At 26.1% G+C, this 57,671-nt stretch carries 37 protein-coding genes and 2 tRNA genes (1 of these 39 only partly in view); 11 read left to right on the top strand and 28 right to left on the bottom strand.

The genetic code is table 11. The features are described from left to right. Window positions 1-231 precede the first annotated feature (231 nt). Window positions 232-1,605: a DASS family sodium-coupled anion symporter gene (locus tag MarbSA_RS09845; protein WP_054835219.1), complete on the bottom strand. Its 1,374-nt coding sequence runs from the start codon at window positions 1,603-1,605 to the stop codon at window positions 232-234. A 380-nt stretch (window positions 1,606-1,985) separates the two neighbouring features. Between MarbSA_RS09845 and MarbSA_RS09840 the strand changes: the two genes are divergently transcribed. Together MarbSA_RS09840 and MarbSA_RS09835 are read left to right on the top strand one after the other, a co-directional pair. Continuing rightward, window positions 1,986-2,059: transfer RNA gene (locus MarbSA_RS09840), tRNA-Gly, on the top strand. Between the two features lie 2 nt (window positions 2,060-2,061). Then, window positions 2,062-2,135, top strand: a tRNA-Gly gene (locus MarbSA_RS09835). A 681-nt stretch (window positions 2,136-2,816) separates the two neighbouring features. On the opposite strand, the gene thsA (MarbSA_RS09830) is transcribed toward MarbSA_RS09835, so the two are convergent. Together thsA (MarbSA_RS09830) and MarbSA_RS09825 are read right to left on the bottom strand one after the other, a co-directional pair. Continuing rightward, complete coding sequence (thsA, locus tag MarbSA_RS09830) at window positions 2,817-4,439, bottom strand: thermosome subunit alpha (protein WP_042703611.1); 1,623 nt, start codon at window positions 4,437-4,439, stop codon at window positions 2,817-2,819. A 535-nt stretch (window positions 4,440-4,974) separates the two neighbouring features. After that, entirely contained in the window at window positions 4,975-6,423 is a 1,449-nt protein-coding gene (locus tag MarbSA_RS09825) for an MATE family efflux transporter (protein ID WP_221061532.1), read from the bottom strand. A gap of 397 nt (window positions 6,424-6,820) precedes the next feature. On the opposite strand from MarbSA_RS09825, the gene MarbSA_RS09820 reads away from it, so the two are divergent. After that, window positions 6,821-7,492, top strand: coding sequence for a cyclase family protein (locus MarbSA_RS09820; protein WP_082398061.1), 672 nt, complete (start codon window positions 6,821-6,823; stop codon window positions 7,490-7,492). Between the two features lie 140 nt (window positions 7,493-7,632). Here the strand turns inward: MarbSA_RS09820 and MarbSA_RS09815 are convergent, their stop codons facing one another. From MarbSA_RS09815 to MarbSA_RS09745, 15 genes are all read right to left on the bottom strand, one after another. After that, entirely contained in the window at window positions 7,633-9,126 is a 1,494-nt protein-coding gene (locus tag MarbSA_RS09815; RefSeq protein WP_221061531.1) for a coiled-coil domain-containing protein, read from the bottom strand. 826 nt (window positions 9,127-9,952) lie between these two features. Continuing rightward, window positions 9,953-11,002, bottom strand: coding sequence for an aspartate-semialdehyde dehydrogenase (gene asd, locus MarbSA_RS09810; RefSeq protein ID WP_054834966.1), 1,050 nt, complete (start codon window positions 11,000-11,002; stop codon window positions 9,953-9,955). A gap of 186 nt (window positions 11,003-11,188) precedes the next feature. Continuing rightward, window positions 11,189-12,010 carry a 4-hydroxy-tetrahydrodipicolinate reductase gene (gene dapB / locus MarbSA_RS09805; protein ID WP_054834967.1) on the bottom strand — a complete coding sequence of 274 codons (822 nt, stop codon included), beginning with the start codon at window positions 12,008-12,010 and terminating at the stop codon, window positions 11,189-11,191. 262 nt (window positions 12,011-12,272) lie between these two features. After that, complete coding sequence (gene dapA / locus MarbSA_RS09800) at window positions 12,273-13,166, bottom strand: 4-hydroxy-tetrahydrodipicolinate synthase (protein ID WP_042703601.1); 894 nt, start codon at window positions 13,164-13,166, stop codon at window positions 12,273-12,275. A gap of 206 nt (window positions 13,167-13,372) precedes the next feature. Then, window positions 13,373-14,593, bottom strand: coding sequence for an aspartate kinase (locus tag MarbSA_RS09795; protein ID WP_221061530.1), 1,221 nt, complete (start codon window positions 14,591-14,593; stop codon window positions 13,373-13,375). A 318-nt stretch (window positions 14,594-14,911) separates the two neighbouring features. Continuing rightward, window positions 14,912-15,898, bottom strand: coding sequence for a PDDEXK nuclease domain-containing protein (locus MarbSA_RS09790; protein WP_221061529.1), 987 nt, complete (start codon window positions 15,896-15,898; stop codon window positions 14,912-14,914). 656 nt (window positions 15,899-16,554) lie between these two features. Next, window positions 16,555-17,271, bottom strand: a complete 717-nt coding sequence (locus MarbSA_RS09785; protein ID WP_054834970.1) for a metal-dependent transcriptional regulator — start codon at window positions 17,269-17,271, stop codon at window positions 16,555-16,557. 500 nt (window positions 17,272-17,771) lie between these two features. Then, complete coding sequence (acs, locus tag MarbSA_RS09780; protein ID WP_054834971.1) at window positions 17,772-19,724, bottom strand: acetate--CoA ligase; 1,953 nt, start codon at window positions 19,722-19,724, stop codon at window positions 17,772-17,774. 561 nt (window positions 19,725-20,285) lie between these two features. Further along, window positions 20,286-21,950, bottom strand: a complete 1,665-nt coding sequence (locus MarbSA_RS09775; RefSeq protein WP_221061528.1) for a putative glycoside hydrolase — start codon at window positions 21,948-21,950, stop codon at window positions 20,286-20,288. A gap of 782 nt (window positions 21,951-22,732) precedes the next feature. Continuing rightward, window positions 22,733-23,623, bottom strand: coding sequence for a tetratricopeptide repeat protein (locus tag MarbSA_RS09770; protein ID WP_221061527.1), 891 nt, complete (start codon window positions 23,621-23,623; stop codon window positions 22,733-22,735). Window positions 23,624-23,645: 22 nt separating this feature from the next. Beyond that, window positions 23,646-27,863: a right-handed parallel beta-helix repeat-containing protein gene (locus tag MarbSA_RS09765; RefSeq protein ID WP_221061526.1), complete on the bottom strand. Its 4,218-nt coding sequence runs from the start codon at window positions 27,861-27,863 to the stop codon at window positions 23,646-23,648. A 14-nt stretch (window positions 27,864-27,877) separates the two neighbouring features. Then, window positions 27,878-28,678, bottom strand: coding sequence for a pseudomurein-binding repeat-containing protein (locus MarbSA_RS09760; RefSeq protein WP_221061525.1), 801 nt, complete (start codon window positions 28,676-28,678; stop codon window positions 27,878-27,880). A gap of 709 nt (window positions 28,679-29,387) precedes the next feature. Beyond that, window positions 29,388-31,481: a putative glycoside hydrolase gene (locus tag MarbSA_RS09755; protein WP_221061524.1), complete on the bottom strand. Its 2,094-nt coding sequence runs from the start codon at window positions 31,479-31,481 to the stop codon at window positions 29,388-29,390. A gap of 762 nt (window positions 31,482-32,243) precedes the next feature. Next, on the bottom strand, window positions 32,244-33,902 hold the full coding sequence (thsA, locus tag MarbSA_RS09750) for a thermosome subunit alpha (protein ID WP_054835204.1): 1,659 nt from the start codon (window positions 33,900-33,902) through the stop codon (window positions 32,244-32,246). 1,326 nt (window positions 33,903-35,228) lie between these two features. Further along, window positions 35,229-37,982: an autotransporter outer membrane beta-barrel domain-containing protein gene (locus tag MarbSA_RS09745; RefSeq protein WP_221061523.1), complete on the bottom strand. Its 2,754-nt coding sequence runs from the start codon at window positions 37,980-37,982 to the stop codon at window positions 35,229-35,231. An 833-nt stretch (window positions 37,983-38,815) separates the two neighbouring features. Here MarbSA_RS09745 and MarbSA_RS10460 point away from each other — a divergent pair. From MarbSA_RS10460 to MarbSA_RS10455, 4 genes are all read left to right on the top strand, one after another. Next, complete coding sequence (locus MarbSA_RS10460) at window positions 38,816-38,941, top strand: hypothetical protein (protein WP_280636257.1); 126 nt, start codon at window positions 38,816-38,818, stop codon at window positions 38,939-38,941. Between the two features lie 110 nt (window positions 38,942-39,051). Beyond that, a complete protein-coding gene (locus tag MarbSA_RS09740) occupies window positions 39,052-39,324 on the top strand; it encodes a hypothetical protein (protein ID WP_221061522.1) in 273 nt (90 codons plus the stop codon). Next, on the top strand, window positions 39,212-39,745 hold the full coding sequence (locus MarbSA_RS09735) for a hypothetical protein (protein ID WP_054834876.1): 534 nt from the start codon (window positions 39,212-39,214) through the stop codon (window positions 39,743-39,745). The genes MarbSA_RS09740 and MarbSA_RS09735 overlap by 113 nt, the downstream gene beginning before the upstream one ends. Then, window positions 39,699-39,830, top strand: a complete 132-nt coding sequence (locus MarbSA_RS10455) for a hypothetical protein (protein WP_280636256.1) — start codon at window positions 39,699-39,701, stop codon at window positions 39,828-39,830. The genes MarbSA_RS09735 and MarbSA_RS10455 overlap by 47 nt, the downstream gene beginning before the upstream one ends. 126 nt (window positions 39,831-39,956) lie before the next feature. On the opposite strand, the gene MarbSA_RS09730 is transcribed toward MarbSA_RS10455, so the two are convergent. From MarbSA_RS09730 to MarbSA_RS09720, 3 genes are all read right to left on the bottom strand, one after another. Next, on the bottom strand, window positions 39,957-40,130 hold the full coding sequence (locus tag MarbSA_RS09730; RefSeq protein ID WP_156314594.1) for a tetratricopeptide repeat protein: 174 nt from the start codon (window positions 40,128-40,130) through the stop codon (window positions 39,957-39,959). A 34-nt stretch (window positions 40,131-40,164) separates the two neighbouring features. Further along, window positions 40,165-41,055 (bottom strand): tetratricopeptide repeat protein, encoded by an 891-nt coding sequence (locus MarbSA_RS09725; RefSeq protein WP_054834874.1) that lies wholly within the window; start codon window positions 41,053-41,055, stop codon window positions 40,165-40,167. 276 nt (window positions 41,056-41,331) lie between these two features. Beyond that, complete coding sequence (locus tag MarbSA_RS09720; protein ID WP_221061521.1) at window positions 41,332-46,368, bottom strand: right-handed parallel beta-helix repeat-containing protein; 5,037 nt, start codon at window positions 46,366-46,368, stop codon at window positions 41,332-41,334. A gap of 579 nt (window positions 46,369-46,947) precedes the next feature. Between MarbSA_RS09720 and MarbSA_RS09715 the strand changes: the two genes are divergently transcribed. Together MarbSA_RS09715 and MarbSA_RS09710 are read left to right on the top strand one after the other, a co-directional pair. Beyond that, the gene (locus MarbSA_RS09715) at window positions 46,948-47,226 is read left to right on the top strand and encodes a DUF4491 family protein (RefSeq protein WP_042703584.1); all 279 of its coding nucleotides are present in this window, start codon (window positions 46,948-46,950) and stop codon (window positions 47,224-47,226) included. A 34-nt stretch (window positions 47,227-47,260) separates the two neighbouring features. Further along, a complete protein-coding gene (locus MarbSA_RS09710; protein WP_156314593.1) occupies window positions 47,261-47,422 on the top strand; it encodes a hypothetical protein in 162 nt (53 codons plus the stop codon). Between the two features lie 14 nt (window positions 47,423-47,436). On the opposite strand, the gene MarbSA_RS09705 is transcribed toward MarbSA_RS09710, so the two are convergent. The 7 genes from MarbSA_RS09705 to MarbSA_RS09675 form a co-directional block, all read right to left on the bottom strand. Further along, complete coding sequence (locus tag MarbSA_RS09705; protein WP_054834871.1) at window positions 47,437-48,267, bottom strand: BRO-N domain-containing protein; 831 nt, start codon at window positions 48,265-48,267, stop codon at window positions 47,437-47,439. Window positions 48,268-48,448: 181 nt separating this feature from the next. Further along, entirely contained in the window at window positions 48,449-49,453 is a 1,005-nt protein-coding gene (locus MarbSA_RS09700; RefSeq protein ID WP_221061520.1) for a hypothetical protein, read from the bottom strand. A gap of 15 nt (window positions 49,454-49,468) precedes the next feature. Then, the gene (locus MarbSA_RS09695) at window positions 49,469-49,711 is read right to left on the bottom strand and encodes a hypothetical protein (RefSeq protein WP_054834868.1); all 243 of its coding nucleotides are present in this window, start codon (window positions 49,709-49,711) and stop codon (window positions 49,469-49,471) included. Window positions 49,712-50,284: 573 nt separating this feature from the next. Continuing rightward, window positions 50,285-51,850, bottom strand: coding sequence for an MFS transporter (locus MarbSA_RS09690; protein ID WP_221061519.1), 1,566 nt, complete (start codon window positions 51,848-51,850; stop codon window positions 50,285-50,287). A gap of 422 nt (window positions 51,851-52,272) precedes the next feature. Beyond that, complete coding sequence (locus MarbSA_RS09685; protein ID WP_054835699.1) at window positions 52,273-52,923, bottom strand: DUF1697 domain-containing protein; 651 nt, start codon at window positions 52,921-52,923, stop codon at window positions 52,273-52,275. 147 nt (window positions 52,924-53,070) lie between these two features. Continuing rightward, window positions 53,071-53,409: a NifB/NifX family molybdenum-iron cluster-binding protein gene (locus tag MarbSA_RS09680; RefSeq protein ID WP_054835700.1), complete on the bottom strand. Its 339-nt coding sequence runs from the start codon at window positions 53,407-53,409 to the stop codon at window positions 53,071-53,073. Between the two features lie 422 nt (window positions 53,410-53,831). After that, window positions 53,832-54,596 carry a hypothetical protein gene (locus MarbSA_RS09675; protein WP_221061518.1) on the bottom strand — a complete coding sequence of 255 codons (765 nt, stop codon included), beginning with the start codon at window positions 54,594-54,596 and terminating at the stop codon, window positions 53,832-53,834. Window positions 54,597-55,523: 927 nt separating this feature from the next. Between MarbSA_RS09675 and MarbSA_RS10375 the strand changes: the two genes are divergently transcribed. Continuing rightward, window positions 55,524-57,269 carry a radical SAM/SPASM domain-containing protein gene (locus MarbSA_RS10375; RefSeq protein WP_244987871.1) on the top strand — a complete coding sequence of 582 codons (1,746 nt, stop codon included), beginning with the start codon at window positions 55,524-55,526 and terminating at the stop codon, window positions 57,267-57,269. Window positions 57,270-57,298: 29 nt separating this feature from the next. Continuing rightward, window positions 57,299-57,671: the 5' end (the start) of a B12-binding domain-containing radical SAM protein gene (locus MarbSA_RS09665; RefSeq protein ID WP_221061517.1), read on the top strand. It continues 1,106 nt past the right edge of the window; the window shows 373 of its 1,479 coding nt (coding positions 1-373); the start codon lies at window positions 57,299-57,301; its stop codon lies off the right edge, out of view.

Below are 57,671 nucleotides of genomic sequence, written 5' to 3'. Positions count from 1 at the left end.
TAATTTTAAAATTAAAACAATGCAATATAACCAATAATTGTACTATAACCACCAATAATAGCAAAATATCTAAAAAATAAAAAATAAATTATAAGACTAAAATGTAAAACTAAAATATAAAACTAAAATATAAAAAAATTAAGAAATAATCTATATAAAAAAAATTTAAGAAATAAAAATAAAAAATTAAAAAAAATATACAAAAAATTAAAAATAAAAAATTAAAGTATTTTAAGTTGCTAAGAATGGTTCTCCAATAGTAAATAAAATTATAATAGAAACTATCATACCAATAAATACCAACGGAGCTCCTGCCTTAAATATCTCTTTTATCTTTACAAATCCAGTACCATATGCCATTGCAACTGTAGGATCAGCTGTAGGTAACATGTAAGATAATGAACAAGCAATAGCTACAGGAACCGCGAATGTTCCAATTGGTAAAGATTGAGATTGAGCCAAAGTAACAGATAATGGTACTAAAATAGCAGCTAAAGCTACATTAGACATCACTTGTGTAATTAAAATACCAATTACCATTAAAACTAAAACTAAAATCATTGTAGATGGATTAGAACCAACAATATGGAATATATCATTGACTAACCATGCAGCAGCACCAGTGTTTAAAAGAGCAGCACCTAATGATAATGCTCCTCCGAAAAACATGATAAGTCCCCAATCAACATTTTTCTGAGCATCTCTCCAATCAATAATTCTAAATATAAAGAAAAGTGAAGCTCCTATTAAAGCTATAGAATAACTATTTAAACCAGTAAAACCCGCTGTAATCCATAAAGCAATTGTAAATAACAATATAGATAAAGCGATTTTTTCATTTTTAGTCATAGACCCAAGCGCATCTAATTTATCAGTTAAAGTATTCTTTCCACCAATAACCTCTTTAACCTCTGATGGGAAAACAAACCCTAACCATTTCCATATTACAAATAACATTATGATAGCAATAGGAAGACCAAATACCATCCAATTAGCAAATGGAATATGAGTATATGCAGCAGCCATTAAGTTTGGAGCAGTACCAATTTCAGTAGCTAAACCTCCAGCAAGAGAAGCAAAAGAAGCACCTAAAACCATAGCCTTTGCAAAATTACTTTTTGCATTACAAACATCTTTACAACCCATTAGATCTATAATTTCTTTAATTATAGGAAGAACTAATGCAAATGCAACTACATTTTCAATCCAAGCTGACAGTATTCCAGTTGAAAAAACACTAACAAATAAACCCCTACTCGATGTCGTTCCCACTTTATCCAACATGACATAAGTTAATCTTCCAACTAAACCACTTTTTCTTATACCTTCAGCTATAATAAATCCACCTATCATTAAAAATAGAATAGGATTTGCAAATCCGATAGCTACATTTTCAAAAGATGCAATACCAAGTATAGGTTGCATAAATAATATAATGATAGATGTAACTGCTAAATGAAGAGCTTCAGTTACCCACATTATAACAGCAAAGACAAGAAGTGCTAATGCCATATGACCTGAATAACTAAGACCATCTAGAGGTATAACCATTATAATTATAGCCACAATTATAGCTAATGGCAAGCCTATTTTTTTAAAGTCCATGAAATTTCCTCTGAGGATTAATAGATATTATAATCAATTTTAATGATTAGAATACCAATAATCATTTTTATATTTAACATTTAAACAAATAATTAATATCTACAACAACTATTATCAAATTATATAAAATATCCATATAAAAATTTATATAAATTAAAAATTTTCATTGCCTTTAAAGAATATTACATTTAAGATATATAAACTTAATCAAATTAAGATTAAACTAACAAAAAGTAGCTATAATAATATATGGTTTTTATATAATTAATAAGATATAATATGGAATTGTATTACCAATCAAATTAAAAAATGCAAAATTTTATATATGATAAGAAATAATGTATAGTTGTGTTCTGAATTATAGAATATTTTATACATTTGCGGTGTTAGTCCAGCCTGGTTAAGACTCTGGCCTGCCACGTCAGTGACCCGGGTTCAAATCCCGGACGCCGCATCGCGGCTGTAGTATAGTCTGGTTAGTACTTGGGCCTTCCAAGCCTACAGCCCGGGTTCAAATCCCGGCAGCCGCATCATATAAACATAAATCTACTTTTAAAATAGCTATTAAAATAGTTTTTAAGAATTTTGTAATTTAAGAATTTTATACAATATTTACTTTTCATAATATTTATTTTTTCAATGACTAATTTTTATAGTATCAATATTATCAATATTTAAAAATAATTAATTTTAAAAATAATTTCAATATACAAATTTTAATAAACATTAACATTATATAATTCTTAATAAAATACAATTTCTAATATATCTAATTTTTTTCATTTCAATTTATATTTCAATATATATTCCAATTTATAACACAATAAAAAAAACAGATATCTTAATAAAAGATAGGCATCTTAATCTATAATTATACTAATTTTCATTGCCTTATTTTTTAAAATCAATATTTCAAATTATTATCTATTAATTTACTAAAAATTTATTAAATATTACTTATCAATCATTAATTATTACTTATCAATTTTTAAGAATTTTTGAAATAAATGAAAATAATTTAAAAAATGAGAAATTCAAAACATGAAAAATCAATAAAATATGAATTAATCTTTAATACAAAATTTAAAAAATATCTAAAAAATACAAATAGAATCCAAATAGAATAAAAATAAATAAAAATATTACAAAAAATACAGATAATACAAAAAGTAGTAAAAATAAAAAAAATAAAAGAAAAAGATGTAAAATTATTACATCATAGGAGGCATTCCACCCATTGCTGCAGGATCCATACCATCCATATCAGGTGCACCGCCACCAACAGATGCAATTACATCATCTATTCTTAAAATCATTTCAGCTGCTTCAGAAGCAGATTGAATAGCTTGTTTTTTAACACGTTTAGGTTCGATTACTCCAGCTTCCTTCATATCAGTGACTTTTCCATCAAAGACATCGAGACCCATATAAGGAGAGCTTTCATGAGAAGCTCTGAGATCTACTAAAGAATCAATACTGTCAAGACCAGCATTTTCAGCTAAAGTTTTAGGAACAACTTCTAAAGATTCTGCAAATGCAGTTACAGCTAATTGTTCTCTTCCACTAATAGAATCAGCATAATCTTTTAATTTTTTAGCCATTTCAATTTCTGGAGCTCCACCACCAGCTACAACTTTACCATCTTCAACAGTAGCAGCAACTACACCAATAGCATCTTCAACAGCTCTTTGGATTTCATCAACTATGTGTTTTGTACTTCCTCTTACAAGTAAAGTTACAGCTTTAGCTTCTTTACATTTTTCTACAAAGATCATATCTTCTCCAGATATTTTCTTCTCAGTTACTTCACCAGCAGAACCTAAATCTTCTGCAGCTAAATCATCTATGTTAGATACAACAGTAGCTCCAGTAGCTTTAGCTAATTTTTCAATATCGGACTTTTTGACTCTTCTTACAGCCATAATTCCTTCTTTAGCTAAGTAATGTTGTGCTAAATCATCAATACCTTTTTGAGCAAATAAAACATCTGCACCAGAAGATGCGATTTTAGCTACCATATCTTTAACCATAGTTTCTTCTTGTTCAATGAAAGCTTGCATTTGAGTAGGATCAGTAATACTAATTTCAGCATCCATTTCAGTTTCTTTTACTTCAATTGGAGAATTAATTAAAGCAATTTTAGCATCAGTTAAGTTTTTAGGCATACCTGGATGAACTCTTTCTTTATCGATAATTACACCTTGAACTAAAGCAGATTCATCGACAGTAGCTCCTTCTTTCTTCTCGATTTTAATATGATCGGTTTCAACTTCACCATCTTCAGCTACTTGTTGAACTGCATCAACGACGAGCTTAGCTAAAGGTTTACGAGCTTTTTCAGTTCCTTTACCAGTCATTGCAGTCATTGCAACCTTTACTAAAGTATCTTTTCCAACATCATCGATACAGATATCTTCTAAAATTTCTTGAGCTTTTTCAGCTGCTTGTCTGTAACCCATAGCAATGATAGTTGGGTGAATATCCATGTCTAATAAAGATTCAGATTTTTTAAGGAGTTCTCCTGCAATAATTACTGCAGTAGTAGTTCCATCCCCTACTTCATCTTCTTGAGTTTTAGCAACTTCAACAAGCATTTTAGCAGCAGGATGTTCAATATCCATTTCTTTTAAGATGGTTACACCATCATTAGTAACTACAATATCTCCTAATCCATCTACAAGCATCTTGTCCATACCTTTTGGACCGAGTGTAGTCCTTACAGTTTCAGCTAATACTTTACCAGCTAAAATGTTATTTCTTTGAGCATCTCTGCCTAAAATTCTATTAGTACCTTCAGGTAAAACTAAAATTGGTTGTCCTTGGCCTTGTGCCATAAAAATCACCTCATAATTTATTTATTATAAACTTTTATAATTTAATATGCAAATAAAATATTAAACTTAAATATAATAATTATAGCTAAATATGTATAAATTTACAATATTTATAACAAGCTAATAGAAATTAATACAATATTTAGATAGATATAAACTACCTATCAACTTTTAGCAAGCATTAATAAAGTTATATTGCAAAAAAAATACATATTTAAAATAAATTTGCATATTAAAATTATCTAAAATTTATTAACCTCTATTAACTTTAATAAATTTTACAATATAAAGTGGGTTTGAGGTTATATATAAAACTTTCGGAAGTCCAATAATTTTCTAATCTTTTTGATATAATAGTTTAAAAATTATTAATAATAATTATTGATACAAAAATCAGAGATTTATCAAAAGTATTAATTAAGTTATGTTAAATTATATTAAATTATATTAAATTATGTTAAATTAAATTATGTTAAATTATATTATGTTATATTTAATATTTAAATAGCTAAAATCAATAGAATAATTTTTAATATCAAAAAACTTCATTTTCACTATTAAAGGCTATAATCTTTCTTATATATAATTTTGACCATGTGAAACCAATTATACTCCCAATTATGTTTCCAAATATAATTCCCCACCAAACACCATATTGACCCATTCCAAGAGGAATAGCTAAAATATAAGCAAATATTACAATGAAAATAAGTTGACTTACTAAGTTCAATATAAAAGAATATAAACCTTTTCCTAGACCCTGAAATATGGATAAAGATACATACCCTGCTGGAATAAATATACAGAATAATGTCATTACTCTTAAAAAGTCTGTAATAAGATTATGTAAAGCTGTTGTTTCAGGAGAATAAGTAAATAATCCTGCAATATAAGGTGCTAATATAAAAGTGATTAAAGCAGTCATAACAGCTATTAAAGTTCCAATTTTTATTGAATAATTTTGAATTATTTCCAAATCCTCATACCTTTCTGCACCAAATGAAGCACCAACTACAGGAACAACAGAATCTGTAACAGATAGAACTGGTACAATAGCTATCATTATAACTACCCAACCTAATGAATAAACAGCTACAGCATCAGTTCCAGAAACTGTAACTAATATCATGATTAAAAATCCTTCTAAAAGAGCAACTATAATAGATTCTGCTCCTGCAGGCATACCTACAGCTAAGATCTTCTTTAAAATATTTTTATTAAAATCAAAATTCTTTAATGAAAAGTTTATGTAAGTATCTCTTCTAAACCAATAAAGAATTATAACACTTACAATACCTAGAGATACCACAGTAGCAAATCCCACACCAGCCATTCCCCAATTAAAGACATATATAAAAATAGGATCAAGAATTATATTTAAAATAGCTCCAAAAGACATAGCATAAGTGGTTTTTTTAACATTTCCTTCACCCAAAAGTATTCCATAAGCAGTTGCAGTAAATACAAGGAATATTGAACCAGCAAATAAAACATTACCATAGCTAAGTGCTAAATTCATTGCCTCTGTTGTGACTCCAGCTCCGAGTATTTCTAAAATTGGATGTAAAAATAATCCCATAGAAACCATAGAAATAATGGCGAAAATTACTGTAAGAAGGATAATATGAAGAGCGGCATTGTCAGCTTTAGTCTTATTTCCTTCAGCAATGAATCTAGAAATTACAGAAGTAGCTCCTACCCCCAGACCTTGTGAAAATCCCATAACCATCAAAAAAATAGGAGATATGAATCCAATAGCTGCAAGAGCATTATGACCAAGACCAGCTACCCAAACACCATCAATAAGACTGTAAAAAGAAGTTATTAACATGGCTATAATCATAGGTCCAGATAACTTTAATATAGCTTTTTTTGGATCTCCAAGTATAGTAGATACCCCTTCTGTTTTAAAATCATCTCCTATATCATTATTAATTTTCTTATCATCAATGATATCTTTATCATTACCATCCCCATTATTCATAAGATCGCTCCAAATAAAATATTTTAATCTTTATAATAAGAAAATTCAAAGTTATTTTATTCAAATCACTACTATCATTTTATATTTTAGTTTATGTAATTTATATTAATTTCTAATAAATAATAATATTAGAAAAAATAAAGATAAATAAAAATAAAGATAAATAAAAATACAGAAAAAACAATTAATACAAAGAATTATAAATATAATACCTGATATGAATAATATAATTATTAAAAAGGACATGAATATCAAAGATATGATAAAATTAAGATAAAGTAAAAATAAAATCAATCTAAAAATAGATAAATCTAAGTTAAAATTCAAATAAAATAAGGATAAAACTAGGATGAAATTAAGATAAAATAATGATAAATAATAACAAAATGAGGATAAAATGAACTATAAACATATAGATTTAAGTCATGAAATGAAAGATAATATGATTGTTTATCCTGGAGATCCTGAATTCATATTAAAAGATGTCGCAAAAGATTCAGATTATTCTTTATTCAAAATAAGTGGAAGTTTACATACAGGAACACATATTGACGCTCCTTATCATTATATTAAAAATGGTAAAAAGGTTAATGAATTAAATCTTAATACATTGACAGGAAAAGCTAGTGTTTTAAAAACAAAAGATGATGTTTTTGATAGAGGTATAAAGATAGAAGATATTGAACCATATAAAAATAAAGAACTTGAAGAAATTAAATCAATGAAAAATATTGAATCAAGAGATCATTTAGAAAAGATCATTATTTTAAGGACAGGTTGGTACAAGCATTGGGGTGAAGAAGGCTATTTCCTTAAAAATCCTTATATTTCAAAACAACTAGCTAAGTTCTTGATTGAAAATAAAATTTGTGGGATTGCTATAGATAGCTGTTCAGTAGATAAAACAGGTGAAAATAAAATTCATAAAAAATTACTTAAAAATAATATATGGATTGTTGAAAACTTAACTAAAACAGATAAATTAGTGAAAGAAAAATATGACTCATATTTTATTCCATTAAACATATCCTCAGAAGCATCTTACATAAGGGCTTTTGTAAAAAATTAAATTATGAAAAATACAAAACAAGCAGAATATGAATGAATAAGAAATTAATATCTTTAAAAATAATTAATAAAAAAGTATTTGAATTTATTAAAATTTATTTATTTTAATTTATTTATTTTAATTTATTTATTTTAATTTGTTTATTTTAATTTGTTTATCTTAATCCATTTAGTTTCATTAGGTTTTTCTGGGTTTTCAGGTTTTAAATAACCTTTTCTTTCTAGACCCCAAATAATATTAGTTATGTTATTATAAGAAATATCTTTAAAAGATGTTTTTTGAATGTAATTATGAATTTCCTGAGAATCCATAGGTTCATCAGGAATTAAATAATAAATCTGAGATTGGAAAGAGGTTAAATCTTTTTTTGGAGAAGAAGTTAATTTTTTATAATTATCTTTTATAGACTCCAGCTCTTTATTAACTTGTTTACATGAGTTTAATTCATTCTTAAGTCTTTTTATCTCATTTTCAGTTTCTTTAATCTTACTAATATTATCTTCATTCTGAATATTATTCAATTCATCTACTTTTTCAAAGGATTTTTCACTAATTAATGCTTCAGAATCAGACCCAACTGATTTACCTAAAGAATCCTGTGGTTTATCAGCATAATTTTTATCTAAATCTGAAAATAATCCTTTTATTTCCTCTAACCTTTGAATTTTCGAATCTTTAATATTAATTTCATCTTTCAATCGATCATAATCTAATTTAGAAACATTATTATCCTTAATTTCCTTGATTTCTAGTTTTTTATCATTGATCTGATTAATCAAAGATTTAATCTTGTTATCTTTCTCAACAATCTTATCAAGAGCAGATTGAAGTTTAGAATTAATTTCTTCAAGTTCTTTATTTTTATATTGTTCAATATCCTTTTCAAGAGAAGTTTTAATATCATCAAAAGATAATTGAATTTTTTCTAATTCCTCAATCCTTTTATCTTTATCAAATAATTTATCTTCATAAGACAATTTTATTTCTTCAAAGGATGACTGAAAATCTTCTAACTCTTTAATTCTAATTTTTTTATCTTCTAACTCTTTTTTAATAGACTTGAAAACTTCTTGATCTACAGAAGCTGCTTTTAATAACTTAATTTCACTTTCTTTATTGTCAATCTCTCTTTGCATCCCTATTAAATTATCTTTACTAGCAATATTACTTTCTAAATCATTTATTTTCTCTTTATAAGACTCTATTTCATCTAAAAGAGCATTGATCTTCTTATCTTTTTCAACAATAGTAGCTAATGAAGATTCAATTTTTTCATTATATTCTTTAAGTTCTTCTGTTTTAAATTTTTTAAGATCTTTTTCAAGGGTGGTTCTTATATCATCAAAAGAATCCTTAAAATTACTAAGATCCTCGATTTTTAATTCTTGGTTCTTTATTATGTTTTCCTTATTACTAATATCTACTTTTAAATTATTTAAATCAACATTTAAATTTGAAATAACAGATTCTTTCTCTTTAACAATGGATTCTAACTTTTCAACAGCCTCATCATTTTTTAAAAGATTTTTTTCATTTTCAAGATTCATGAGATCTATTTTAAGTTCATTTATCTCTAATAAGCAAGATTTAACAAGATTTTGTAATTTAACCTTCTCTTTATCTTTTTCTACCATAATATCCCAAAGTCCCTAATAAAGATGATATATAATAAAAAGTGTGATGTTTAATATTATTAATTTTAATAAACATTATTTCTAATAAATATTATTTCTAACATTATTTCTAATAATCATTATTCATAACATTATTTCTAATAAATATCATTTTTAACATTATTTTTAATAAACATTATTAATAAAGCTATTATTGCAAGGTTTAGATCTATTTTGATTAGATTTATTTGATTAAATCTATTTTTATTAAATCCACTTTGATTAATCAATTTTTAATTAAAGCTATTATTAATTAAAGTTATTTTTAATTAGATAATCTTAATTAAATGTATTATAATTAAATTTATTATTAAAACCATTGTAAATTTTATTACTAATTTTATTATTGATCTTATTACTAATTGTATTAATAATTTTAGTATTAATTATTATTAATTATTATTAATTATTATTAATTATTAATTTTATTTTATCAAATATAGATATTATTTAATTATATTAATTATAATATTATTATAATTTCAATCATAATCTTAAATAATAAAATATTTATTAAAAATCATATATATACTTATTTGATTTATATAGTTAATTAAAGCTCTTAAAATAAAAAAAGGAATATAATTATAAAAAATAAAAATTAAGAAAATAAAAATTAAGATAATAATATAAAAATTAAAATAATAAGAATTTGGATAATACGAATTAAAATAATATAAATTAAAATTATATGATAAAATATTATGAATTAAAACATTGTAAATCTTAAAAATCTTATAGAATTATATAAATTATAAAGATTATATAAGTTAAGAATATTTAAAGATTATAAAATAGTTTTATTAATCAATTCAGCATTCAAAATAGAAGCTCCAGCCGCACCACGAATAGTATTATGGCCAACTAAAACATACTTAAAACTATTATCAAACACAGGATCTTTTCTAAGCCTTCCAACAGTTACAGCCATTCCACCATCAGCATTCCTATCCATTCTTGGTTGAGGCCTATTATCTTCCTCTTTAACAATAACTGGGTTTTTTGGAGCAGAATATAAATCTAATTCTTGAGGAAGAGATTTGAAATTAGCCATGTCATTTTTTATATCATCTATATTAATATCTTGATCTAATTCAATGAAGACTGATTCAGTATGACCATCTAAAACAGCTACCCTATGACAAGATGCTGTAAGACCGAATTGAGCAGGTTTAACTTCTAATCCATCAAGAGTTCCAAGTAAATGAAGTGTTTCACTTTCCATTTTCTCTTCTTCACCACCAATAAAAGGAACTAGATTATCCACAATAGCCATTGAAGGAACTCCATTATAACCAGCACCAGAAACAGCTTGCATAGTAGATACATACACTCTATTTATATCATAATTATCATAAATTGGTTTTAAAGTTAATGTTAATGCAATAGTACTACAATTAGGATTAGTAACTATGAAACCATCCCAACCTCTATTTTTTTGCTGAACTTCTATAATATCTAAAAATTCATGGTTGACCTCTGGAATTACAAGAGGAACATCTTTTTCCATTCTCATTGCACTTGCATTAGATGCAACTATAAATTTTTCTGCAAATTTTGGCTCTACAACAGCTGCATTTTCAGTAGGAAGAGATGAAAACAGTATATCAACATCATTACTTATTGAAGAAGGATCAGTCTCTGATACAACAATATCTTTTACAGATTCTGGCATAGCATCATCAAGATACCATGTTGTAGCATCTTCATATCTTTTACCAGCTGAACGAGAAGAAGCTGCTAAAGCAGTTATTTCAAAATCAGGGTGTTTATCCAAAAGTTGAATAAATCTTTGTCCGACCATTCCAGTTGCACCAAGTACTCCTACATTTACCATTTCATCACCAAATAAACCATTAAGATTTTAATAAACCAAATATTAAGACTGTTATCTAAAACTATTAATTAAAACTATTATTTAAACTATAAATAAGATTATTAATGAAATTATTAATAAAATTATTTATTTAAACTTATTTTTTGAAACTATTAATTAAAAATATTTATTTAATTATTTATTTAATTATTTAATCCCTAAAACATCAGCCATATCACTAACTTTACCAGATTCAGAGTTCATAATAAACCTTAAAGATCTCATAACCCCTGCTATGAAAACTTCTCTTGTATGAGCTCTATGAGTAATTTCAAGGCGTTCACCATCACCTATAAACATTACAGTATGATCACCAACAATATCCCCACCACGTATAGCATGAAGACCAATTTCCTCTTTAGTCCGTTCACCTACAAGACCTTGCCTACCATAAACGCAAACTTCATCAGCATTTCTTTCAAGAGAATCAGCTATTGTCTCAAAAGCAGTCATAGCTGTTCCAGAAGGAGAATCTTTCTTTTTATTATGATGAGCTTCAATAATTTCAATGTCAAAATCATTTAGAATTGGAGTTAAATCACGTAAGACTTTAAAGAAAACATTAACACCTATGGCCATATTTGAAGAAACAACAGCTTTTATATTAGATCTTTCAACAATATTAGCTATTTCCATAGATTGTTCATCTGTAAAACCAGTAGTTCCAACAACAATATTAACACCAAGTGAAGCAGCTATTTTTACTGTTTCGAATGCAGCATTAGCTATTGTAAAGTCTACTAAAACATCTGGTTTTGCATCTTTAAGGACAGCCTCTAAATTTTGAGCTCCATTAGTTTTAACACCAATACTACCAATTCCAATAACCTCTCCAATATCTTTTCCCTCAAGAGGAGTATTTGGTATTTCAATAGCAGCTACTACTTCAATATCATCCTGTTCAAGGATTTTTTTAATAATACCAGAGCCCATTCTCCCACCAGCTCCAGTTACAGCAACTTTTAACATAAATATAACACCCTTAGTAATTTTTTATAATATTAATAACTTTTTATATAATCTTTATTTTTAAGTTTATCAATCTTAAGTCAAGTAATATTTTTAAATTTAGTAATATTTAAAATATAATAATTTTAAGCTTAATAATAATTCTAAATTATAATATTCTATAAATTAATAACCCTTAAATTAAAATAATCTTAGATTAGAATAATCTTTAAATTATAGTAACCTTTAAACTAAAATAATCTTAGATTATAATGATCTTAGATTATAATAATTCTAAATCATTTAAAACCTGTTTAACCTTTAACCTATTTTCATCTTTTAATGGAGCAAGAGGTAATCTTATATCTCCAGAAGGCCTTCCTAACATTTTCAAAGCAACTTTAGTTGGAACAGGATTACTTTCAATAAATAAAACTTTCATAAGATTATATAATTCATAGTGTAGATCCATAGCTTTTTCATAGCTACCATCCAAACAATTATTAACCATTTGACTCATTCTAAAAGGATCAACATTAGCTACAACACTAATAACACCTTTTGCTCCAAGTGACATCATAGGAACAGTAAGATCATCATTTCCAGAAAGTATAGAAAATTCATCCTCTAAATCAGCTTCAATTAATGTTTTTCGAGTTTTAGACATTTTGTCAAGATCTGGGTTTGCTTCTTTTATAGCAACAACATTATCTAATCCTGCTACAGCAGTTATAGTTTCAGGATCAATATCAGTACCAGTACGACTAGGAACATTATAAACAATGATTGGAATATCTGAATTATTGTTTATGGATTTATAATGTTCAATGAGCCCATGAGGTTGTGGTTTATTATAATAAGGAGTTATAACAAGTGCCATATCTGCACCAGCACTTTCTGCATATTGAACAAGCTCCAATGCATCTTGTGTTGAGTTACTTCCTGCACCTGCAATTGTTTGAACTCTTCCATCAACTTCTTCAATTAAAATATCAATAAGTCTTTTTTGTTCAGGAATCGTTATAGTAGCTGATTCCCCAGTTGTTCCAGCAGCTAATAAACCATCTACACCATTTTCAATCAGGAAGTTAATATTTTCTCTATACCCATCTTCATCAACTTCATTATCTTCTGTAAAAGGTGTAATCATAGCTACTGCTGTACCTTCAAAATTCATATTTTTCCCCTCATATTTTTAATTTTTCACATTTTAATATAATTTTAAATAATTTAAACTAATTTAAAATAGCTTAGAATAATTCTAAATAATTTAAACTAATTTAAAATAGCTTAAAATAATTCTAAATAATTTAAACTAATTTAAAATAGCTTAAAATAATTCTAAATAATTTTAAATAAATTCGAATATATTAATTTTTAATATTATTCTAAAACATCTTTAACTAATTCAAAAGCTTTTTCCCCATCTGCCCATTCTACAAAGATAACAACAGCAGTTTGAGAAGAAGATATCTCAACAATATTAATATTGTTTTCTCTTAATGGAACTGTAATATCTGATATAATACCTGGAGTTTCAATAAAGTCAGGACTAACTAGAGTTAACATAGCTATCTCTTTACCAAGGGAGAGAGAACTAAGTTCCTCAGAATCAATAACCATATCATGTAATAAATGATAAGCCTCATCAGAATTCTTTTTATTAATAAAAATAGTCACAGAATTTTGACCAGCAGAAATACCAAATATATTTATATCATTTTTAGCTAAAATTGTGGTTATTTTTGAAAGCAAACCTGGCTTTTTAAGCATACCATCACCAACAATAGCTACAACAGATATTGGTTCAGGATATAACATAGTAGTCTTCATCATTTCCCCTTCATAAGGACCTACAATAGTAGTTCCAGTATTAGAAAGATCACCATACTCATGACTTATAATTTTTGCATTAATCAAAGGATCCTTATATCTCAAAGCATGTGGATGAAGCACTTGAGCTCCATGAGTAGCTAAATCTCTCATTTCTTCTACAGATATCTTATCAAGCTTTTTAGCTTTTTGGATTTTATTTGGATCAGTGGACATTACACCATCAACATCAGTGACGATTATTACCTCATCAGCATTTAAAGAATGCCCTAAAAGAAAAGCTGTAATATCACTTCCACCACGACCAAGAGTAGTTATTTCACCATCAGGCCCTTTACCTAAAAATCCACAAACAACAGGAATTATTCCTTGATCTAATATCCTATTCAATTCTTTGCTCATAAGTTCTGAAGCTTTAAAATCAATTCTAGCTTCAATAACTTTATTATCTGTTAAAAGAGGCCATTCATCAGAATAAGGATCAATATATTCAGATTTAACACCTAAAGATTCAATTACAGAAGACATTACTCTTACACTAGTCATTTCACCCATAGATAATATCTCTGCCATTTGTTTATCAGTAACATTAGAATCCACAGAATCTTCAACAATCTTTATAAGGTTGTCAGTTGTTTTATTAATTGCAGATACCACTACAACTACCTTGTTGCCTTTCATATATTCATTAACAACTGATTGGGCTGCTTTTCTTATTTTTTTTCCATTACCTATCGAAGTTCCTCCGAACTTAGCTATTATTAGTTCCACTAGCTTCACAACCTTCTATTTTTAATTTATAACATACCTATAAACATTTTTATAAACATTATTAACTTATAATCAATATTAATTTTTTATAATAAACATAATTATAATAATTCTTATTAATAAATTTAGCTATTGTATAATAATCAGTTGATAAAGAATTAAAATTATGAAGAATATTTTATACAATTATAAAGATAGAATCTAATAATTCTGAAAATGGAATTAGAATATAATTTAAGAACCAATTTAATATTTTTCAATATTTTTGTTTTAAAACTTTTATTTTTTGTTAATTTTTATCTTTTAGAATTTTAAGAATCATAAGATCTGATTTAATTTTTCCTTTAATAATTTCTTATCAGGTAACTTTGTTCGATATTGGGACACCATAGATGGAGAAAGGCTTCTACTTATTGCATATTCTACAACAGTATCATCTTTATCTCTACATAATAATATACCTATACTGGGATTTTCTTGTTCTTTTTTAACATCTCTATCTAAAGCTTCTAAATAAAAATTCAATTGTCCTAAATGTTCTGGTTTAAATTTATCTGTTTTTAATTCAAAAGCTACTAAACATTGCAATTCTCTATTGAAAAAAAGTAAATCTATATAAAAATCATTATTCCCCACTTGAATTCTGTACTCTTTTCCTACAAATAAGAAATCACGGCCTAGTTCAAGAATAAATTTTTTTAAATTTTTAATTAATGCTTTCTGAAGTTGATTTTCTGAATGATCTTCTAAATCAAGGAATTCAAAAACATAATCATCTTTAAAATAACTCGCTGATTTAGGATAAACTTCTTTTAATTTTGAAGAAATTTTATTATTAGAAATCATCATTCTTTCATATAAACTTGATGAAATTTGTCTATCAAGTTCTCTAGAACTCCATTTTTCCTTTTTGCTTTGATATATATAAAATTCTCGTTCATCAATAGTTTTACATCGAGAAAAAATAGCTACATTATTTGTCCATGTAATTTCTCTCAGCAGTGCTGAGAGTTTTTGGTGGTCTTTATAAGTTTCATAAAATTGTTTCATTCTCCATAGATTCTGTCTTGAAAACCCTTTCAAGCTTGGATCAGCTTTTTTCAGATAATCTGCTAATTGTTTTACAACAGATTGTCCCCAATTTGATTTCTCTACACGTTGATGGATAAATTTACCTATATTCCAATAAAGGTCTATTAACTCAGTATTAACACTTTTTAAAGCAGATATTTGAGATTTTTTAATCATTTTTAGAATATTAGTAAAATCTTCTTGATGAAATTTATTTATATTTGTATTTGTCATTTTTCCAACCCTATAAATAACTAATCTTTTTTAAAAAATTAAACAGATTATTTCTTCATTAAATTTTATTACATACTAAAAATTCTATTAATAATAACTAATTAGATTTCACCAATAAAGCATTTGAAAAGTAATATTTTAAAAAACTTTAATATGATTTAAAATCATGATAAGCCTATTTTTCACATTGTTGGATGACAATTTAAATTGCAGAAGGAGATTCGTCAGGAGAATAATTACATTTTTTTAATTAATATCCTCCCTATTGTCCTTATTTTCACTCATGCCCCTTTTTTCTCCTAATCAATAGTTCTATTTTTATTAGGAGATTCTGTTAACTCACGAGTCATTACAATAAGAGTATCATTTTCATAAAAATCTCTAACAACCTTTGGCTTTGTTAAAGCATAATAAACCTAATTTTTCCTTGTTTAGACCAAGACTTTCACCTTCAACAGATCTTATTTATTAGTTATATTTAAAAGTCCCTTAATCACTTTTTCAGTTTTAGTTAATCTATTTATAAATTATATTAAAATAAATAGCTAATACAGACAGAATATTATAAAGAACTAATAAATAAATTAAAGAATGAAATTTAAAAAAAGATTACTAAAAATAAAAATGAAAAAATTAAATCTATAAAAAAATTAAATTTATAAAATACTTACAAAGATATTATTAGCTATATTTCCTGGAAGATTTATGTCTGTTCCATTAACAGAAATATTCAAAGAAGATTTATTTTCATCTATTTCATTGAGTTTGACTTGAGTTCCAATAGCTATACCTAATGACATTAGCTTCTTTAAAACATCAGAATTGCCTCTAATAAATGAAACTTCAGCTTTTTCATTAGTATAAAGATCTACAATTGAAATTAAATTAGACTTTCTCACACCAATTTCTTCAATGTCTTTTTCTTCATTTACACAATCTTGACAAGAGCTAAAATCAAAATCACATGGAGGAATTGGTTTTTCATCTGGACAAAAATCAGGGTGTTCTAATATGTGACACATTGCTCTTTCAGCTTCATCTGACAATGAATGTTCCATATCACAAGCTTGTATATGGACATTTTCAGGTTTTACTTTTAATACATCAGTGAGGAATTTTTCAAGTATTCTATGTTTTCTTGTGATTTTTTGAGCTACTTTAAATCCTTTATCTGATAAGTTAGCACCTTTATATGGAATATAGTTAATATAACCTAAATCTTCTAATTTTTTTAGCATCTGAGTAACACTACCAGGAGCTATCTCTAACATTTTAGAAATTTTTGTTGTTGAAACATAGGTTTCTTTATCTCCATATTTATATAAAACTTCTAAATATTCCTCTATATTCTCACTAAGCTCTTTATTTGACATGAAAATCACCGAATATATGAATTAATGTTAAATAATATAATAATTTTAGTAATTTTTATTAATTTTTAATATTTATTAATCTTTAGTAATTTATAATATTGATTAATTTCAACTTTATTATTAAAAATATTCCTGATATTTTTAAAAATAATTTAGTTAATTTATTTAATTATTTAATTTTTTAATCTTGTTAATCTAAAATTATTTAATATATTTGATAATATATTTATGATATTACTAATATAAAAAGTTTTGGTTTGCCTAAAATTAGCATGTAATAATTATATAACCTTTATAATCTTGCAAAAAAGTTACTATATATAATTAATACAAGTAAATTAATTAAATATAACTAAATGAAAAATTTAGAGAATATATAAGGAAATCAAGAAATAAAAAAGAAAAATAAAAAAAGAGAAAAAATTAAATCTCCCTGAAAATTTTAATAAAAAATAATTTAAAAATATTAAACAAAAAAATATTACCTATTAATCTGTTTTTTATAAATCATCTAATGTAGAAGTATCACCTAGGTCTTCACCAGCTTCTTTAGCTTTAAGAATTCTTCTCATTATTTTTCCACTTTTTGTTTTTGGAAGACTATCTACAGATACCATTTCACCAAGAACAGCTACTGGGCCAAGAGAATGTCTAACATGACGTTTTAATTCTTCTCTTAACATAGTATTAGAACCATCTTTAAATGGTAAATCTAAATCATAGCCATTATTAAGAATTAAAAATGCTTTAATAAGCTGTCCCTTAACAGGATCCTCTTTACCAATAACAGCTGTTTCATTAACAGAAGGATGACTATTAAAAGCACTTTCAACTTCAACAGCCCCTACTCTATGACCAGCAATCTTTAAAACATCATCAGATCTTCCTTCAATCCAAATATAGCCATCTTCATCCATACGAGCCATATCACCAGTTTTATAATATCCATCTGGGAAATGATTCCAGTAAACTTCCTCAAATCTCTCTTCATCATTATAAAGAGATCTAAACATTGAAGGCCATGGTTTTGTAATAACTAAATAACCTTTCTTACCTTTTTTAACTTCGGCACCTTCTTCATCTACAATAGCTATATTAACACCAGGCAGAGGTTTTGTAGCTGAACCTGGTTTTAAATCAGCTACTGGCATTGGAGCAATCATATGCATACCAGTTTCTGTTTGCCACCAAGTATCCATAATAGGAGTTCTGCATTTTCCAATCTCTTCATACATCCATTTCCATGCTTCATAGTTTATTGGTTCACCAACACTTCCAAGAATCTTTAATGAATCAAGATTATAAAGTTTAGTGTATTTTTTACCAAATCGCATTAAATGTCTGATAGCTGTAGGTGCAGTATAGAATTTAGTAACACCATATTTTTCAACAATTTTCCACCATACACCAGGATCTGGGAAGTCTGGAGCTCCTTCATAAATTAATGTAGTTGAACCTAAAAGTAGTGGAGCATAAATAGTATAGCTATGGCCAGTAATCCAACCAGCATCTCCAGTTGACCACCAAAGATCATTATCATGAATATCAAAGACATTTCGAAGTGTAGTAGCTATTCCAACCATATACCCACCAGTAGTATGTAAAACTCCCTTTGGTTTTCCAGTACTTCCAGAAGTATAGAGAATAAATAAAGGATCTTCAGCATCCATTACTTCATTGTAGCAAGAATCACCTTCACCTTCAATTAAACGTTCATAAAATATTTCATTTCCCCTAAGGTCTGCTACATCATTATATCGGCCAGTATGGTTTACAAGTACTACTGTTTGAACAGTTGGACATTGTAACATAGCTTCGTCAATAACAGATTTGAGGTTAATGATTTTTCCACGCCTATATGTTCCATCAGCAGTTATCACAACTTTAGATTTAATATCATTGATTCTTTCAACTACTGCTACTGATGAGAGTCCTGAATAAATAGCACTGTGAACTGCACCAATTTTTGTACAAGCTAACATAGATATAACTAGTTCTGGACACATTGGAAGATACATTGAGACAGTATCTCCTTTTTTAATTCCTAAATTAAGAAGAGCATTAGCCATTTTATTTATTTCACGATAAAGTTCATAGTAAGTTAGCTTAATTTCGTCCCCACGTTCATTTGTATAGAGAATAGCTATTTTATTTCTTTTTTCTGTTTTAATCCATCTATCAATAGCATTGTAAGCGAGGTTTATTTTACCTCCAACAAACCATTTATAATACGGTTTTTCACTTTCATCGAGAACTTCATCCCATTTTTTAAACCAGTCCAATTGTTCTGCTTCCATTGCCCAGTATTTCTCGATGTCTTCTCCTTTTTGAATTTCTCTATCCCAATCTTTTACAATAGCTCTTTCTATTACTTTATTATTCGGTGAAACAACTTGATCTCCATTATGATTAGCTAATTTTTGCTGATCAGTACTTTTTTCAGTTTTATCCATTTAATCAACTCCAGAGATTATGTAAAGACTATAAAGATTATATATTATCTTAATTTTAGATATAATTTTTATAGAAATTTTAATCAAAGATTTTTTAAGGATTCATATCTTAAATATTGTATAGTTAGATTGCAATATTCATATTGAAATATTAAAATTTAGTTTTTATAAGCTAATCATAAATACTAATTTTAATATTAATTTTAATACTAATTTTAATACTAATTTAAATATTAATTTTAATATTGATTTAATATTAATTTAAAATATTAATTTGAATATTAAATTAAATATTAATATTTATTTTTAATCCTTAAAATTTTTTAATCTTCAAAATTTAATTTTATTTATATTATATCTATAATATGTCATTATAGAATATATAAATTTTATGATGATTAATCATGATAATTAGATTTTTCTGTTGATAAATATTCCAAAATAAATAAACAAAAAATAAGAAGTAAATAAAAAATAACTATAAAACAAGTGAAAATAAAAGTTAAAAAGTAGTAAAAAACTGAAAAATTAAAAATAAAAATTTTAATTTAGTATAAAAGTCTAATACACACTTAAAAAATTAAAAAACTTTGTTAAACCCCATCTAAATAATCCTATTCCATCAGCTCCACCACTTAAAGAAGCTTTAGAATCTTTAGATAATGCATTAATAGATAACGGATTAATGTTATTATCACTTACATAAGTCTGTAAACCACTCCAAATACGAGCTCCACCAGAATTTTTAACAAACCATTTAGTAGTAGAAGTTATCCAACTGCTAGGCTTGTCATAATTACCCTTATAAATCATTGGAGTTATAATATCCAAATATTTGCCCATTTTAGGAATGTTTTGACCATAATAATAAGCATTAGATGAAGTTTCAGGCATTACAGCCGCTGAAAGAAGAATGTTTGGATTATATTTATTAACTTGTGTTTTAGCTTGACTTACAAATTTAGTAATGGCCTTTTCACCAGTAACTCCATTAGAATAATTATATTTATAAGCATTTCCAGGATATCTAAGATAATCTAAATGTATTCCTCCAATATAATCCATGCGAGAGTAAGTTTTTATTTTAGATAAAATCTTATTAAATTGAGCAGTATTATAAGTTTTTTTACTAGTGTCAACAGGATTTATCCATTTACCATTTGCATAAAAACATTGAATCCATAAATGAGTCTTTATTCCTTTACTAGCTGCATTTTTAGCCCAGTTAATAACAGTTGATTTTCCATATTGAGATATAGCTACTTCATGTAAGAAAACATTACCTATTCCTGACTCAGCTAACTTATTTAAATTAACATTATAAAAATCCCTACTTTGTATCCAAATAGCATTTTTATTAGGAACACTTTTTGTTTTAGAGTTTCTAACATAATTAGGAATATATTTATTTATTTTATTAGAGCTACTAATCTTTATATTTACAGATTTAGGAAGCTTTTTATAATAATAATCATATCTTAAGATCGATGAAAACATATAAACAGCTGTCTGATACTGGATTTTACTACCTTTATTAGTAGTAATATAATTTGGAACTTTTTTATACTTATTGATATAGTTACTTGTCTTTAAACTATATTTATAGTAATTTGATAAAGAAATTTTAGATTTAATAGTCTTACCAGAAGGTTTCGTTGGGTTTTTAACATTATATTTTACAGTAACACGAGAATTAACCTTTTTCTTTTGATATTCAACTGTTTTTGTCATTAAATAAGTAAACTCTGGAACAGAGTATCTATATCCTTCAACAGTTACATATTTAGGTAATTTCTTATTTTTTGAAACATAATTCTTAAGATTTTTAGATGATTTTAGAACACCTTTTTGAGAAACTGTTTTAGGAGACCCTAAAGAACTAAGTTTTGCCTTAGAACTTGGAGAGACTTTAGAAGCAGCATGAACTGTATTAACACCTTTTGAATGAGAATTTTCATTACTTGTATTTAATACTTTATTATCTCCAATAATTTCACTATCTACAATAAAAGGACTATTTTTAAAATGATTATTTTTAAGATCAATAATTCCTTGAGAAAAATCAAAATCATCATGATTTTCTGAATTAAATACTGAATTTAATGATAAAAAGAGAGCTAAAATCAGAAAAGAAACTAAAAAAATCTTAAAGATATTATTTAAGCTAAAAGATTTATTTTTAACATCAGAACTTCTTAATAAAAAACTAGAAGTATTTTTATACATATTTTTAAAATTTATTAAATTATCACTATTAAATTTCAAACCAAAAATATTTATACCGCCTACTAGCTAAAATTCTTGATTAAAATAAATATATAACTATATATTAATAAAATCAAGCAAATTAGCTATTAAAATTTTAATATTTGTTTAAATCTTGAATAATAAGAGTATTTTTAAGTATACTAATAGTAGCTAATATATCCAATTATAATATGGAAATTATTAGGTATATATTCTTATGATAAAAATATAAACATAGAAGAATCTTTATTTTTAATAAGAATACTTCATATTATTCATCTAATTTACATTTAAAAAGTATATAAAACATTATTAATAAAGATTACTCCAAAAATAACAAAAAATAGCTAAAATATTCATAATTTATGACTTAAAACAAAAAAATAATGTTAAAATATATAAAAATAATATAATACATGACTTAAATAAATAAAAACTTTAAAATTTATAAAAATTAATACTTAAAGATAAAAACCCTGTAAAACTATTAAAATTAAAATTAAATAGCATTAGATGTTCTAATCCGTAGATTAAAGGTTCAAATTCCTCCAAGTCAATCCAATATATTTTCACATTGAAAATATTAGCTAATATACCAAACAATAAAAATCTCTTAATATTTACCAATACTTAAAAATAATAATGAAAAGTACTCCCTTAAAAGAAAATTACAACTAAAAAAGTAATTATAATATAGTGTTAAATTAAAATAAATATTAGGTTAGTATAATACAGAAAAATATATTTCCCATCCTTAAAAATTAATTATTATTTTTAATCTTTTTTAAAACTTCTTCACGACCTTTTAAAGAATATTCATCATTAGGATTCAATTTTAAAGCTTTATCATAATATTTTAAAGATTCATCATAATTTTTTAAGTCAGATGATACTCTAGCCATATTAAATAATATAATAGCATTTTCTGATTCTAGAGTTAATGCTTTATCATAATACTCTAAAGCTTTATTATATTCCTTTTTATGATAATAAACCTCACCAACATTATTAAGAACACCAACATGCTTCGAATCTAATTTTAAACATTTATAATAAACATCCAAAGCCTCATCATAACAACCCACTCTATCCAAAATTATTCCTTTTTTCAATAATGCACTCATATTTTTCGGATAAAATTTCAAAGAGATGTTTAATGATTCCAATGCTTCTTTAAAATGGTTTAAACCATTCAATGCGTGTGCTTTAAAAAGCCATAAAGAATAATTTTCAGGATCATTATCCAAACATTTTTCGAACAAATTTAAAGCCTCATTAAATTTACATATTTCTAGAAAAACCAATCCTTTATTCATTAATGCATATTGATTTTCTGGATCAATTTTCAAAACTTTATTAAAAACACTTAATGCATCATCAAATTTTTTCATACCATAAAAAACCAATCCTTTTTGAACCAAAACATGAATATTATTCGTATCTAAAGACAAAGCTTTATCAAAATAATAAAGAGCTTTATCAAAATCCTGTTTATCGGAAAAAAGCACACCAATATTAAAATAATTATTTAATAAATCATGATTTTTTCCAATTAATCTTAAATATATCTCTAACGCCTTATCATACTCGCCAGAATCCCTATACTTCCTAGCTTTTTCAGAATTTCTTTTTAAAATAATATCTGAAAACATTTAAATTCCTCATTAATACTATTCACATATTTTTTATATAATTCACAAGATAATTCCAAGTGTGTTCTGGAATGACATTCATCAATGTAATAAAACTCCCAAACTGACCCAATCCAGTCCCAATTATGATTTTTGCACCACCTTGTGCAACTAAAGCAGGATTTTTTGTCACAATTCCTTCAAGAATATTGTTTCCCCCATTCACTAAATTATTTTTAGCTGCATTAAGTAACCTTAACAAAAACAATGTATCGTTTCCTTTAGGGCCACCCCCAATATTTTCTGGAAGTTTATTTGGATTTTTAGCATCATTCCATTCTAACCCATCATTCATTATTTTAAGAAATATTCCTGTTCTGATGATGTTTACGAATATTGGGCTTTCTAATGATGCCATTGATCCTGGAGGTAAACCAAGAATCTGGTCAATTGTAGGATTAATACTATATTTATCCATCAGCATGTCAAAAACATTATTATTCCTGTAATAATCAGCCAAATCATAAAGCCCCAAAACATCATAAGCATCAGCAAAAAAAGGCCTACATGCATCAATAACAATAGGAAGTATTATAACAGCACCAATAATAAGAGTAATTGGATTAGAAGCTAAAACTCCCACTATAGCCGAAGAACCACCCCCAGCTAAAGTAGCTAATGAACCCATTATCAAACCAAAACTACTACCAAAATTAATAGATGCATTACCCATTTTTTCCAAATCAATAAGAGGCTGACCACCACTAAGTATTCTTTGAGCATAATCCACTGCACCATCAGTTATAGGGCCACAATAACAAGGATAACCAAGAATATCACCACTAAATGCATCACGAACAATACCAGAAACTAAATCAATATACAAAGCACTATCTGGATTATTTTCTGTATAAACTACTAAATAACCATTACTATAATAACTCACTAATTTATCACCTAAAGCTATACTTTCAAGAATACCAAGGTTAACTGATCCTATCTCACTATTATTCCAAACATTATGCCCCACTAACTCTTCAACTAATGAAAAAGCAAAAGAACAAGTCATACGGAAATTATAAATATTTATTGGATCTCCAATAACATCCATTCCCATATGATGATCCATCTCACCAGTTATATAAGCCTTTTCAACTTCATTATTCATAGAAACCATAATTGGAGTAGTACGACTCCAACTAACATTAAAAGCATTGGCTGCTTGATCAGCAATACGATCATGCTCATAGATAACTAATAAAGCAGTTAAAAAAGTTCCATAAGCAGCCTTCATAGCACCAAAATTAAAACTATCTTTTTGAGACACCCAATAACTCAAAATTTCACTACTAATATTAGTCATTGCAACAGCATAAGACTTCATACCTTCAAAACCAGTATCATTACCCTCATAAATATTATTATCATAATATATATTTGCAATTCTAAGAGAAGGGTTTCCAGGTAGATTTAACTTTTCATCTTTTCTTGTCTCAGGATTAGTAATAATTATATTTGGAGGCTCATCACCATAATAATAAATACTATTTAAAATTACATCAACAAAATAATTATGATTACTAACTACAAAATCATACTCTTCATCAGAAAGCCCATAAATATTATACCTCAAATGATTTAAATAAATATCAATTATTTCAGAAGAAGTTAAAGAATCATCACCATAAGTCAAATAAGCATCAGATCCGATATAAAGATTTAAATCTTTAATAGCTCTGAAAACTTCTTCACGATAATCGTTCTTATACATAGAATAAGCATTGTTAATAATAGATTTAGTTAAAATCACTTCTCCATTATAAATTAAATCAACTGCAGCTGTGAATAAGCCTGTTTCTCTCCAAAGAAGTGTAACCCAAACTACAGAACCATTCATAGGTAAAGAATGAGAAAAGTTAAGATAAGTACCTGTTTCTTGATCAATAGCTGTTGAAAATAACATGAATTCCAAAAAAGGAATATTATCAAAAAAGTTATAAACCATCTGATTATCAACAAAAGCCATAACACCAGTCATATTACTATTAACTGATTGATCTATAGTTAATATTGCTGAAGCCTTTCCATCTTTAACAATAGCTGTATTAGTTATATTACCATATTGAGAAATAAAATCAACAATAGTTCCATCAGGAATATATCCTAAATTAGATATATATTCACCAAGATTATTACGAGTCATATCCAAAGTAATAATCATTTCATAAACTTTACCATCTACAATCTTATAAGAGCTAGGATAAACACTAGCTACAATCCAGGGATCCGCATATACAGTTGTATTACTTAAAAGTTCTATATCTATATTTTCATAATTTTCATCCCAGCCTACTAAAGGAGCACTATTAGTTCCCCACCAATTATTAGTAGCATTATAGCTACCTCCACCTAAATACAAATCTTTATAGTTATTTATAAAACTATTAAAGTTAATATTTTCACAAATAAATTCTACTGCATTTTTAGTTATTAATACTCCCACATCATTATCCTTAAAACTATTTTTAGTTATGTTAATATTAGTAGTTTGTTGTAAACGAAGAGCTGTATTAAGATTTATAAAAACATTATCTTGAATAGTTAAATTTGTTGAATAAACTGCCTTTATAGCATGACCCCAATGGATACTAGTTCTAAAATCAACAATATCAGCGTATCCAAAGAAATAATTACCATATATTAAAAAATTATCCACATATTCTAAATCTGTAACTGCAAATCTACCACCAATATAATCAAAACCATAATAATATCTACTGTAATCCCATTCTGTAGAAGGACAAGTGAAATTATTATTATAAATAAAGTAATTACTAGCATTAGAAATACGAATACCACTATTACCTTCTGGACCAATAGTATTAAAAGTATTATCTATAATCCAATTACCATAAGAAATATTATTTCCCTGATTAGATATATGTCTATAATTTTCAGTGAAATTATTTTCTAAGATTGTACAGTTTGAAACATCATTAATAAAAATAGCAGAAGACCTTGAATTATTCACCAGATTAAATCCACTAATAACAATATCATTTTTATTTAAAGTTATAGTTGGTAAATTAGTATCAACTGGAATAATATTTGTTTTACCATAACTTACTAAAATAACACTTTTATTAATTACAACATTTTCAAAGTAAGTGCCAGTTAAAACTTCAATTAAATGCCAATCAAGAGTCTCATCAGCATCAATCGCATCTTGAATTGCATTATAAAATAATCCAGTATTATAATTAATGATATTACCTGGTAATGATGGACTTCCAACAACAACAAATAAAGTTTTAACAGTTGTTTCATTACCTCCATTATCTATTCCTTTATACCTTATAAAATAATAACCATCATTCAAAGTTATATTAACTATATTACTACCATTTATAAACTCACCATGATTAATACTATACCAAACAGTCAAATTTTCACTATTAGATTCCAAAGTCAAATTTTGTGACTCATTATACCAACCATCAACAAGATTCGATTCCACATCTGGATAATAATAATCATCATAAGTCCAATTATCATCTGTTTCATTATCATCTGTTTCATTGTTTGTATTATTAATATTATAAATTATAGTTTGTATTGGACCATGATTTCCAGCACGATCAACTGCATAATAATCAATAACATATTCACCATTGTTTAACTTTATTTGAGCAAACTTAGCCTTCATCACCCAACTACCATTATTAATCTTATAATATAACATAGGATAAGTATCTAAATTATCACTAGCAGTCAATGTAATAGTTTTAGAAGAACTGTAATTTCCTTCTTCTAGATTATTATTAACAATAGGTGCAATTAAATCAATATAATATATCAATCTTTGAAATCCTTCATTATTACCATATTGATCATAAACCAAAAATTCAATAAGGTTTACTCCTTCATTTAAATTAAGTGTAATTGATTTAGTCTTATTTAATATTCCTCCTCCATTAATAGCATAAGCAATTATAGGATTAGGATCTAAATTATCACTTGCATTGATAGTTAAAGTTTTAGTTGAGTTATACCAACCTTCTTCTAAGCTTACATTATAAACAGGTGCTGTAATATCATAAGTAAGATTCAATGTTGTTCCAGGATTCGTATTTCCAGCAGCATCTTTAGCATAAAAACTAACACTATGGCGACCCTCAGTTAATCTAATAGTAGCACTCTTACTAGCAGTAATATAATTACCATTACCTACCATATAATACAAAGTAGGATTACTATCCATATCATCAACAACTGTTAAATTAAGAACACCATTGTAATAAGAATATCCAATACTTGGTTGATTACGGTCAATTTATAATTAACTGTTTTAACAGCTTCAGTATTACCTTTACTATCTTTTGCACGATATTTTAAAGTAAAATCACCATAATTAAAAGTTAATGCAACAGACTTAGTAGCAGAATAAGTTGAACCACCATTTACAGTATAATATATTTTTGGATTAGGATCTTTATTATCACTAGCTGTTAAAGTAACAGTTTTAGCTGTGTTATACCAACCACCATTTAAATTTCTAGAAGTAGAAGGAGGAGTAGTATCAACTGTAATTCCAGAAGAAGAAATTCCACTTACTAATGGGAACGACATCTCAGAAGGTAATGTACCATCACGTTCATAAGCATATAATGCTTTGGAAAATCCATAAATAAGGGACTCATAACGAATATTACCCACTGCACTACTTGCATAATTAGGCGCTTGACCATTACTCGAATAAAAACTATTAATATTCTTGGCAACAGTTATGTACTGAGATTTAGTAAGAGTTCCTTTACCAGTACCCTGAGGATTACTCGGAGCTTTACGACTAGGAATAGTACTACCAGCTTTATTACCATTACTAATTTTAACAACAGTATTAGTAAGCATATTCAAATAGTTTTCATCAGTAGCAGTTTTACCATTAATTTTTACTGATTTAGGAACTTTAGAATTCTCTTGAGTATACCTAAAAACATCCTCAGCACTACTCGCCATCTCATCATAAGTAAAACTCTCAGCAGAAACACCATTCATAAAAAAACATAGACACAATAATAAAATACCTATAAAAAAACACTTTTTAAACATATATAAACACAAACCCATTATAATAAATAATTTTTAAAAGTCCAAAATAATATGAACAATATAAAACCTAATTGATAAATTATCAATTAGCATTTATAAATATTTATAAAAAAACTAAAAAGAAAAAAATAAATACCAATAACAAACAAAAGTAATAAAGATATAATACAAAAAACCAAAAAAATAATAAAAACATATTACATTATAGATAAATATTGATTTTGGACCTCAAAAAAATAAAAATTTTTAATAAAAGAAAACAAAATTCCTCAAAAATCCATTAAAATAAGTTAAAAAACCTTAAACCCCATTAAATATCATCTGAGAAATCTTAAAAAATTAATGAATTTATTATAAAAAAACAATGATTAATGTAAATCATACCAAAATTTAAAATTTTATAAAAACTTAAAATAGCTAAAAATAGCTTAAAATTATCTTAAGATCAAGGGTTCAAATCCCTTCAAGTCCGTTCCCTACATTTAATTAAAGAATCAATAAATTACTAATTTTTAGAATACTTCAATTATTCTTACAGAAACCATTAATTAAATTATTAGTTTTAAAATAATTATTAATTTAAACTAATTGAAGTATAAGAATAAGTTATTGGAAGAAAAATTATTAAGTAACTGCTGAAAAAAATAATAAAAAATAAAAAGGAGGAATCTTACTATTTAATACCCAAAAGATTAAATAGATTAGCTATTCCCCATCTAAAGATAACTATACCATTTCCTCCACCATTTAAAACAGATTTACAATCTTCTGTTAATTCAGCAACTGTAAGCCTAGTTTTATCTTCATCTGAATGATAAGCATATAATCCTCCCCAAACTTCAGCACCACCAGAATTAGCTATATACCATTTAGTTGTTGATTGAATCCAAGCATTATCTTTACCATAATTTCCTTCATAAAGCATAGGAACCAAAACATCCAAATATTGACCTAATCTAGGAGCATCTTGACCATAATAAATAGCTGCATCATTTTTTTCAGGCATCAATGCTGCTGAAAGAATGATTTTAGGATTTATTGCTTTAACAGCAACTGAAAGTTGCCTTACAAATTCAGTTATAGCATCAGCACCATTTTTACCATTATCATAATGGAATATAGAAGCATTGTTACCACTAGTTCCAGGATATCTTAAATAGTCTAAATGGATTCCAGCTACACCACTAATACCAGCATAATACTTAGCTCTAGAAATTACTTTATTAAAGTAAGCCTGATTAAGAGTTTTACTAGATGCAATTATAGGATTAGTCCATTTATTACTTGTAGCATTATAAAATGTAGTAAACCAAATGTGTATCTTAAATCCTTTAGCTGTTGCATTTTTAATCCAATCTATAGCTGTTGTTGGGTAATTAAACATGTCTTCATGAATAAAGATATTTCCTATTCCATATTTACCAAGTAAATCTAAATCAACATTTTTCATATCACCAGAATGAACCCATATAGCATTCTTATTTGCAGACAAATTATAAGAAGGTGAATTGTTTGAGTTTGAAGAACTTCTAGAATATTTTGGAATATTTTTATTTAAAGCATTAGTTTTTGAAACACTTAGTGTAAGAGTAGAAGGTACATTTTTATAAGTATAAATATACTCTCCAATCCTTGCAAAACCATACACAAATGTTTGATACTGTATCTTACCAAAAGATGAACTTATATAATTAGGTATCCTACTATTACTATCAATATATTGAAAAGTCTTTTTAGCTAAAGAATAATAAGTAGACTTTGAAATTGTCTTTTTTATAGTAACTCCAGATGGATTAGAAGGATTTTTAACATCCCATTTAACATTAACAGAATTAGTATATTTTAAACATTTATAAGCAATAGCTTTTGAAACTAAGTAAGTATATTCAGGAATTGAAAATTTAAACCCTGAAATAGTTACATAATTAGGTAACTTCCCATAGTTAAGCACATAGTTTTTAACATTCTTTGAAGCTTGGAATATAGCAGTTTGAGAAAGTTTAGTTGATTTTCCAGCTACAATAGAAGATGATCCAGAAGAACCACTATTTGAACTAGATGAACTAGATGAACTAGATGAACTACTAGAACCTCCATTATAAACTGGTAAATATTTATTCATACTATGAGAAGCCTTAACATTGAAAGATAAAGAAGATGGAAGTTTACCTTTAACATAAATATAATTTAAAACTTTGTTAAGACCAAATATAGCAGTTTGATATTGAATTTTACCAAGCGAAGATGTAACAAAGTTTGGAGCTTGATTATTTTTTTCAATAAATGCAACTATATTCTTTGCATAAGAATAATATGTTTTAGAAGATATAGTTCCTTTTATATTATTTCCAGATGCCTTAGATGGATTTTTAACATTATACTTGACTTTAATACTTGAAGTAATTTTGTTATACTTATAAGTAATAGTCTTACTTAAAATATACATAAATTCACTCATAGAGTATTTATAACCCGAAATAGTCACATAACTAGGTAATTTACCATTTTTATTAATGTATTTATAAATCGAGTTTGAAGCAAGCAAAATGCTACTTTGAGAAAGAGTAGTTGGTTTATTATTCACACTGGTTGAAGTTTTAACAACACTTGATGAGTTTGAAGAAGAATTATTAGAGTTATTAATATTGTTATTGTTAGAACTACTAGAATTATTACTAGAATTAGCTGAACTGTTTAAATCAACACCATCCTCCGAATTTTCATTAGAATTTACAAGAAGAGATGGTGATTGGGGATTATTCTGCATGTTATCAACTAAATCATCAATATGGTTATTGTTAGATCCAGAATCAGTTGACTCACTAGCAAAACTAAAGCCACATGTTAAAAAAACTAAAACAAAGAATAATAAAAATATTTTAGCATATTTTGATTTTGAAAAATTATTAATAATATTACCTCACTTATATCTATTAAATTTTCATCTAACAGATTTACGTCCCCTAATTATGACCCCTCAAATTTAAACTCTTGAAAATTTAATATTAAATCTATTCAAGAATTTAAATAACCATAATTCTAAATCCGCCTCTAAACAATTTAATAATTAATTAAAGATTTATATATATTCGTTAAAATAAAAATTAGCTAAATATAAAATTAACTAAATATAAAAATTTTATTTAGATTTAAATTTTTAAATTTAAATAAAGAATATATTCTTTATTAACTAATAAATTTTAGAGTAATACTTATATGTTTTTTAAGTTATTTAAATATTCCTTAAAAATAACATAAACAATCATTTGAACAAGGTAATTGTTTATAGTAAGAAATAAAATTCTTTATATATTTATAAAATTATTACTAGAATTTTAGAAATAAAGTAATAATAAAAAAATAATAATCAATATTAAATCATATTTAATAATTAAAAATAAAATTTAAGAATAGAACAATTTAAGAATAGAATAATAAATAAAATTTAAAAGCCAAAAATGAATTTAATAACAGAAAAATGAAAAAAATAAGAATGAAAATATAAAATAGAGGACAATAATGTAATAAATTACATCATTGGAGGCATGCCACCCATACCGCCCATTGCACCCATAGGAGGCATTCCACTATCATCTAAATTATCATCCTTATCAACAGCTTCAAGAGCACCTCTTGCAGCTATAAGATCATCAATTCTTAAAATCATTTCAGTAGCTTCAGCAGCTGATTGGATAGCTTGTTTTTTAACTCTTTGAGGTTCAACTACACCAGCGACTTTCATATCAGTAACTTCACCTTCAAAGACATCTAATCCCATGAAAGCAGATTTTTCATGAGCAGCTCTTAAATCTGCAAGAATATCAATAGTGTCCAATCCTGCATTTTCAGCCAAGGTTGTTGGAACAATTTCAAGAGCTTCTGCAAATGAATTAACAGATAATTGTTCTCTTCCACTAATTGTTTCTGCATATTCTTTAAGTTGGCGAGCTATCTCTATTTCTGGAGCTCCTCCACCAATAACAACTTTTCCATCTTCTAAGGTTGCAGCTACAACACCTAAAGCATCTTCTAATGCTCTTTCTATCTCAGAAGTAACATGCCTAGTACTTCCTCTAAGAATTATTGAAACAGCTTTAGGATCTTTAGATTCTTCTATAAAAATCATCATTTGGTCGAATATTTTCTTCTCATATACGATTCCTGCTTCACCTAACTCATCTTGAGATAAATCATCAACATTTGTAATAATTTTAGCACCAGTAGCTTTTTCAAGACGATTCATATCAGACTTTTTAGTTCTTTTAACTGCAAGAATTCCAGCACGAGAAAGATAGTGTAATGCCATATCGTCGATTCCTTTTTGACAGAACAATACATTAGCTCCAGAAGCAATAACCTTATCAATCATTTCACGGATCATCTGTTCCTCATTATCTAAGAAAGCTTGCATTTGAGAAGGACTAGTAAGGTTAATCTTAGCATCAGTTTCTAAGTCTTTGACTTCTAAAGGATATTTTAATAATGCGATTTTAGCATTCTTAACCTCTTTAGGCATATTAGGATCAGCTTTACCTTTATCAACAAGAATACCATTAACAATCTCAGATTCATCTACACTAGCACCTGAAACTCTTTGAATATTAATGTTTTTCTTATCAACTTCACCATCTTCTTCAACTTTAAGAACAGCTTCAACTATAAGTTCAGCTAATGGTTTTTTAGCTTTTTCTGAACCTTTTCCAGTCATAGCAGTCATAGCTACATCTATTAGAGTATCTTGATCTTTAGAATCGATAGATATATCTTCAAGGATTTCATAAACTTTGTTTAAAGCTTGTCTATAACCTCTTACAACAGTTGTTGCATGGATTCCATCATCTAAAAGTTCTTCAGCTTTTTTAAGAAGTTCTCCAGCTATAATAACTGCAGTTGTAGTTCCATCTCCAACAACATCTTCCTGATTTTTAGCTATCTCAACAAGCATTTTAGCAGCAGGGTGAGCTATATCCATTTCACGAAGAATAGTTACACCATCGTTGGTAATAACTACATCACCCATACTATCAACTAACATCTTATCCATTCCTTTTGGACCAAGAGTAGTTCTTACAGTTTCAGCTAAAATTTTTCCAGCCATAATATTCATTCTTTGAGCATCTCTACCAAGGAAACGTTGAGTATCCTCTGGCAAGATAAAAATTGGTTGATTACCATTATACTGCGCCATAATTTCACCTAAAAATTATAAAAAATTAATTATTAAAATTAATTATTTAAATTAGTTATTTAAATTAGTTATTTAAATTAGTTATTTAAATTATTTTTTAATCAAAATAATCTTTATTTAAAATAACTTAAAATATTCATAATATATATTTTCATAGTATATATTGAAAATATATACAATTACACAACTTATATAAGCTATGTACAACATATAAAAATTTAATTAATCTATGAGTTTATAATATTGAGTATTATCTAATATGAGTATTATACAATAGAATATTAGCTAATAAATGTTGTATTGTCTAATAATTTTTAACAAAAAATTAGAATCAACAGATTAAAATACAAGATATATAACTCACAATAATATAAATGGGTTTGAAGTTATATAAATAGCTATTGAAAAATTAATATACTTCATAATACATGATATTATAATTGTAATGCTAAGTAATACTCAATGAAATATCTAGTTATTTATATGTTTTATTATCTATAAATATTTATTAACTATAACTAATTTATGAAGTTATTTTATTAATCTATTTTATTAATTCATATAATTATATAAATAAATGCTGGTTAAACGCTTTATTTAAGTAACAATTTAACTAAATAATAATAAAATACTTATATGCCAAAATCATTGATAATGGTGGAGTATCATGAGAATCGAGGTAAAATCGTTATTAATAACTATGATTATTACCCCTATATTAGCAGTGACGTGTTATTATTATAAAGAACCATATGTTCTATTATATTCAACACTATTTTTCTTATTTTCATTCATATCATTTATGGGTTTTTTTAGAAGTAAAACTAAACTACAAAAAATACTTATAATATTATCACTTGCTTTACTAACAGCCTATAATTTAAAGTATATTGATAGTATTAATATAATTGAAGATTTAATTTTATATACTTATTTTTTTATTACTAGTATGACATTTATACGTAATGAAAGAACTTTTAAGATAAACAACCTACTTTCAATAATTTTTATAATAATACTAATACCAATAATCATAACTAATAAAAGAAGTGACTTATTATTAATACTATTAATAATAGTAAGAATAATCTTAAGAATTGATATAATCCATACAATGAAAAAAAGAAACATTAAATTGTATTAAATAATCAATTGTTTAAAAAAATGACTATTTTAAAATTAAAAAATCTAAAAAAAATATATATAATAAAAAATACTTTTATAGTTAAAATCTTGATTATAAAACTTCTATAATAACATCCATAATAAGAAAAGTAAAAGGAGAAAAAAATTAAAAACTCTCCCTTAAAAAAGAATTACAATTTTTTATAGTCTTTTTCTGTGTGTTACTAGTATTTTCATTTTAACTTGTTTTCCAACACCTAAATTCTTAACTTGAACCTTTAAAATCCTAGATTTAGTAATAAACTGATACTTAACAATTTTACTAGTCTTAGACAATTTCTCCAAATACCAATTCTTAAAATACTTAACATAATCCTTAGAACCTAAAGCAGATCCCACATTTTTAATAGTGTAAACTTTACTATAAAGATTAAAACCTCTATACTTACCCACTTTAACAAGCTTAGAAATCTTAACAATACCAATCTTAACTTTCCCAACTACCTTAAAAGTCTTACTAACATTAAAACCAAGATAATCATTATTACCATCAAAAGAAACCTTAATGGTGGACTTACCTGCCTTTTTCGGAGTATAGGAAAGTTTCCAAACACCAAGACTATTAGTAGTAACCTTATAAGTTTTACCATCAACAATAACACTAATAATCGTATTAGCCAATGGTTTACCACCACTAGTCAAAACACCAGAAACAGTAATCGATTTTCCTACTTTAACATTACTTGGAATATTAATACTAGAAGTAGTAGCTAACTTACTAACATTAAAAGCCTTATTTTCAACAAAACCAACATACCGACTATCACCCTGATAAAAGAGAGATAAATTAAAGACACCAGAATGTTCAGAAGTATAATTTAAACCCCAAACACCAACAGAATCAGTAGTCACATTAAAAGACTCACCACCAACAATAACTTCTAAAATAGCACCAGATATTGTATTATTATTCTCATCAGATAAAACACCAGAAATTAAAACTGTTTCATTAACCTTAATATCTACAGGAATAACAATACTAGAATTACTATCCAACTTACTAACATTAAAACTAGTACTATTATTAAAACCAGTGTAATTATCATTACCAGCCCAGTTAACACAAGTAAAGAACTCACCACCATGAATCGGAGCATAAACAAGACTCCAAACACCACTACTATTAGTTGTCACATTAAAAGACTCATTACCAATAATAATTGTCATTTGAGCATTATCTATAGGATCACTATTAACATCAACCAAAATACCACTAATAGTAATATTTTCATCAACTTTAAAATCACCAGAAACATCAATAGTAGAATTAGTACTATTTTTCAACACTTCAAAGGTTGTACTATTAGTAAATGCTGCGTAATTATTATTACCAGAATAATTAACAGTTACTGTGATGTTTCCTGTCTTGTTAGTAGTATAATTAAAACTCCAACCACCAGTACCATTAACAGTAACTAATTGAGTGTTTCCATCAACAGTAACATTCACACTACCAATACCAGTAAAATTAGCCAACTGACCTGTAATAGTAGCATTAGTACCAATTTGAACATTATCCACAAGAATAGTAGAATTAATATCCAACTTACCTGCAGAAAATGTAAAACCTACATCCTGACTATCCAAAGTCGCAACAAAAACATTATCACCACCAGACACAGTCCAAACATCAGTAAAATTACTAAAATTATCAACAACAAAAGTCTGATTATTATAAGTACCATTCACCACAAAATAAGGCAAATACTCAACACCACCATTAACAAGAGAAGTATTAAGCACTAAAAACGCAAAACTAACATCATCACCAAATTTAACATTATCCAAACTAGTAAGATTAGTAACATTCAAAATATAATGATTAACCGTATCAATACCCAAAGTTTTACCAGTTATATCATTAACACCCCACCAATTATAATTAAAACTACTATTATCATTAAAACCAGTAATATTCACACCAGTATTAGCTATAATACGATTATACCAGACAGTAACATTAACCAAAGAACCATTCTTAAGACCACTGAAATTCAAACCAGCATTAGTAGCAAAGATATTATTACCCCTGATAATAAAATCAGTCACATTAATAGCACCACCACCATTAACAAAATAAAAACCACTACCAACAGTAACATTAACAGTATTATTCAAAAACAAAACACCACTAACATTACCACCATAAGAATAAACATACACACCATACTCCCCTCCAGTAATGTTGTTGTTGGCGAAGGTTATATTGGTGTTGTTGCTGCTGTATGCATACAGATAAACACCTCGTGATGTTCCTGTGATGTTGTTGCCATCAAAAGTCAAATTATTAATACCCTTAGAATTAATACGAACACCATTAGAATTACTAGTACCATTACCACGTATACTATTATTAATAAAAGAAACAAAAGAAATAGCCATACCATTACCATTAACAAAAACAGCACCATAATTACTATTACTAACAGAAGAAACAATAACATTATCCTCAATCAATATATTCGATAAATTACCACCAGAACCACTAATATTAATACTAACACCACTAGTAGTAATATTATTACCAGTAACCATTAAATCACTACTATTACCAACAATAGCACTAGTATAACCAGTGATAGTTAAATTAACAAGCCTAACATTAGATGCAGTGATATTAAACAATATAACTGATCCATTGATCTTAACATTACTACTATTACCTTTTATAGTAGCATTACGAGTAACATTAATCTGACCCAAAAAATACTCACCATCATCAAGATTAATAATCACCTCATCAGGAGTACTATTATCAATAACACCCTGAAAACTACTATTTGTAATATTACTACTACTAAAATAATACTCATCTGCACTAACACTAGACAAACCCAAAAGTAACAAGAAAACTAGTACCAATACAAACGAAACAAAAAACTTATTCTTAAACATAAATAATTCTCACTCCTATTAAAATTATAAACAAAAAAAAAAGCACAACAATAAATAAACACTCACTATTAAATGAACACTCACTATGCACTTTTTATAATAAATATAAAAAAACTACTATAAAAACCTTACTACTACAAAAAAAAGTGAAAAAACAATAGCCACCCCCCCCCCCGCAAAAATAGTGAAATAGCTGTTTAAAAAATAAAAAAAGAAGAAAAACAAGAATAACACAAAAACAAGAACAAAAAACAAAATAAAAAAATAACAACTAAAAAAAATAAATAAAAAACTCTAAACCAAAATATAACAAATATAAAAACTTTAAAACAATATAAAACTATTATAATAATATAATAAAGCTAAATAAACAATAAAATTAAGTAAAAATAACAAAACAAGTAATATAAAATAAAAAAATAATAAGAAAAACTAAAAAATAACAGCTAAACACTATAAACATACAGAATATAAAAAACTAAAATAAAAAAAATAAAATTACAATATCCTCAAAAACAAAATAGCTGTTATCAAACACCACCATATATAAAACAAAAAAATACTCAAAGAAACTACAACAAAGATAAACCACTACAAAAGAACAAAAACGATTAATAATAATAAAAAAGAATAAAAATAAAACAAAACACTAAAACAAAGAACAATATAACATCTACAAAACAAAAAACAACTAATAAAAAAACAAAAAACAACCAAAACAACTAAAACACCAAACAAAGAACAACAAACCACCCAAACAATAAAAAAACAACTAATAAAAAAAGAAAAAAAACCCAAAAAATAGCTCAACAACATCACAGGAACATCAAGCAATGGTGTTTCTCTGTATGCATAAAGCGATAACAACACAACCATATAAACAAGACAATACAACAACTCACAGGAACATCACGAGGTGTTTATCTGTATGCATACAGCAGCAACAACGCCACATATAAACCAAAGCCAATAAAATATCACAGGAACATACTATGGTGTTTATCTGTATGCATACAGCGATAACAACATCCCATATAAACAAGACTACACAACAACATCACAGGAACATATGGTGTTTATCTGTCTGCATCCAGCAGCAAAAATACCACATATAACCGAAACTACACAACAATCCACAGGAACATACTATGGTGTTGAGCTGTATGCATACAGCGATAACAATACCAATAAATCAAAGCCAAAAATAACAAACACAGGAACATACTACGATGGTGTTTATCTGGAGGCATACAGCAGCAACAATACCACATATAACCAAGACAATACAACAACTCACAGGAACATCAGGCAATGGTGTTTATCTGTATGCAGACAGCGATAACAACACATCATATAACCAAGACAATGCAGCATCACAGGAACATCAGGCAATGGTGTTTATCTGGGTGCATACAGCGATAACAATACCACATATAACCAAGATTACACAACAATTCACAGGAACATCAGGCTATGGTGTTGGTCTGGATGCATCCAGCAGCAAAAATACCACATATAACCAAAGCCTAACGATATCACAGGAACAGACTATGGTGTTTCTCTGGCTGCATACAGCGATAACAATACCAATAAACCAAGCCAATAACATCACAGGAACATACGCATCTGGTGTTTATCTGTCTGCATACAGCAGCAACAACGCCACATATAAACCAAAACCATACAATATCACAGGAACATATGGTGTTGATCTGTATGTATACAGCGATAACAACACACCATATAACCAAAACCAAAAATAACAAACACAGGAATATACTACCAAGGTGTTTATCTGGAGGCATACAGCAAGCTACAACAAAAAAAAACACTACAACACCTCAGTGAAATGTAAAAAATCTAGCACTCTAAAAAACTTAACAATTCTAATCTTAAGATCAAGGGTTCAAATCCCTCTAAGTCCGTTTTTTATTTAAAAACATCTAATACCTATGCACCATAATATTGGAAAAATTAATCATTGTTCTTAATCTTTTTTAAAACTTCTTCACGGCCTTCCAAAGCATATTCATTATCAGAATCTAATTTTAAAGTTTTATTATAATAGCCTAAAGAGTTTTCCAAACGATTTAGTTTACATAACACTAAAGCTTTATTATTTAAAATAATAACATTATCAGTTTCCAAATCTAGAGCCTTATCATAATATTCTAAAGCTTTTTCAAATTTTTTTTTTATGATAATATACTTCACCAATATTATTAAATACATCTACATTTTCAGAATCTAAATTTAAACATTTATTATAAACTTCTAAAGCCTCATCATAACACTTCATATTATCTAAAACAACCCCAATGCTTATCATAATATCTAAATTATCAGGATCCAAATCTAAAGCCTGATTGTAATATGATAAAGTTTCCTTATAATATCCCTTTTTAAATAAAATATTACCTTTATTGAATAACACTTTATAATTATTTTTATCATTTTTTAAAATTTCATCATAAACATTTAATGCATCATCAAATCTCTTTAATTTAGACAAAATAAGTGCTTTTCCAAAAAGTAAAGAATAATGACTAGGATTCAAGCTTAAACCTTTATCACAACATTTTAAAGCTTTATTAAACCTTTTCAATTTATCAAAAGTCATCGAAAGATTATTTAAATAACTAATATTTTTTTTATCTAAATTATAAGCTTTTTTATAGTAATTTAAAGCTTTTTCAAAGTTTTGTTGTTCATAGAATATTGTGCCTTTAGTATTAAAAATCATAGAATTATTAAAATCATTATTTAAATTTTCATTTAAAATATTTAATGCTTCTTCAAACCGTTTAAGTTTCATTAAAGAGAGAGATTTTGCAGTTAAACCATTAATATCAGTAGGATTTATATTTAAGTACTTATCAATATAAATTAATGATTTTTCAAATTTTTTCATCTCATAAAAATTCTTAGAAAGATGGAAATAAGATTCAATAACTTTATAATTTTTTTTTATCAAACTTTCAAATATTTCAGAAGCCCTCTCATAATTACCATTATTTTCAAACCTTAAAGCATTATTAAAATCTCTTTTTAGTTTTAAATTATTAAATAACAATTTCACACCTTCTATATTTTTTTATATTATAATCAATACAAACCTATCATCAAAAAAATAGTCAGGAAAAACACTTTTTTATCAAAAAAACTAACTAAAGAGAATTTATGTTATAAATGATAAATTTAGTTTTTCTTCCTATTAATCCGATTTTTACTAAAAAATTATTATAAATAATTTGAAGGTAAATATTCATAATATATTAATTAATCATATCTAATGAAATAGATAGTATATTATTAAGGAGCCTTATTACTATTGTTTAAAAGCTTTCCATTAATTATCATATATAACCTCTTTTGATAGATCTGTAAAAGTCAAACCTACCATTGAAATGGCCCCAGTTAAAACAGCAGCATTTGAAACAAAACGAACTATATCTCCATTCTTAGCTGAATTTATCATAGCATCCTTTACTTTTATGATATTTTCCATTATACCAGTCCAATTTTCATCACGAGGATCGGGAATTATATCACTAGGAGGAGTAATACGAGGATAAGTTATTTCAACATTTCTATCATCAAAATCTGTATCACGACTACCTGGCATTAAAGAAATTATAAGTCCTGCTCTCATAATATTATTATAATTTAAAGAATATAATTTATCTCCTATTTCGTTCATTGTTGTTCCATTAGGTACACCGCGGAGTATATCTATATTATTAAGATTAGGAGTGAATGAATCTATGAATATATCAACAAAGTTATTATTCCTATAAAACTCCGCTAAATCATCACGACCCATATCCTCAAAAGTATTTGCCCAAAAAGGCCTACAAAGCTCAATAGTGGCAGGAATTAATAAAGCAGCTGAAAATACAGAGAATAAAGAACCTAAACCAATTCCAGAAAATGATAATGTTCCAGTTCCAGATAATTCATAAAACAAAGAACTAAAAACCCCTGAAAACATGATCGAAAAATTTACCAATTTATTTAAATCAGATGATAACTTAGAACTAATATTAAGCAAATTATTGGTGAAATTGACAATGGCATCTGTAATATCATCATGATAGCAAGGATTACCCATAATATTTTGTGAACTGAAAAAATCTCTTATAATACCTGTTTCAAGATCAATCAATAACATTCTTTCAAAATCAGATTCAGTTCTTACAAGTATATATCCATTCTCAAAACTAATTTCTAATTTATCACCATGCGCAAGATTATTTAAAATACCCATTAGAACTCCATCATTATTAAAAGTTATTCCAAGTCCTCCAGTTAATTGTTCAACAAGAGAAAATGAAAAAGAACATGCTGAACGAAATGCCCATACATTTTTTTCATCACCATAAATATCTATTCCCATTCTATGGTCACTTTCACCAGTACCATACAAATGATCAAAATCATTACAAAGAGACATCATTATAGGAGTGGTTCTATTCCAAGTAACATTAAATTCAAATGCTGCTTGATCTGCAACACGATCATGACAATATATAGTATTTAATAATTCTAAAAAACTCCCATAAGCTGCTTTCATAGCACCCATTTCAGAATTATCTGCAAATGACAACCAATAACTTAAATCATCAACAGTAACATTCTTCGTTGCAATAACATAACTTCTTAAACCTTCATAACCAGCACTATGAACATCACTCATATTAAAATCAATATCTTCAACAAGGTTTTCACCATTCATATAATAAATATTACTAGATCTAGTTTTTAATGAACTATCAGGAAATTTAGAAGTTGAAATATTTAAACTACTAATTGGTCTAATAAGAGAAGTATCACCAAAATAAGTTATACCAGTTAAAAGTTCATCAATAAATCTTTCATGATTGTTTAAAATAAATTCAATATCACTATCAGATAAAGTGATATCATCTTCATAATAATAATTATATAATTCAACATAAGTTATTAACTTATCTCTTTTAGACATAAGCTTAAAATCATTCCAATTTTGAACAATATAATTTAAAGTTGTAGTATACTGAAAATCATCATATTCTATTAATGCTGAGTTAAATAATGAAATGACTTTAAACACATCATCTGAATAAAGGTCTTTAAATTCTATATATGCAGTATTTACAATAGAGCTTGTATATATAACTTCTCCATTGTATATTATATCAATATCTGATTTGAATATTCCTGTATTTCTCCAAAGAATACTAATCCATGAAACTGAATCATTCAAAGGCAAACTAAGTAAAATCGCTAAAGATTGATTAGTGAGAGTATCAATAGCACTAGAAAGTAAATACACGTCAATTGTAGGATTTTCAAACACATAAGTATAAATCATATAATCATTAATAGTTGCAGCAACACAAGTAACATTTTCAAGATTCACTAAACTTAAATCACCTATAATTGACCGATTTATTATTAAAGTTGCTTGTGCTATTCCATTTATAAGCTCAGATGAATTTGTAATAGTGCCATATTCACTAATAAAATTAATAATAATTCCATCAGGAATACAACCTAAAGATGAAACATCTTCACCAAGATTATTATGAGTCATATCAACAGTGATTGTTGATTCATAGACTTTCCCATCAAATACTTTATAGGAAGTTGGAGAAGCATTAGCAATAATCCAAGAATCAAAATAGAAACCTTCTAAATCAAACAATAAAATATTAACACTATCATCAAATAAACTACTTATTATTGGAGAATTAGTACCCCACCAATTATTACTAACATTAAGATTATTAAAAATAAAACAATTCAAATCAATATAATTATCATAAAAACTATTTAATAAAACATTAATATTATCCCCATATTCAATGTATATACCATATCCATTATCAATAAAACTATTTTCTTTAATAGAATAATTATTAGACTCAACTATAGATACCCCATAGGTGAAATTTGAAAAAGAATTATCCTCAAAAATAATTGATGATGAATACAAAGATTCAACAGCATATGCACCATCATCAGCTCTGAAAACATTAGAAAGTATTAAAAAATCATTAACATTTGAAATTTTCAAGCCTCTAGAATCAGTTGTATTAAAAATATTATAACCTATAAAATAATCACTTGCATTTAAAACATATACTCCAATATTACTATCACCTATATTAAAATTATTATATAAAATCCATACATTAGAAGATCTTTCTGATCCATTATTAATTATTGAACATTTATTGTTTGTAAATTTGTTTTGAATAATTGTACAATTTGAAACATCATTTAAAAATATTGCACTAGCATTATAATAATTATCTCCAGAAGACCCCCCATTAGAGTTTTTAAAGGTGAAACCAGAAATTATAATCTCATCACAATCCAAAAACAATATTGAAGAACTATTATCTAAAGGAGATAAAACTGTTTCACCATTAACATCACCAGATAAAATTATACTTTTATTTATAATATAATTTCCTTCATAAATTCCAGCTAAAACCTCAATATAATCTCCAACAAGTGTTTCATTTGCATCTATCGCCTCTTGAATACCATTATAAAATCTTCCATTATTATAATTAATAACACGACCAGGTAATGTTAAATTCCCCGTTTCATTAATAAATATCATTAATGTCTTAACTATTGTTTCATTACCAAAAATATCTACTGCTTTATATTGAATAAAATAATAACCTTCAGATAAATTTAAAACAACCCTACTATTATTTTCTGATACAAAAGACCCATTATTTATACTATAATAAACTGTTAAATTCTCACTATTAGCCTCAAGAGTTAAATTTTTCGAATTATTATACCATCCATTTCCAATACTAGGGGAAACATTTGGAGAGAATTCTTCTTCAATATTTGTTGTATTGATATTGAATGTTAGATTTTTTAATATTGCATGATTGCCAGCACGATCAACTGCATAATACTCAATAAAATAAGTACCATTATCTAAGAAAATCTGAGCAGATTTATTTTTAGAAATCCAATCACCATCATTAATCCTATAATACAAAACAGGATTAGAATCCATATTATCAGTAACATTCAGCTTCAAAGTTTTAGAGTAACTATAATTTCCCTCTTCTAAATTATTATTAACAACAGGAGGGGTTAAATCAATATAATATAATAATGTTTTCATACTTATACTATTTCCATAATGATCAGCTATTAAAAATGAAATAAGGTTAATTCCTTCATTCAAGCTAATAATAACAGAATTATAAGCAAGAACAGATTCATTATTATTAATCTTATATGCAATTATAGGATTAGAATCTAAATTATCAGTAACATTTATAGTTAAAGCCTTAGTTGAATTATACCATCCTTCTTCTAAATTAAAATCCCATTCTGGAGGAGTAATATCATGAGTTACATTAAATTCCCAATAAAGACCAGTATTTCCTGAAACATCAGCAGCAAAATAATTAATAATATACCTACCTTCATTTAAAACTATTCGTGCAGTTTTACTAGAACTAATATAGCTACCACCATTAATTCGATAATAAATTGTAGGGTTAGTATCCATATTATCACTAGCAGTTAAAATAAGAGTGCCATTATCATATGTTTGTGAAACAGTAGGTTTAGTAGTGTCAATTTTATATGTTACTGATTTTTGAGTTTCAACATTACCCTTAGCATCCTTAGCCTTATAATATAAATTAGTAGTACCTTGTTTTAAACTAATGGAAACAGATTTACCTCCTTTCACCCAATCACCAGTATTAATCTTATAATAAACACTAGGGTTAGTATCTTTATTATCACTAGCAGTTAAAGTCACAGTTTTAACAGTATTATACCAACCACCAGCAAGATTAATCGAAGTAGATGGGGGCGTAGTATCAACTGTAATTCCAGAAGAAGAAATCCCACTAACTAATGGGAAAGACATTTCAGATGGCAATGTCCCATCACGTTCATAAGCATATAGTACTTTGGAAAATCCATAAATAAGAGACTCATAACGAATTTCACCAACAGAACTATAAGCAAAATTAGGTGCTTGACCATTACTCGAATAAAAACTATTAATATTCTTAGCAACAGTTATATACTGAGATTTAGTAAGAGTCCCTTTACCAGTACCCTGAGGCTTACTCGGAGCTTTACGACTAGGAATAGTACTACCTGCCTTATTACCATTACTAATTTTAACAACAGTATTAGTAAGCATATTCAAATAATTTTCATCAGTAGCAGTCTTACCATTAATCTTCACTGATTTAGGAACTTTAGAATTCTCCTGAGTATACCTAAAAACATCTTCAGCACTACTTGCCATCTCATCATAAGTAAAACTTTCAGCAGAAACACCACTCACAAAAATAAAAAATGAAGCAATGAATAAGCTTAAAAATATAATTTTTTTGTTCATAATATCAACCCATAACAATATTAAATTTAAACATAAAAAAATATTAAATAATATTATTTAATAAATATCTTTTTTATTCATTTAATTCTCATAAAAAACTTCCATACAGAATTAATAAAATAATAAAATTTTCAAATGAAATATATCATACACAAAAATTATTAAGATTAAAAGTATTACTTAAACCCTTTAAAAACACAAAAAAGTAATACAAAATCCAATTATTTTATGAATTAATAATAAATTAATCAACTACATATATAAAAGTTTACAAAAAACCTAAAAATAAAAATATAAATACAAAAAAGTAAAAAAATAACAACTAAAAAAAAATAAAAAAAAACTCTAAACTAAAATATAACAAATATAAAAGCTTTAAAACAATATAAACCTATAATAAAATAAAAAAACTCCAAATAAAATAAAAAAACTAAGCAAAACTAAAAAACAAGTAATATAAAATAAAAAAATAATAAGAAAATCTAAAAAATAACAGCTAAACAGCATAACATACAGAATATAAAAATAATAATAAAAAAATAAAAAAATTTTTAAATAAATAAAGAAAAAAGTAGTATCATGTATTTCGAAGGAATAATCATCGGACTTAGTGCCTTTATAATAATAGGAATATTTCATCCAATTGTTATCAAAGGAGAATATTATATAGGTAAAAAAATCTGGCCAATATTTTTAATTGGAGGAATATTATCAATAATAATATCTTTATTTGTAAATAATTTAATACTCTCTGCATTAATAGGAGTCTTAGGATTCACACTACTATGGAGTATCCATGAAATTATAGAACAGGAAAAAAGAGTTGAAAAAGGATGGTTTCCTAAAAAACCAAAATAAAGTTGATTACCTTATAAAAAAAACATAAGAACAGTTGAAAGCTAAAGAAAAAATAATAAAAAGCCAAGAAAGGTCAATATATCTTCTTAAATGTCAGAAAAAAATAATTGCTAAAGAATTAGCTAAAATTAATGTTCATTTTCATGATCTTAATGATGAAGAATTTAAAAACCATATCAAGAAAAGAAATATCTAAGATGAAATTATAAATTATATTTCATCATCTAATAATTTTGGATTTCTAGCATTATTTCTAGTTATTACTTTCCTACCTACTTCTTTCTCCAAGCTTTTACGAGCATCTCCAGCAACGCTTCCACCTCTCTTTGCAACATCTTTACTTTCTTTAAATCCTTGAGGACTAAAACCTCTAGATATCTCCGTTGTAGAAGCTTCAGCCAACATATTAAGTACTAATTCAATATTGCTCATGTTGTCTCTGAGATTTTCTTTTTTAATATCTTTGAATTGTTTATATTCTTTTGTTGTCATATCTGACCATGCTTTAGTAATTTCATCAGTTAATAAAGCATATTCTAACCCTTCTTTAACGCCTGACCTATTCCATTCAGCTGTTAAGTCTTTACGAAACTCTATTGTTTTTAACCTTTGTGTTATCCATTCTTCAGAATATCCTTTTTTACGATAGTTACTTATTGCTCTTTCAATAGCTAATTGAGGGTCTGCTATTTCATCAAGTCTTTCTTTACCAACTTTAGCTAACCATTGTTTAAATGGTTCTGCATTTGGTGAAGGTATTGACTGAATTATCCTTAATATCTGTTCACTATCAGCGACATCAGTTAACCGCATTTTACCATCAGCAGCAGGCATTTTTAAACCGTGACAATTTGTCACAGTTTCATTACCTTCCTCTTTGAGCCGTTGTTTAAGCTTTCTCCAATATGCTGACGGATTTTTACTCTCACTAAGTACTCCTACAACATCAATAACTGAAAAAAACCATTCTTCTTTATCTTCATCCCATAATGCTCTAATTTCCCTATCTTCAAATAATTTTATGCTGTTTTTCTTTGACATTACATCAAAACCTTTTCCTAGTATTATTTTTTAAAATTTTAAAGCCTTAATTATAATTTTTTGCTTATTTTGTTATAAATTATTCTTTTATAATGTTTAATTATAATTTATATATCATATAATATTATTTTTTTTCCAAGTAAATGACAAATAATTATCATTTAAAAAACCTATTATTCAATTATGAAACCAATTGATTTTTACTATTCAACAAAATATCAACAGATTCTTTTATTTTAATAATTTCATTTTCTAAATTTTTATTATCTTCTTTAACAGAAAATTGTTCTTTATTAATTGTTAAATAAGGGATTAATGCTTCATAATTTTTTCTTAAATAGCTATCAAAACTATCTTCACTATCAACAGCATCATAAACTTCAGAATTACTCATATTCGGAGGAACATGGCCTGTAAATATACTAACAACATCCAATTCACTATATTTATCAGCTTTAACAACAACATTAGTTATATTTCTTCTGCAAGTGGTTGAAAATAGTTTTCTAAGATTATGTCCTCGAAACTTCCCAAAAAGACCATTTTTATCTTTTCCTAAATTTAAATTAGTATTTAAATTCTGTAGTATTCTTCTTAACCAATCAGCTGATAAAAATTCAGAAGTTCCACTATTTCTAAATAAAGCAGATTCTAATTCAATTGAATATCCTTCTTTAATTCTTTCTTTAAGATGTTCAAAAATATAATAGCTACATTCGCCAGTATTAAAGGTAATACAAAGATTACCTTCTTTTTGAGTTTTTTCAGGAAAAAAACCATAACAGGGAATTATTTCATAAGGGTTTTTAGATAACAATTCATCTAAGTCCATACTATGGTTGTAAATAGAAGTAGCTTCAAGAAAATCTTGAATTGTTAGACTTACAATATTTCCTCCCCTCATATCCCAAGTAGCCATTAAAGAAACTAAAACTTTATCCCTATTACTTTTACAAAAACCTAAACTCCTATTAATATCATCCCATGAAGGAATATCTTTAATTCGTGTTCTCCTAATTGAAGTATTATACTTTATCATTCTAGGCATTTTAATGCCATATTCTTTAAAAAGAGCACGAAAATATACTATTTTATGTTTCTTAACCCCTTCAGAATTTCCTTTTCTTTCTAAAAAATTATTATATAAAAGTTGATATGTGTTAACTTTTCTTTCAGATAAATCCAATACCTGTGGATTCCCTTATTCATTAGTAAATGGTTGTTCTTCTTTTTTAGCTTCAGCTATTAGTTGTGAAGGCGTTTTCCCAATTAGTTTATAAACTTCTCTAAAAACAATATTATATTTTCTAATGCTAGCTTTACCTAAATTTCTTCTTTGTATTAATTGCATTAACTTTATATTAGTTTCTGAAAACTTTATTATCTTTTCACAATCCTGCGTATTTTCTTTTTGAGATTGTAAAAATTTGTAGTTAATAATCAAAAATAGCTATTAAAATGTATAAGCTACTTAAAATGCCTCAATGAATTATTGAAAGGCTGAAAATTAGTAAATATCTAAAAAATAAATAAATAAGTGGAGTCACATGGATTTGAACCCCGATTCTGGGATTTTTCATATCTCAGTACTCCAATTGATCATCATACTATACAATGTTGATCATCATAATGTCAGTTACGCATTTTTTCTTCAAAAACAACTGAAGTCCCCAAAATATTTTTTTATTTTTACAATTTTTAGAACTTAAGAAAATTCACAAATATATTAAAATAATAAACAATATAAAACTTTCTAACAAACCTATTTTATATATTTATTATATAAAAATAAGCTATTCATTAAAATATGAAAATAAATTAAAATAATAAAACCCACAAAAAAGTACAATGAAATACCACAAAATAGTACAATAAGAATCCACAAAAAAGTACAAAAAAAGAACAAAAAACAAAATAAAAAAATAACAACTAAAAAAATAGAATAAAATAGATAAAAAATAATAAATAATAAAAAATTAATTCTCCAAATGAAAATAAAAGAAAATTAATTCTAATATCATGCCCTAGGAACTGAAGAGTTATAAACCCTTCCTTTTGGCATGACATAGCTAATAGCTGCACCAACAAGGAATATCAACGTCAATATATTGAAAATTAATCTCATAGACATACTTATAGTTTCAGAAATAATAGCTGAAGCATCTGCATGATATTCTGAAGGAATTTTTTCTGGAGTGCCAGTTTGCATCTTATCAAAATAGGTAAAAAGCTCACTATGCAACTCATCTTTTGTTAAATTTGTACCTAAATTAGAATCTTCAATAGAAATAGTTAATCCACCAATGATACCAACAATAAGTAAAACACCAATAAGAGCAGTCCCCATAGAATAACCTAAATTTTTAAATGTATTAAGTAAACCTGCAGCATCTGAATCCTTACTTTTATCAACAGCAGACATAACATAATTAGTTAATTGTGATAAAATCATTCCTACACCAGCACCAAATATCATTGTAGCTGGAATAATACTATATGGACTCATATTTGTTGAAAGTTCTCCACCTAAAAGCCATGTTCCTAAAGCAGCAACAATAAAACCTAAACACACAATATATTTAAGATTAATATACTCAGCTATTTTAACCCCCATTAATGATAAAGCCATTACAGCTATTGATGAAGGAAGTACAATAACCCCCGTCATGAAAGCATCTATATTTGTTACTTGTTGTAAAAACACAGGCATTATAAATAAATATCCAGCTAGTGGAATTTGTTGGAAAATCGAATTTACAATTCCTATAGAAAAAGTTTTATTTTTTAACAAAGTAATATCAGATAAAGGAATTTTATTTGACCTAATTCTTCTTCTTTCCCAGTATAAAAATACAACAAATAATGCAATACCAATAAACAAGACAATAGGAACAATACTCCATTTAGTAGGATCATTGAATAGTAATAATCCCATAACAATGATTATAAGAGAAATTACAGATAAAACAGCTCCACCATAATCAAATTCTTTCCATTTAAGAATAGATTCTGAATCTTTAATATAATAGCTATAGAATAGAATTATAATAACAATTAAAAATTCACTTCCAAAGATCATCCTCCAAGAGAGGAAATTAGTGAAAAATCCTCCAAATATAGGACCTATAGCTGATCCCATAGCAGATATACCTCCCCATATTCCAAATGCTTTGATTTTATCTCTGCCTTCGTAACTAACTCCAACAATCGTTGTAGTAGCTGGAAGCATTAAAGCTGCACCAATTCCTTCAAGTATTGCCCATCCTATAAGCAACATCTCTGCATTAGCACTTAATGAAGCTGTAAGAGTTCCTACACCATATATACAAACTCCAACTATAAATGACTTTTTTCTGCCAATTATATCCTGAATTTTACTACCAATAAGCATAAAAGAAGCTATTATTAAAGCATATAAAGCTATTATTGCTTGAATAGTTGTTAAACTAGTATTTAAATCTTTTACAAGGTTTGTTATAGCTACATTCATAGCTGACATATCTAAAACTATAATAAAAATAGCCATACAAGCAACTATTGCAGGCCCCCATTTATTCGTCCCTTTCCTTTTTGTAATGTTCATAAAAACCACATTCAATGTTTTTAAAATTAAATAAATTCTTATTAAAACCTTATTAAACACATTTTTAAATTATTATTAATTCATAAAATGATTATACATATACTACCAATATATCAGGATAAAAAAATAATCTTAAACATAAATAATCTTAAGTATAAATAATCTTAAGCATAATTATCTTTTATAATAAATTAATTTTAAGCCACCTATCAAGAATTATAAAGTAGTTTTAAGTCTAATTAGTAATTATTATAATAGTAATTAATAATATATAAAGAACTATAATATAAAATTTTACATAATATATTAATAGTTAAATATTCTAGCTAAAACTTATTAATCATGTTAAAAATAATATTATTAATCATTTCCTATTAAAAGAAATTATAAAGTGATAATACCAATAATATTACGTTTAAATTCTAAATTAAAATGTTTTTAATCTTTAATAATGTTTTAAAACTTCTAGTAGTAGCTGTATTATCTAATTTTGATTCAAAATAATTATTATTAAATTTAGTTTTATGATACCCATTTTTACAAACTAAGTAAATTTCTTTTTCAAATATTAAAAATTTATCATCAGAATTAAACTTTTTAGAGTCTTTAATTAAATTTTCAACAAGATTTCTGTTAATTTTATGTTTAAAAATAGTAACATATAATTCATTAATTGCCTCATTATTAATTGAATTATAATTAGAGTTATTATTAAGATTATTATTAAGATTATTATTAGGATTATTATTAGGATTATTGTTAGAATTATTGTTATGATTATTGTTAGAATTATTATTAAAAAATGGATTATTATTAATTAAAAAAATAAAGTCTTTTTCATTCATTAAAATAGAGTCAATCAAAAAACCAAAAGAATTATAAATATTTTCAGAAATTTTAGAAGAGATATCAACCATATCATTTTCATCACTTTCAAAAATTACATTACCACTACGAAGATAAGTTTTAATATTTTTAAACCCCATAGCTGAAAATAAGTTTCTCAAATCATCCATAGGAATAATATTATTTTTACCAACATTAATTCCTCTAAGAAAAGCTATGTATTTCATAAACTTTAATTTGTAACTAATCATTAAAGTAATTTAATCTATCAAAGTTTAATCCATTGAAATATTAATATTAATTAATATAATATCAATATTAATATTATATCAATATAATATCAATATAAAATTAAGAAAATAATAACAACCATATTAATTCTTATTATCTAATTTTATTAGTTCGTTTAAAGCACTATCAATATCAAAAGAAGTTGCATAAGGTTTTATATTGTTATTTATTAAATCATCAATTGCACCAGGACCAACATTAGCAACAAGAACTGTTTTAACATCTGAAATTAAATCTATTACCTTACTTCTAGCATTTTGATTATTTCCTTCACCAATACAGGATATACTAGAGTCTCGAGTTTCTAAAAATTTATAAGTTCCATCATCATAGATTTCATAGATCATAAATTTTTCTGCTCTTCCAAAATGTTCATTTACAAATTTACCATCATTACTTGCTACAGCTACTTTATAAGACATTTTACTACCATTAAATTGATTGAATTTTAATAAATTTGATTAAATTTGATTAAATTTGTTTTAATTTGATTGAATTTTAATTTTTATTATGTATTATTTGGTTATATATTGTTTTGAGTTTGTTTGAATTTTAATTTTATAAAAAAAATATTATAAAAAAGGTATTACAAAAAGGTATTACAAAAACCTTATATCAATTAATAAGTATGATATTATATAAATTTAACTATTGTTATATTTTAACTATTTTACTAATTTGCTATTCTAATAAACATAATATAATTAATAAACCTAATAATATAATAAATCTAATATAATTAATATTTCTAATATTTATAATACTTCTTATATTTTTTATATTTCTAATATTTTTTATTTTTAATACTTCCAATGAATATTCTACTTATTCTACATTTTACCATTTATTCTGAATTTTCTACTGCTTTTTCTACTGCCTTTTCTACTGCTTTTTCTAGTTCTGAAGATATTAATCCTTCTAAATCTAATAAATCATCTTTTACTTTATTGAATAATTCATAAATTTCTTTTTCATTATTATTAAATTGTTTTGAAGTATTATTGTCCTTTGAAGAGCTATCTTTATTTTTTGAAATATCTTTAATAGATAATAAAAAGTCATGTTTATTGATTTTATTATTTAAAGACTTAATTTCAACTTTTAATAAAGTTATAGCTCCATTAATCCTGTGAAAATCATGTTTTTTAGTTTCTTCTTCAATATTGTCTAAAAAATCAGTCCTTAAAAAGCCAATTGGTTTTTTATTTGAAGAATCAAATAAATTTTTAATATCTTCATCTTTATTTTTAATAGATTCTTTTTCAACTTCGAAAAGTTTTAAACATTTTTTTAAGCTAGAAACTACAGATTGCTGCTCTTGAACTTGTTTTTGTTCAAGAACATCTTTATTTAAATCAAGAATATTTTCTATTATTTTCAAAGTCTGTTCATTTATCTTTTTAGTTTCATTCATAATCATAAATGTTTGATTATTAAGCTCCTTTGAATCAATTGAAATTTTAAGTGCTTGTTTATTTAACTCATAAGTCTCATCAGCTGATCGATTCGCAGATTGACTTACTTTTAAAGTAATATATGCAATTATTGCGGTGATTACAGCTGTTATAAGTGGACCCCATTGAATAATTAAATCACTTATAAAACTCATTTTATTCCTCCTAGCTAATAGGCTAAATACTTTATATTATTTATTTTAATTTTAATATATAAATTTCATAGCTATAAATTCATAAATAAAAGATAAGCAAAAATAATAATAATAATAAAAATAACAGAGATAGTAATAAAAATAATAAGAATAGCAAGAATAATAACAACAACAAGAATAATTAAAAAAATAAAAAAATAATAGTAATAATAATAGCAGCAAAAATAATATTAAAACTAATAATTATATTAAAAACAGTAATATAAATAATAAAGCATATTACTAAAAATAATAAACATTGTGTAAAAAAATAATACTATTATTTAAAAATAATATTAATAAATCTAATAAATATTAATAAAGCAAATAAGAATAAAATAGTTACTATATACTAATATAACAAATAGTTTAACTAAAAACAATTTTCATATTATAGTAAATTATAAATAAATAAGACAACAGATATTAATACATTAAATTTTGGATAAATAATTGATACAAATAATATTGCCACTAGTATAATAAATACAATTATTAAAACATTGAAGTATCAATAGAGGAAATAAAATGTATTAATAAATATCAATTGATTAGATAGAGAAATGCTAAGTTATAATGAAATTATAGTTTAAAGTACTTCCTAGTCATCTAATTAATTATTAATTTTTATTTTTCATTCAATACTAATTTGAACCCTATTTTGAAGTTATTTGAACTATAGATTATATATTATATTTAATATTATAATTTCAGTTTTAGAAATAATAATATTTTAGTAATAATATAACTATAATAAATTTTTATATAACTTACTATTTTTCTACTACTCATTTTCAATTTATTTTTAAAATTTTACTTAAAATTCTTTTTTTTATTATTTCTTATTTTTTAAAAAAATTTATAAACATAAGATAAGAGGGGGATTTTATGAAATCAAAACCAGAACATGAAGAAGATGAAATCAAAATGGAAAAAATGATTGGCCTATTTAAAAAGGTAGCTGAAAATCCTGTATCAAATCGACTTCTTCAAAGAACTTTAGGATACTGTGAAAAAGACAAATCAACAAAACTTGAAAGTTCTCTTAATTATTATCTTGAAAAAAAAGATGATGTTTGTAAAAGTTGTAAGCTACTTTCAAAAATAGTAGGATATATAATTGAAAAGGGAGCAGTGAGTTTTAATGTATCTACAGATGAGCTTAAAGAAAAAATGGAGGATGAATACTGGGTGAAAGGATTAGCTAGTGTGATAAAAGGAATAACAATTTTTAAAATAAACAAGCCATTTGTTCCTGGAGCTCCTTTCCAAGTAGTTTGGAATATTACCAAAAAATGTAATATGAGATGTGTTCATTGTTATGAAAGTGCATCAACAAAAGCTAAAGATGAACTCTCAAGGAATCAAGTACTTAATGGAATAGACACAATGGCAAAGTCAGGTGTAACCTCCATAGCTTTTTCTGGAGGAGAACCTTCAATACATCCCCATATAATAGAATTTATAGAAACAGTAGATGATAATGGAATGTTTCCAGCAATTGCAACCAACGGATACATATTTAAAGATGAAAAAAAAGCTGAAAACTTTGTAGATAATGGATTAGGATTTGTTCAAATAAGCCTAGATGGAATAAACCCAAAAACACATGATTCATTTAGAAAAGTCAATGGTGCATGGGAAAGAGCAGTGAAAGCAATTAAAAACTTTGTAGATCTTGGAATTTTTGTAGAAGTATCAACCACAGTAACAGAACATAATATAAAAGAAATACCTGATATGATAAACTTTTTAAAAGAATTAAAAGTAGACTGGTTTATGTTATACAATTTCATACCTACAGGAAATGGAAGTGAAATATCAAGTTTAGATATTTCTCCAGAAAAAAGAGAAAAGCTACTTATGAAAGCATACCAAGAAAATACAGACAAAATGCAAATATTATCAACAGCACCACAATATGCAGCAGTAGCTGAATCTATAAACTCTAAAAGAAATAGATTAAATGGTAATTTTACAAGTTTTGAAGTTAATTCAAATAAAAATAATTACAAAAATATCTATGAAAATAATAATAAAAATAACTATGAATATACTAATGAAAATAACTATGAAAATAATGATGAAAATAATAGTGAAAATAGATATGAAGATAATAATGAATATTTAAACTTTAAAAATGAAATATATGATGAAGCAAATAATGAAAAAAGTGTTATACCAACTCATTTTTATAATCCTGAATATACAAATCCTATGATAGCCCAACTTGCTGAATTTATAGGAGGATGTGGAGCTGGAAGATTTTACATAAACATTGAACCGAATGGAGATATATATCCTTGTGTATTTTTCCCACATGAAGAAGAAGTAAAGATAGGAAACATAATCTATGATGATTTTGATGAAATGTGGAGAGAAAACCCTCTTTTAAAACAATTGAGAAATAAAGAATTATTAAAAGGAAATTGTGGAAATTGTGAATCTAATAACATTTGTGGAGGTTGCAGAGCTAGAGCATATAATTACTTTAAAGATGTATTAGCTCCAGACCCTGGATGCATAAAAAATGAAAGAGAATGGGAAATTTTAAAAACAAAAATAAGTGAAGAAGAAAAACTAAAAATAAATGAAATAGACCAAGAAAAAATAATTTTAGAACTAAAACATTAAATTTAAATTTAAACATTGGAGTTTAAAAAATGAAAAACACTGATGTGGTTTTAATAAATCCTATGGATAAAACAATCGTTAGAAATGGCTTAGGTCTTAGTGTTCCTCCTTTAAATTTAATGTATCTTGCAGGAGCACTTGAAAAAGCTTCAATAAAAGTACAAATATTTGATGATGACCTATATCAAGTCGGTCCTAATGAAGTTAATAGATATATTTCAAAAGTAGATCCAAAAGTAGTTGGTATTACTGCAACAACTGCAACCATAAAAGAATCATTAGTATATATTAAAAATATAAAAAAAATGTTTCCTCATATTTTAACTGTGATAGGAGGACCTCACACAACATTTAGACCAATAGAAACTTTAAAGGAAGAAAAGGGTCTCGATGTTGTTGTTA

The sequence above is a fragment of the Methanobrevibacter arboriphilus genome (genome assembly GCF_019669925.1).
Lineage (GTDB): Archaea > Methanobacteriota > Methanobacteria > Methanobacteriales > Methanobacteriaceae > Methanobinarius > Methanobinarius arboriphilus_A.
The sequence above is the reverse complement of the archived record's forward strand: the minus strand, read 5'-3'. Positions and strand labels throughout refer to the sequence as shown.

What these genes read in the sequence shown, in the direction of transcription:
- MarbSA_RS09845 (WP_054835219.1), bottom strand. Translation starts at nt 1,605, where the DNA reads ATGGACTTTAAAAAAATAGGCTTGCCATTAGCTATAATTGTGGCTATA.
- thsA (WP_042703611.1), bottom strand. Translation starts at nt 4,439, where the DNA reads ATGGCACAAGGCCAAGGACAACCAATTTTAGTTTTACCTGAAGGTACT.
- MarbSA_RS09825 (WP_221061532.1), bottom strand. Translation starts at nt 6,423, where the DNA reads ATGAATAATGGGGATGGTAATGATAAAGATATCATTGATGATAAGAAA.
- MarbSA_RS09820 (WP_082398061.1), top strand. Translation starts at nt 6,821, where the DNA reads ATGAACTATAAACATATAGATTTAAGTCATGAAATGAAAGATAATATG.
- MarbSA_RS09815 (WP_221061531.1), bottom strand. Translation starts at nt 9,126, where the DNA reads ATGGTAGAAAAAGATAAAGAGAAGGTTAAATTACAAAATCTTGTTAAA.
- asd (WP_054834966.1), bottom strand. Translation starts at nt 11,002, where the DNA reads ATGGTAAATGTAGGAGTACTTGGTGCAACTGGAATGGTCGGACAAAGA.
- dapB (WP_054834967.1), bottom strand. Translation starts at nt 12,010, where the DNA reads ATGTTAAAAGTTGCTGTAACTGGAGCTGGTGGGAGAATGGGCTCTGGT.
- dapA (WP_042703601.1), bottom strand. Translation starts at nt 13,166, where the DNA reads ATGAATTTTGAAGGTACAGCAGTAGCTATGATTACACCTTTTACAGAA.
- MarbSA_RS09790 (WP_221061529.1), bottom strand. Translation starts at nt 15,898, where the DNA reads ATGACAAATACAAATATAAATAAATTTCATCAAGAAGATTTTACTAAT.
- MarbSA_RS09785 (WP_054834970.1), bottom strand. Translation starts at nt 17,271, where the DNA reads ATGTCAAATAAAGAGCTTAGTGAGAATATAGAGGAATATTTAGAAGTT.
- acs (WP_054834971.1), bottom strand. Translation starts at nt 19,724, where the DNA reads ATGGATAAAACTGAAAAAAGTACTGATCAGCAAAAATTAGCTAATCAT.
- MarbSA_RS09775 (WP_221061528.1), bottom strand. Translation starts at nt 21,950, where the DNA reads ATGTATAAAAATACTTCTAGTTTTTTATTAAGAAGTTCTGATGTTAAA.
- MarbSA_RS09770 (WP_221061527.1), bottom strand. Translation starts at nt 23,623, where the DNA reads ATGTTTTCAGATATTATTTTAAAAAGAAATTCTGAAAAAGCTAGGAAG.
- MarbSA_RS09765 (WP_221061526.1), bottom strand. Translation starts at nt 27,863, where the DNA reads ATGGATAGTAATCCTACTTTGTATTATATGGTAGGTAATGGTAATTAT.
- MarbSA_RS09755 (WP_221061524.1), bottom strand. Translation starts at nt 31,481, where the DNA reads ATGCAGAATAATCCCCAATCACCATCTCTTCTTGTAAATTCTAATGAA.
- thsA (WP_054835204.1), bottom strand. Translation starts at nt 33,902, where the DNA reads ATGGCGCAGTATAATGGTAATCAACCAATTTTTATCTTGCCAGAGGAT.
- MarbSA_RS09745 (WP_221061523.1), bottom strand. Translation starts at nt 37,982, where the DNA reads ATGTTTAAGAATAAGTTTTTTGTTTCGTTTGTATTGGTACTAGTTTTC.
- MarbSA_RS10460 (WP_280636257.1), top strand. Translation starts at nt 38,816, where the DNA reads ATGGTGTTTCTCTGTATGCATAAAGCGATAACAACACAACCATATAAA.
- MarbSA_RS09740 (WP_221061522.1), top strand. Translation starts at nt 39,052, where the DNA reads ATGGTGTTTATCTGTCTGCATCCAGCAGCAAAAATACCACATATAACC.
- MarbSA_RS09735 (WP_054834876.1), top strand. Translation starts at nt 39,212, where the DNA reads ATGGTGTTTATCTGGAGGCATACAGCAGCAACAATACCACATATAACC.
- MarbSA_RS10455 (WP_280636256.1), top strand. Translation starts at nt 39,699, where the DNA reads ATGTATACAGCGATAACAACACACCATATAACCAAAACCAAAAATAAC.
- MarbSA_RS09720 (WP_221061521.1), bottom strand. Translation starts at nt 46,368, where the DNA reads ATGAACAAAAAAATTATATTTTTAAGCTTATTCATTGCTTCATTTTTT.
- MarbSA_RS09715 (WP_042703584.1), top strand. Translation starts at nt 46,948, where the DNA reads ATGTATTTCGAAGGAATAATCATCGGACTTAGTGCCTTTATAATAATA.
- MarbSA_RS09705 (WP_054834871.1), bottom strand. Translation starts at nt 48,267, where the DNA reads ATGTCAAAGAAAAACAGCATAAAATTATTTGAAGATAGGGAAATTAGA.
- MarbSA_RS09690 (WP_221061519.1), bottom strand. Translation starts at nt 51,850, where the DNA reads ATGAACATTACAAAAAGGAAAGGGACGAATAAATGGGGGCCTGCAATA.
- MarbSA_RS09685 (WP_054835699.1), bottom strand. Translation starts at nt 52,923, where the DNA reads ATGAAATACATAGCTTTTCTTAGAGGAATTAATGTTGGTAAAAATAAT.
- MarbSA_RS09680 (WP_054835700.1), bottom strand. Translation starts at nt 53,409, where the DNA reads ATGTCTTATAAAGTAGCTGTAGCAAGTAATGATGGTAAATTTGTAAAT.
- MarbSA_RS09675 (WP_221061518.1), bottom strand. Translation starts at nt 54,596, where the DNA reads ATGAGTTTTATAAGTGATTTAATTATTCAATGGGGTCCACTTATAACA.
- MarbSA_RS10375 (WP_244987871.1), top strand. Translation starts at nt 55,524, where the DNA reads ATGAAATCAAAACCAGAACATGAAGAAGATGAAATCAAAATGGAAAAA.